Origin of the sequence: Chitinophaga sp. YIM B06452, assembly GCF_039655965.1 — a bacterium.
Classification (GTDB): Bacteria; Bacteroidota; Bacteroidia; order Chitinophagales; family Chitinophagaceae; genus Chitinophaga.
Genome location: NZ_JAWLKY010000001.1, coordinates 922743 through 980413 on the forward strand (window position 1 = coordinate 922743; position 57671 = coordinate 980413).

At 47.1% G+C, this 57671-nt stretch carries 47 protein-coding genes and 1 tRNA gene (2 of these 48 cut by a window edge); 20 read left to right on the plus strand and 28 right to left on the minus strand.

Features of this window, described 5'->3' with window-relative positions; all coding sequences use genetic code 11:
- The 4 genes in view from R3I13_RS03400 to R3I13_RS03415 are tightly spaced (at most 41 nt apart) and all read right to left on the minus strand, a layout consistent with a single transcriptional unit that may run on beyond the window.
- Nucleotides 1-1415: the 5' end (the start) of an efflux RND transporter permease subunit gene (locus R3I13_RS03400; protein WP_346316515.1), read on the minus strand. Its footprint begins 2143 nt before the window's first position; the window shows 1415 of its 3558 coding nt (coding positions 1-1415); its start codon is at nt 1413-1415; the stop codon falls past the left edge of the window.
- 29 nt (nt 1416-1444) lie between these two features.
- Complete coding sequence (locus R3I13_RS03405; protein WP_346316516.1) at nt 1445-2554, minus strand: efflux RND transporter periplasmic adaptor subunit; 1110 nt, start codon at nt 2552-2554, stop codon at nt 1445-1447.
- 41 nt (nt 2555-2595) lie between these two features.
- Nucleotides 2596-3960, minus strand: coding sequence for a TolC family protein (locus R3I13_RS03410; RefSeq protein WP_346316517.1), 1365 nt, complete (start codon nt 3958-3960; stop codon nt 2596-2598).
- A 5-nt stretch (nt 3961-3965) separates the two neighbouring features.
- A complete protein-coding gene (locus R3I13_RS03415) occupies nt 3966-4586 on the minus strand; it encodes a TetR/AcrR family transcriptional regulator (protein ID WP_346316518.1) in 621 nt (206 codons plus the stop codon).
- A gap of 195 nt (nt 4587-4781) precedes the next feature.
- On the opposite strand from R3I13_RS03415, the gene R3I13_RS03420 reads away from it, so the two are divergent.
- The 10 genes from R3I13_RS03420 to R3I13_RS03465 all read left to right on the plus strand — a co-directional run bounded on the left by R3I13_RS03420 (nt 4782) and on the right by R3I13_RS03465 (nt 15257).
- A complete protein-coding gene (locus R3I13_RS03420; RefSeq protein ID WP_346316519.1) occupies nt 4782-5441 on the plus strand; it encodes a DUF502 domain-containing protein in 660 nt (219 codons plus the stop codon).
- A 154-nt stretch (nt 5442-5595) separates the two neighbouring features.
- Nucleotides 5596-6570: a zinc dependent phospholipase C family protein gene (locus tag R3I13_RS03425; RefSeq protein WP_346316520.1), complete on the plus strand. Its 975-nt coding sequence runs from the start codon at nt 5596-5598 to the stop codon at nt 6568-6570.
- 160 nt (nt 6571-6730) lie between these two features.
- Nucleotides 6731-7801: a 3-phosphoserine/phosphohydroxythreonine transaminase gene (gene serC / locus R3I13_RS03430; RefSeq protein WP_346316521.1), complete on the plus strand. Its 1071-nt coding sequence runs from the start codon at nt 6731-6733 to the stop codon at nt 7799-7801.
- Between the two features lie 349 nt (nt 7802-8150).
- Nucleotides 8151-9386: a DUF1015 family protein gene (locus tag R3I13_RS03435; protein ID WP_346316522.1), complete on the plus strand. Its 1236-nt coding sequence runs from the start codon at nt 8151-8153 to the stop codon at nt 9384-9386.
- 75 nt (nt 9387-9461) lie between these two features.
- Entirely contained in the window at nt 9462-10538 is a 1077-nt protein-coding gene (locus R3I13_RS03440) for a tetratricopeptide repeat protein (protein WP_346316523.1), read from the plus strand.
- Nucleotides 10539-10614: 76 nt separating this feature from the next.
- Nucleotides 10615-12276 carry a phenylacetic acid degradation protein PaaN gene (gene paaN, locus R3I13_RS03445; RefSeq protein ID WP_346316524.1) on the plus strand — a complete coding sequence of 554 codons (1662 nt, stop codon included), beginning with the start codon at nt 10615-10617 and terminating at the stop codon, nt 12274-12276.
- A 12-nt stretch (nt 12277-12288) separates the two neighbouring features.
- Nucleotides 12289-12960, plus strand: a complete 672-nt coding sequence (locus R3I13_RS03450; protein ID WP_346316525.1) for a YceI family protein — start codon at nt 12289-12291, stop codon at nt 12958-12960.
- An 83-nt stretch (nt 12961-13043) separates the two neighbouring features.
- Entirely contained in the window at nt 13044-13331 is a 288-nt protein-coding gene (locus R3I13_RS03455) for a 2TM domain-containing protein (RefSeq protein ID WP_346316526.1), read from the plus strand.
- A gap of 15 nt (nt 13332-13346) precedes the next feature.
- On the plus strand, nt 13347-15128 hold the full coding sequence (locus R3I13_RS03460; protein WP_346316527.1) for a long-chain fatty acid--CoA ligase: 1782 nt from the start codon (nt 13347-13349) through the stop codon (nt 15126-15128).
- Between the two features lie 57 nt (nt 15129-15185).
- Nucleotides 15186-15257 (plus strand) — tRNA-Arg (locus R3I13_RS03465).
- Nucleotides 15258-15429: 172 nt separating this feature from the next.
- On the opposite strand, the gene R3I13_RS03470 is transcribed toward R3I13_RS03465, so the two are convergent.
- The 4 genes from R3I13_RS03470 to R3I13_RS03485 all read right to left on the minus strand — a co-directional run bounded on the left by R3I13_RS03470 (nt 15430) and on the right by R3I13_RS03485 (nt 19578).
- Nucleotides 15430-16419, minus strand: coding sequence for an agmatine deiminase family protein (locus R3I13_RS03470; RefSeq protein WP_346316528.1), 990 nt, complete (start codon nt 16417-16419; stop codon nt 15430-15432).
- A 200-nt stretch (nt 16420-16619) separates the two neighbouring features.
- Nucleotides 16620-17549, minus strand: a complete 930-nt coding sequence (locus tag R3I13_RS03475; RefSeq protein ID WP_346316529.1) for a HEPN domain-containing protein — start codon at nt 17547-17549, stop codon at nt 16620-16622.
- Nucleotide 17550: 1 nt separating this feature from the next.
- The gene (locus tag R3I13_RS03480; protein WP_346316530.1) at nt 17551-18627 is read right to left on the minus strand and encodes a DGQHR domain-containing protein; all 1077 of its coding nucleotides are present in this window, start codon (nt 18625-18627) and stop codon (nt 17551-17553) included.
- A 9-nt stretch (nt 18628-18636) separates the two neighbouring features.
- Nucleotides 18637-19578 (minus strand): site-specific DNA-methyltransferase, encoded by a 942-nt coding sequence (locus tag R3I13_RS03485; protein ID WP_346316531.1) that lies wholly within the window; start codon nt 19576-19578, stop codon nt 18637-18639.
- Nucleotides 19579-19986: 408 nt separating this feature from the next.
- Between R3I13_RS03485 and R3I13_RS03490 the strand changes: the two genes are divergently transcribed.
- Nucleotides 19987-21633: an ATP-binding protein gene (locus tag R3I13_RS03490; protein ID WP_346316532.1), complete on the plus strand. Its 1647-nt coding sequence runs from the start codon at nt 19987-19989 to the stop codon at nt 21631-21633.
- A 4-nt stretch (nt 21634-21637) separates the two neighbouring features.
- Nucleotides 21638-22504, plus strand: coding sequence for a hypothetical protein (locus R3I13_RS03495; RefSeq protein WP_346316533.1), 867 nt, complete (start codon nt 21638-21640; stop codon nt 22502-22504).
- A gap of 62 nt (nt 22505-22566) precedes the next feature.
- Here the strand turns inward: R3I13_RS03495 and R3I13_RS03500 are convergent, their stop codons facing one another.
- Nucleotides 22567-22992 (minus strand): hypothetical protein, encoded by a 426-nt coding sequence (locus tag R3I13_RS03500; RefSeq protein ID WP_346316534.1) that lies wholly within the window; start codon nt 22990-22992, stop codon nt 22567-22569.
- A gap of 118 nt (nt 22993-23110) precedes the next feature.
- Between R3I13_RS03500 and R3I13_RS03505 the strand changes: the two genes are divergently transcribed.
- Nucleotides 23111-23347 (plus strand): helix-turn-helix transcriptional regulator, encoded by a 237-nt coding sequence (locus tag R3I13_RS03505; RefSeq protein WP_346316535.1) that lies wholly within the window; start codon nt 23111-23113, stop codon nt 23345-23347.
- Between the two features lie 348 nt (nt 23348-23695).
- Here the strand turns inward: R3I13_RS03505 and R3I13_RS03510 are convergent, their stop codons facing one another.
- The 6 genes from R3I13_RS03510 to R3I13_RS03535 all read right to left on the minus strand — a co-directional run bounded on the left by R3I13_RS03510 (nt 23696) and on the right by R3I13_RS03535 (nt 28430).
- Entirely contained in the window at nt 23696-24163 is a 468-nt protein-coding gene (locus R3I13_RS03510) for a hypothetical protein (protein ID WP_346316536.1), read from the minus strand.
- A gap of 36 nt (nt 24164-24199) precedes the next feature.
- Nucleotides 24200-24418, minus strand: a complete 219-nt coding sequence (locus R3I13_RS03515) for a hypothetical protein (RefSeq protein WP_346316537.1) — start codon at nt 24416-24418, stop codon at nt 24200-24202.
- A 125-nt stretch (nt 24419-24543) separates the two neighbouring features.
- A complete protein-coding gene (locus tag R3I13_RS03520; RefSeq protein WP_346316538.1) occupies nt 24544-24861 on the minus strand; it encodes a hypothetical protein in 318 nt (105 codons plus the stop codon).
- Between the two features lie 34 nt (nt 24862-24895).
- Complete coding sequence (locus R3I13_RS03525) at nt 24896-26602, minus strand: DUF3987 domain-containing protein (protein WP_346316539.1); 1707 nt, start codon at nt 26600-26602, stop codon at nt 24896-24898.
- Nucleotides 26603-26656: 54 nt separating this feature from the next.
- Nucleotides 26657-26968 (minus strand): helix-turn-helix domain-containing protein, encoded by a 312-nt coding sequence (locus R3I13_RS03530; RefSeq protein WP_346316540.1) that lies wholly within the window; start codon nt 26966-26968, stop codon nt 26657-26659.
- A gap of 229 nt (nt 26969-27197) precedes the next feature.
- Nucleotides 27198-28430 (minus strand): site-specific integrase, encoded by a 1233-nt coding sequence (locus tag R3I13_RS03535; RefSeq protein WP_346316541.1) that lies wholly within the window; start codon nt 28428-28430, stop codon nt 27198-27200.
- 402 nt (nt 28431-28832) lie between these two features.
- Here R3I13_RS03535 and R3I13_RS03540 point away from each other — a divergent pair, with 402 nt between their 5' ends.
- On the plus strand, nt 28833-29006 hold the full coding sequence (locus tag R3I13_RS03540; RefSeq protein WP_346316542.1) for an Arm DNA-binding domain-containing protein: 174 nt from the start codon (nt 28833-28835) through the stop codon (nt 29004-29006).
- Between the two features lie 198 nt (nt 29007-29204).
- On the opposite strand, the gene R3I13_RS03545 is transcribed toward R3I13_RS03540, so the two are convergent.
- Nucleotides 29205-31721: a phospholipase C, phosphocholine-specific gene (locus R3I13_RS03545; protein ID WP_346316543.1), complete on the minus strand. Its 2517-nt coding sequence runs from the start codon at nt 31719-31721 to the stop codon at nt 29205-29207.
- Nucleotides 31722-31763: 42 nt separating this feature from the next.
- Nucleotides 31764-33281, minus strand: coding sequence for an FG-GAP-like repeat-containing protein (locus tag R3I13_RS03550; protein WP_346316544.1), 1518 nt, complete (start codon nt 33279-33281; stop codon nt 31764-31766).
- Between the two features lie 1906 nt (nt 33282-35187).
- Here R3I13_RS03550 and R3I13_RS03555 point away from each other — a divergent pair.
- From R3I13_RS03555 to R3I13_RS03575, 5 genes are all read left to right on the plus strand, one after another.
- Complete coding sequence (locus tag R3I13_RS03555) at nt 35188-37752, plus strand: AAA domain-containing protein (protein WP_346316545.1); 2565 nt, start codon at nt 35188-35190, stop codon at nt 37750-37752.
- Between the two features lie 67 nt (nt 37753-37819).
- Nucleotides 37820-38341, plus strand: coding sequence for a hypothetical protein (locus R3I13_RS03560; protein WP_346316546.1), 522 nt, complete (start codon nt 37820-37822; stop codon nt 38339-38341).
- Between the two features lie 100 nt (nt 38342-38441).
- Entirely contained in the window at nt 38442-39602 is a 1161-nt protein-coding gene (locus R3I13_RS03565; protein ID WP_346316547.1) for a hypothetical protein, read from the plus strand.
- Between the two features lie 106 nt (nt 39603-39708).
- Complete coding sequence (locus tag R3I13_RS03570; protein ID WP_346316548.1) at nt 39709-40449, plus strand: M12 family metallo-peptidase; 741 nt, start codon at nt 39709-39711, stop codon at nt 40447-40449.
- 28 nt (nt 40450-40477) lie between these two features.
- Nucleotides 40478-41035: a hypothetical protein gene (locus tag R3I13_RS03575; RefSeq protein ID WP_346316549.1), complete on the plus strand. Its 558-nt coding sequence runs from the start codon at nt 40478-40480 to the stop codon at nt 41033-41035.
- Between the two features lies 1 nt (nt 41036).
- On the opposite strand, the gene R3I13_RS03580 is transcribed toward R3I13_RS03575, so the two are convergent.
- The 9 genes from R3I13_RS03580 to R3I13_RS03620 all read right to left on the minus strand — a co-directional run bounded on the left by R3I13_RS03580 (nt 41037) and on the right by R3I13_RS03620 (nt 55651).
- Nucleotides 41037-42464, minus strand: a complete 1428-nt coding sequence (locus R3I13_RS03580) for a TolC family protein (protein WP_346316550.1) — start codon at nt 42462-42464, stop codon at nt 41037-41039.
- Nucleotides 42457-45624, minus strand: a complete 3168-nt coding sequence (locus R3I13_RS03585) for an efflux RND transporter permease subunit (protein ID WP_346316551.1) — start codon at nt 45622-45624, stop codon at nt 42457-42459. Before R3I13_RS03585 ends, R3I13_RS03580 begins: the two co-directional genes overlap by 8 nt.
- A gap of 26 nt (nt 45625-45650) precedes the next feature.
- Complete coding sequence (locus R3I13_RS03590) at nt 45651-46736, minus strand: efflux RND transporter periplasmic adaptor subunit (protein WP_346316552.1); 1086 nt, start codon at nt 46734-46736, stop codon at nt 45651-45653.
- 247 nt (nt 46737-46983) lie between these two features.
- Nucleotides 46984-47379, minus strand: a complete 396-nt coding sequence (locus R3I13_RS03595) for a hypothetical protein (RefSeq protein ID WP_346316553.1) — start codon at nt 47377-47379, stop codon at nt 46984-46986.
- Between the two features lie 360 nt (nt 47380-47739).
- Complete coding sequence (locus R3I13_RS03600; RefSeq protein ID WP_346316554.1) at nt 47740-48882, minus strand: hypothetical protein; 1143 nt, start codon at nt 48880-48882, stop codon at nt 47740-47742.
- 5 nt (nt 48883-48887) lie between these two features.
- Nucleotides 48888-49613 (minus strand): DUF4397 domain-containing protein, encoded by a 726-nt coding sequence (locus R3I13_RS03605; protein WP_346316555.1) that lies wholly within the window; start codon nt 49611-49613, stop codon nt 48888-48890.
- 18 nt (nt 49614-49631) lie between these two features.
- Nucleotides 49632-51245 carry a hypothetical protein gene (locus R3I13_RS03610; protein ID WP_346316556.1) on the minus strand — a complete coding sequence of 538 codons (1614 nt, stop codon included), beginning with the start codon at nt 51243-51245 and terminating at the stop codon, nt 49632-49634.
- Between the two features lie 20 nt (nt 51246-51265).
- Nucleotides 51266-54469, minus strand: coding sequence for a carboxypeptidase regulatory-like domain-containing protein (locus R3I13_RS03615; RefSeq protein ID WP_346316557.1), 3204 nt, complete (start codon nt 54467-54469; stop codon nt 51266-51268).
- 87 nt (nt 54470-54556) lie between these two features.
- On the minus strand, nt 54557-55651 hold the full coding sequence (locus tag R3I13_RS03620) for a FecR domain-containing protein (protein WP_346316558.1): 1095 nt from the start codon (nt 55649-55651) through the stop codon (nt 54557-54559).
- A 188-nt stretch (nt 55652-55839) separates the two neighbouring features.
- Between R3I13_RS03620 and R3I13_RS03625 the strand changes: the two genes are divergently transcribed.
- A complete protein-coding gene (locus R3I13_RS03625) occupies nt 55840-56313 on the plus strand; it encodes a sigma-70 family RNA polymerase sigma factor (RefSeq protein ID WP_346316559.1) in 474 nt (157 codons plus the stop codon).
- 30 nt (nt 56314-56343) lie between these two features.
- Here R3I13_RS03625 and R3I13_RS03630 read toward each other — a convergent pair whose 3' ends face one another.
- Both R3I13_RS03630 and R3I13_RS03635 read right to left on the minus strand, forming a co-directional pair.
- A complete protein-coding gene (locus R3I13_RS03630) occupies nt 56344-57438 on the minus strand; it encodes a DUF5009 domain-containing protein (protein ID WP_346316560.1) in 1095 nt (364 codons plus the stop codon).
- 6 nt (nt 57439-57444) lie between these two features.
- Nucleotides 57445-57671: the 3' portion of a PKD domain-containing protein gene (locus R3I13_RS03635; protein ID WP_346316561.1), read on the minus strand. Its footprint extends 628 nt past the window's final position; only the last 227 of its 855 coding nucleotides appear in the window; its start codon lies beyond the right edge, outside the window — the gene reads right to left on this strand; it ends in the stop codon at nt 57445-57447.

The window sequence follows — 57671 nt, forward strand, 5'->3', positions numbered from 1 at the left end:
AACTTCATGAAGCTGCCGATGATACCCGGCCAGAACAGCAGCGGGAAGAACGGCGCCAGTACGGTGAGCGTGCCCGAGAATACGGGCAGGAACACTTCCCCCGCCGCTATCTTCGCGGCCTTGACGATGCCGAGATCCCGCCGCTCGTAGAATATACGGTGCACGTTCTCAATTACCACGATGGCGTCGTCCACTACGATACCCAATGCCAGCAGGAAGGAGAACAGCACCATCATGTTGAGGGTGTAGCTCATCATATTCAGCACCACGAAGGCGATGAACATGGAGATGGGCACGGAAGCCGCTACGAATATGGCGTTCACGGCGCCCATAAAGAACATCAGCACGACGGTTACAAGTATGAAACCGATGATGATGGTGTTGATCAGGTCGTGCAGGGTAACGCGGGTAGATTCGCTCTGGTCTGCTGTGATGGTCACATCCAGGCCTTTGGGCAGGTAGCCGCCTTTCATGTCTTCCACGATCTGCGCGATCTTGTCGGATGCGTCGATCAGGTTCTGGCCGCTTCTTTTGATCACGTTCAGGGTGATTACGCTTTTGCCGTTCAGGCGGGCGTAAGATTCCTGTTCTTTAAAATCGTCTTTCACTTCCGCAATATCGCGCAGGTATACAACTGCGCCGGAAGAACCGCGGATCACAATGTTCCGGATCAGGGTCGGATCTTTGTATTCGCCTTTCACCGCAAGGGTTCTCTTCTGCCCGTCCATGCTCACAAGACCACCGGAGATCGTCCTGTTTTCCATTGCCACGGCATTTGCGACATCATCAAAGCTGATCCGGGCAGCGTCCATTTTGTATTTATCCAGGTCGATATGGATCTCCCTGTCCAGTGCGCCCACAATGTCCACACGGGTGATCTCTTTCAGGCTTTCGATCCGGTCCTGCATTTCATCCGCGTATCTTTTCAGCGTCTGCAGGTCGAAATCACCGCTCATGTTTACGTTCATGATCGGTATCTGTGATACGTCTATCTGTATCACCTGCGGCTCCTGCCCGTCTGTGGAGAGATTGGTGGGCAGGTCCGGCTTTGCTTCGTCTATCTTTTCCCGGACCTTGTTGGCTGCCGCTTCAAGATCTTCATCAGGGTTGAATTCGATGGTGATGGCGGAGTAGTCCTGTATGGAGGTGCTGGTGATCTTTTTTACCCCGGAAATGGATTTGAGTTTTTTCTCAATCGGTTTCGTGACCAGGGTTTCCATGTCTTCCGGCGATGTACCGAAATAGATGGTGGATATATAGAACTGCGGGAACACTACCTCGGGGAATTGTTCCTTGGGCATGCTGTTGTAAGCCAGGAAACCGGCGATCGTAATAATAAGGGTGGCCACATAAATGCTCACCTTATTATCGATCGCCCAGCTGGTGAGCTTAAACTCTTTTTCTAAGTCCTTCATCGGTTAAATTTTAAAGATGGCAAACCTGGTTACAATTTGATAAAGTCGTTATCATTCAGGCCCTGGAAGCCAGTGGTAATGATCCTGTCCCCGCTTTTCAAACCTGATTTAATTTCTGCTTTTTCATTATAAGTACGGCCCAGTTCGATGTTGGTGCGTACGGCCTGCAGTTTGCTGCCTTCGCCTTTTACGGTCATTACGTATGGTTTGCCAAGTGAATACTGGATCACACTTACGGGCACCACGATGGCGTCTTTGGCGCGGTAGTCCACGATGCGCAGTTGCGCGATCATGTTCGGGTGCAGGTCTGCGGCTGGTTTCAGCGGAATTTCTACGTTAATGGTGCGGCTCAGCGGGTCGATCACTTTGGAAGCGAAACCGATGCGGGTGCGGATCTCTTTTTGAATATCCGGCAGGGTCACGATCACTTCGTCGCCGGTGCTTACACGGCCTGCGAAAGATTCCGCGATATTGGCCACCACGCGGAGGTTGCTGCTGTTCACCACGCGGAAGGCGGGCTGGCCGGGGGCGGCGTTGTCGCCTATTTTAGCGATCACAGCATCTACCGTACCATTGATGGGGGATATGATGCGGGTGAGGGCCTGTTGTTCTTTTAATGTGCCCAGCCTTCTTTCCAGGCTTTCCACGTTCGATTTCGCATTCAGGTATTGCACTTCGGAACCGATCTTCTGATTCCAGAGATTTTGCTGTTTGGTATACAGCGTCCGGGCGAGATCAAGCTGGGTCTGCAATTCGGCGATATTGGCGCGTACGATCTGGTCGTCTACCTGTGCAAGCGCCTGGCCTTTGGAAACATGCTGGCCTTCCTTCACATAGATCGCTTTGATGATACCGGGGCTTTGCGCGCTTACATTCACGTTCTCACGGGCATCCACGTTCCCCTGGATGTCGATGAAGTGTTCGAATACGGTATCCTGTATGCTGGCAATGGTTACCGTCTTGGTTTTTACGGTCGAATCGCCGGCTTTCAGTTCTTTTTCCAGCGCGGAGATTTCAAGGTCCAGTTTGGCCTTTTGCTGTTTCAGCTGCTGGAGTTTCTCGGTTTTGTTCACCGCCCCGCCGCCGCAGGCAGCAAGGATGAGGGTGGCGAGGGGGAGAATCAAATATCTTTTAGTCATCGTATTATAGATTTAAGGGCGGATGTTAAATAGGTTGAAGATTAGAGTTTACCATATGCTTTCAGGTAATCGATGCGTGATACGATCACGTTGAATAGCGCCGTGAAGTAATTATTCTGCGCGGTGAGCAGCTGCGTTTCTGCAGTGATCATTTCCAGGCTGGAACCTACGCCTTCACGGTACTTGATGTTAGTTGTTTCGTACACTTCTTTCGCCAACTCCATATTCTCTTCCTGGTCCGTCAGCGACGTAATGTTATTCCGCAGCGTGGTCCTTGAAGTGGCCTGATCGAGGTCGATAACGTTCCGCATATTCTCCATGGCCAGCTCTGATTTTTTAACATCAATCAGCGCCTGGTCTGCCTTCCTTCTTCTTTGCATCCCTGAAAAGATCGGCACGGAAAGATTCAGGCCGTAGGAAACGAAGCCGTACCATCCGGGATTCCCTTCGAAGTAATCAAATTCAGAGCTGGCCCTGGCGGCGCCACCCTGCCCGAAAAGCGCGAGCGTGGGAAGAGCCTGAAGACGATACCGCTTCAGGTTGTACTCGTTGGCGCGTTTTTGCGTTTCGAGCAATTGGTATTCGATCCTGTTGGTGTAAGTGAACGGCTGGTCTTCCTGGATGTCTGCCTTCAGCGCGTCGGAACTGAGCGTATCCGTCAGTTCCAGCGGCTGGGCGATAGCCATCCCCATCTGGAATTTAAGGGCCGCAATACCTACCTGGCGAACGTTCTTCAGGCGGGTGTCTTCTGATTTCAGATTGTTGAGCTGCACCACCAGCCTGTCCACATCCAGTTTTTCGACCAGCCCGTTCTTGTATATCTCACGGGTTTCAGCCAGGGTTTTCCCAAGCCGGTCGATATTCTCGTGCAGGATGGACAAGGCTTTGTCTGCCGCTACTACGTTATAATATGCTTTATAAACTTCCGTCTTCACGTCTATCTCCGACTTCTTAACGTTTTTGCCGGCCAGCTCTTCCAGTGTTTTCCGGGCCTGGAGGGCAACGAGCACGCTGGGATCGAACAGTACCTGGTTTACGTTCACCGTGCCCTGGGCGTTGTAGGCCAGCCCGAAAGCAAACGGTACCAGGGTTCCCTTGGGAATGGTATCGCTGAAGTTGCTGGCATCGATCAATTGTTTCTGGATGATCGGGTTGTGCTGAAAGGTGGCTGCGCCGGATACCTGTGGCAATGCGAGGCCGCTTACTTCTTTGTTTACTGCCAGCTGGTGAAGTTCATCCATTTTGGCATTGCGAACCGCGTACTGATGAGATAGCGCGTAAGCCACTGCATCCTGAGCGGAAAACCGCAAAGTTTCCTGCGACGGGGCCGCCTGCTGTGCATGAGCGTAGGTGAATAATTGCGTCATCAGGCCGGTGAAGGCGATGAGCTTCCATTTAAACTGCATATTACTTAGAATTTATTCGGGTAATCCTTGGTTTTATATTTCTCAATTTCCTGGTATCCTTTGAGGGAAGCCACTCCGAACAGGAAGTGCTCCAGCAGTACCCGCTGCACTTTCGACATATCATATCCGTTCATCGGGAAAAGCTCGGGCTGGAAGCAGAACATGGCGGAGGCCGTCCGGAAGTGGCTCAGGATGTCGAGATCCAGGTCAGGCCGGTACAATCCTTCCCTGATGCCGCGTTCCAGGTTTTCGCGGACCGTGCGCATCAGGAATACGTTCTTATGTTCTTCAAACAGCTGGAAGGCTTTGGCATGGAACTTCTGCAGGTCCATCATCACCACCGGATTCATGTTCCGGAGCTTTTCTTCCAGCATTTTCATGACCAGGAACAGCTCTTCCACGGCATCCTTACTGTTGTTCCGGCTTTCGATGCAGTGATCCTGCATGAGCTTCAGGTGACGGCTGATCACATTCACCACCAGGTCGCTTTTATCCGCAAAATGGGCATAAAGGGTCTTTTTGGAGATCCCCATCTTAATGGCGATATCGTCCATGGTTATAGACCTGGTGCCGTATTGGCGGAACAGGTTGAACGCCGTATCCAGTATTCGTTCTTGTACTTCCATTGGTTTATCTGGGCAAGGGGTGGTTAATTTTACACGGACAAAACTATGGAAACTATTTAAACCGCCAAAGTTTCCATACTAATTTTTTCAACTTTATGACGAATGCATTTGGTCAGCCGGCACTGCATTTTGCCCGAAGTACCGGGGGAGTCGTCCGCAAATGCAGTAACTTTGCCCTTTCAATACCATATCACCATGTCTCCAAAACTGAGGTTCAGGGTACTGTTGTCCCGCATACTGCGCTATTTTTTCCAGGGCTTGCTGATCCTGGCGCCTATTGGCATTACGGCGTTCACGCTTTATTGGGCGTTTGTATCCATAGACAACCTGTTGCCGCGGGACCTGGTGCCGGTGGACCATCCGCTGAACTTCCTGCGGTATAAAGGCGTAGGATTCGCACTGGTATTGATTTTAGTGGTGTTTGTGGGATATCTCAGTTCTTCTTTTATTGTAGGGCGGCTGATCGATATGTTTGATCATTTGCTGGAGCGTACGCCATTTATCAAGTATATATATTCCTCTGTAAAAGATGTATTTGATGCGTTTGTGGGGGAAAAAAAGAAGTTTGACCACCCGGTGCTGGTGAATGTGTACGGGGAAGACGTGTGGGAGATGGGTTTTATTACGCAGGAGGATGTTCGGGCTTTGGGGCTGGAGGGGTATATGGCGGTGTATGTTCCGCATGCGTATGCGATCACGGGGAAGGTGTTCATGGTGCGGAAGGAGAAGGTGAGGCCGTTGACGAATGTGAGTGCGGGCGAGGCGATGAAGTTCGCGGTATCGGGCGGGGTGACGCATATATCGGAACTGCCGGCCGTGGTGCATGAAACGGAGAAAACAAAACCTTCGCACTGATTTATAGGTGGTTGCATCTCAGTTCATAGCAATTCAGACATCCAACATTCATTTTCCGGGTATATTCTATTCCATTCCGGAGATATTATCGCCCTGAAAATCGCGCCTGGATTGTTTTTCCACCGATATTGCAGGTACATCAAATCACTATACGATGTTACCATTGTTACGGCTGGCGATCCTGTTGCCTGCCATGTTGATCTTACCTTTCGCGACGAAAGGCTGGGGCTTTTTTGCCCATGAGCGCATCAACCGGCTGGCGGTTTTTTCGCTGCCCCCGGAAATGATGGTGCTGTTCAAGCCTCACCTGGAATACCTGGCGGCGCAATCCACGGCGCCGGATAAACGGCGGTATATGGTACCTGCAGAAGGAGCCCGGCATTATATAGATATGGATCGTTATGGCCCGCCGCCGTTTGTTTCACTGCCCCGGAGCTGGCGGGATGCGGTGGAAAAATATTGTGAGGACAGCCTGCAGCAGAACGGTATCCTGCCATGGCACCTGGAAAGGATGATGTACCGGCTCACGCGTTCTTTCATGGAAGGCAATACGGCAGGCATCCTTAAAACAGCGGCGGAGCTGGGGCATTATATCGGGGATACCTATGTGCCGCTGCATGCCTGTTCCAATCACAACGGGCAGTACACGAACCAGCACGGCATACACGGGTTGTGGGAGTCGCGCATACCGGAGCTGTTTGCCGACCAGGCCTTCGATTACTGGGTGGGCAAGGCTTCATATATACAAGACCCGAAAGGACTGTTCTGGCAGATCATCACGGAAAGCGTGCTGGCAGCGGATTCTGTGCTACATATCGAAAAAACATTGAGTATGAATTTTCCGGCAGATCAACGGTATGCATATGAGCCGCGGAACGGGCTGCTGGTGCGCAATTACTCTTCCGCCTACACCACGGCCTATCACGGGCGGTTGAACGGGATGGTGGAAAGGCGGCTTCGCGGCGCAGTGCACAGCGTGGCATCTTGCTGGTATACGGCCTGGGTGAACGCAGGCCAACCTTCGCTGCCAAAGCAGGCCCAGCCCGGCTTTACCGCCGGGGAGCAGGAAGAGTTGCGGCAGCTGGACAGCCTTTGGAAACAAGGCAAAATAATTGGACGGTCCCATTAAGAAATAACGAAAAGAAAGTTTATCTTTGGCCTTCTGATCTTTTAACCTATTCCTACACAAGCCAATCTTCCGGTTTTATTTCGCCGCGTGATTTTTACCTTTTCCTTCGAAAAACCATAGACAAGTGGAACAAGAAAACGTATACAATTTAGATCGCAACATGAAGGTGCACAATTTTAATGCAGGTCCTTCTGTATTACCGAACGAAGTGCTCTACAAAGCCAGCAAGGCGCTGATAGACTTTGAGGGTACAGGAATGTCTATCCTTGAGATAGGCCATCGCACGGAACCATTTGTAGCCGTTATGGAAGAGGCGCGCAGTCTGACCCGGGAGTTGATGCAACTGGACGATGACTTTGAAGTACTGTTCCTTCACGGAGGCGCTACCACCCAATTCATGCAGGTTCCGATGAACCTCCTGGAAAACGGTGAGACCGCCGCATACATCGACACCGGCGTCTGGTCCAACAAAGCGATCAAGGAAGCCAAATTATTCGGTTATGTAGACGTGGTGGCCAGCTCCAAAGACAGCAACTATAATCACATCCCCAAGCAGTTCACGGTACCCCAGCAAGCCAAATACCTGCATATCACCACCAATAATACCATTTACGGTACGCAGTGGCAGGCCACGCCGGAAACGGACGTTCCCCTGATTGCAGACATGAGTTCCGACATACTGAGCCGCCAGATGGATTTTAACCGTTACTCCCTGATATATGCAGGCGTACAGAAAAACATGGGCGCAGCAGGCGCTACCATGATAGCCGTACGCAAAAGCATACTCGGCAAAGTAACCCGTAAGATCCCCAGCATCCTGGATTACAGGCTTCATATAGAGAACGGCTCCATGCTCAATACCCCGCCGGTATTTGCCGTATACATTTCCATGCTCACGCTCCGCTGGCTGAAAGGACAGGGTGGCGTGGCCGCTATAGAAAAAATAAACAACAAAAAAGCCGCACTCCTGTACGACGAGATCGATCATAACCCGCTCTTCCGTGGAAACGTTGCGAAAGAAGACCGGAGCAAAATGAACGTGACCTTCACCATCGACAAACCCGAGCTGGAAGAAGAATTCGTGAAATTCTGCAAGAAAGAAGATATCGTAGGCATCAAAGGGCACCGCCTGTCCGGCGGTTTCCGCGCTTCCCTCTACAACGCACTCCCCCTCGAAAGCGTGGAAGTAATGGTGGACGCCATGAAGTTCTTCTCCCTGAAGAAAGCATAGTAACACCTGTACCTAAGCATAGAAAATATTACATATACCAGGGCTGACCAACAAGTAAATATTACTTTCCGGTCAGCCCTTTTTAATCTTATCCCGCTCCTGCCATCCTCCTGCCATCCTCCTACCATCCTCCTACGGTGTTCAGCGGCAGCAAGGGTTTGCTGGTGTTTGGCAGGAGGATGGTAGGAGGTTGACTGAAGAAAAAGAGAAAAAAGAAAGGGTAATTTAGTACGCAGTCCTAAGCATAATAAAATATTATATGTATTGAAGCCGCATTTCATGCGGCAGTCTTTTTTATTCCTACCCTCCTTTTCTTATTTTTACCCTTCTTAACAGAAAACCAAAGATCATGGCAATTATCAAACCTTTCCGGGCGTTGCGTCCGCAACCCGCGCTGGCTAAAGATGTAGCTGCAAGGCCCTATGACGTGCTCAATTCCAAAGAAGCCGCCGCCGAGGCCGCCGGCAACCCGAATTCCTTCTACCACGTTTCCAAATCGGAAATAGACCTTCCCGAAGGAACAGACATCCACAGCGAGGCCGTTTACCGGAAAGCCGCCGAAAACCTGCAACAGCTCCAGGCTTCAGGTACCCTCTTCCACGAAGAAACACCCTGCTATTATATCTATAAACTCGTGATGGACGGCCGTTCACAGACAGGCCTGGTATGCGTTTCCTCCGTTGCCGACTACAACAGCGGCATCATCAAGAAACACGAATTTACCCGCCCCGATAAAGAACTGGACCGCATCAACCACATTACCACCACCCGCGCCCAGACCGGCAACGTGTTCCTCGCCTACAACGACGTACCCGAACTGAACGCCATCATCGACCACTGGCAGGCACAGCATGCGCCGGTGTACGACTTTACCGCGGAAGACGGCATCAGCCACACCATCTGGGTAGTAAACGAAGCCGCAACCGGCGATCAGATCACGGAATTATTTGATACGAAGGTGCCCGCCACCTACATCGCGGATGGCCACCACCGCGCCGCTTCCGCTGCGCTGGTGCAGAAAGCTTCCGGGGAGGACGTTCATTCAGGGGCCAACCTCAACTACTTCCTGACCACCATTTTCCCGGCCAGCCAGCTCGCCATCCTGGACTATAACCGCACGGTGAAAGACCTGAACGGCCACAGCAAAGAAGATTTCATCTCCCGCCTCGAATACGATTTTATCGTGGAGCCCATCGGCCACCACGAGCAAAAACCTTCCGGCCTCCACGAATTCAGCATGTACCTGGACCATACCTGGTACCGCCTGGTGGCCCGCGAAGGCACCTACACGGCAGACCCCATCGGCATACTGGACGTAACCATCCTCCAGAACAATGTGCTGGACAAGCTGCTGGGCATTAAAGATCCCAGGACGGACAAACGCATCGACTTCGTAGGCGGCATCCGCGGCCTCGGCGAACTGGTAAAAAGGGTAGACAGCGGGGAAATGGCCGTGGCCTTCGCCCTGTACCCCGTAACCATCCAGCAATTGTTCGACATTGCGGACAGCGGGAACGTAATGCCCCCGAAGTCCACCTGGTTTGAGCCCAAGCTCCGCGACGGGCTGCTCACCCACCTCATTTGATCCTCCCGGAGCGCCGGCCCCGCCTGCTGCGGGGTCAGCGCTTTTTTCTTACATTTACATAAAACGAACCGAACGATGGAATGGCAAAAGGCTGCTAAAAAATGGTCCCTTGTGCTGGCGGGTATCCTTTCCGTACAGTGGGCAATTGCACAGGATAACAGCGAACTGCAAAGCACCGCGCGCACCTTCCTGCGCAGCGGGGATTATGCAAATGCTATCCTGGTGCTCAACCAGGCCATACAATCTGCGCCCGATGATTTAGAACTGAGAAAAGACCTGGCCTTTGCCTATTATCTCAAAGGCGATTACAACAGGGCATATACGGTCGTGTCTCCACTGGTAGACAAAAAAGAGGCGGACATCCATCTCTTCCAGATCGCCGGCAACATCTACCAAAGCAAGCAGGATTGGAAAGGCGCTGAAAAGCTTTACCAGCGTGGCTTACGCAAGTTCCCCAAAAGCGGCGAGCTGCACAACGACTATGGCGACCTGCTGCAGAACATGAAGAACTTCGACGGGGCCTTGCGTTACTGGGTGAAAGGCATTGAAGTGGACCCCAACTTCCCGGGCAACTATTACCACGCCGCCAGGAGCTACCTCTGGACCAAGGAACCCATCTGGGCCATCCTATACGGAGAGACCTTTATCAACCTTGAAAGTTATACCACCCGCACCGCCGAGATCAGGGACATCGTGCTGGAATGTTATAAAAAACTTTTCGACGACCCGGCCATCTTCAACAGCGTACCCGTTGAAAGCTCCGACCGGAAAGGCAAAAAAGCCCCCGAAGTAGGTTTCATGGACGCTTACAAAAGCATCATGGCCAAACAGGTGAGCGTGATCGCTACCGGCATAGAGCCTCAATCGCTCGTTATGCTGCGCACGCGCTTCCTGCTGGACTGGTATAATTTCTACTCACTGAAATACCCGTACGCCCTTTTCGATTTTCAGCGCAAGCTGCTGAGGGACGGAATGTTCGAAGCATACAACCAATGGTTGTTTGGCCCCTCGGCCAACGCCGCAGACTACAAAGCCTGGACGGCGCTGCACAAAACGGAATACGACAGTTTCTCCGCCTGGCAGCGCAACCATCCTTTGAAGCTGAAAGATGAAGAATTCTACAACACCGGCAAACTGGCAACGATCAAATAGCGCCCGCGGAAAAAGCGGGGAACACAGCATGGCAGGCCGGTTCAATACAACAACAAGCATCTAAACCATCGCACTTATGCTGATCGCAAAACACCAAAACATTATTGACAAAGCGGTAAAAGCCAACCAGGAAAGAACCTTTTATGCGCAGTACCCTGAACACCCCAAGGCTTACGGCGAAGAAGCGCCTCCGCAGGGAGAGGCTTCCTTCAAAGAATTGCTGGACAAACCTTTTCCACGGCTGAAACAAAAAGTAATTGAAAGCTGGCATGGAGAAGAAGTGAGCCCTTACACGCTTCAGCCCCTCGGCATCACTTACCCCGTTGTTTCCACAGACGAGCTGGTGAAAGCCGGCAAACGCGCGGGCCAGCGCTGGTCGCAGCTCTCCGTGGCAGACAGGGCGGGCATTCTCACGGAAACGCTCGAAAAGATCCAGCATCATTTCTTCGAGATCGCGCATGCCACCATGCACACTACCGGCCAGAGCTTCATGATGAGCTTCCAGGCCAGCGGCCCCCATGCAAACGACCGCGCTCTCGAAGCCATTGCCATGGGGTATTCGCAGCTGCAACATTTCCCCGAACACCAGACCTGGGAAAAGCCTATGGGTAAGATCAGCGTGAAGCTGGAAAAAACTTTCAGGCCCGTTCCCAAAGGCCTCGGCCTCGTGATCGGCTGCTCCACCTTCCCGGTGTGGAACTCGCTGCCCGGCATGTATGCAGACCTCATCACGGGCAACGCCGTGATCGTAAAGCCGCATCCCAAGGCAGTGCTGCCTATCGCCATCGTAGTAGCCGCTATCCAGCAGGTGCTGGAAGAGAACGGCCAGGACCCGTACACCTGCCAGCTTGCGGCAGACAGCTCCGCCGCGCCCATCACCAAAGCGCTTAGCGAACATCCTGATGTGGCACTGATCGATTATACCGGCGGCAGCGCCTTCGGCAATTACGTGGAATCGCTTGCTTCGCCGCGTAAAACGGTGTTCACCGAAAAAGCAGGCGTCAATTCAGTGATCCTTGATTCCGTAAAAGATATAGACGCTGTGATGCAGAACCTCGCATTTTCCGTGAGCCTGTATTCCGGCCAGATGTGTACCGCACCGCAGAATTTCTTCATCCCTGAAGGCGGCATCGATACGCCCAACGGGAAAATTTCCTACGACGAGGTGGCCCAGAAATTCAAAGCCGCCATCGAGGGACTGGTGAACAATCCCAAGATGGGCGCCGGCACGCTGGGCGCGGTACAGAACGAAGCTACCCTCCAGCGCGTAAAAGCGGCCGGCGAAACCGGCGCGAAAGTGCTGCTGAGCGGCGCGCCCGTTACCAACGAAGAATACGCAGGCGCCAGAACGTATTCACCCACAGTGCTGGAAGTGAATGCCAGCGACACGAAAATATTTGAGCAGGAACTGTTCGGACCGGTGGTGTTGCTCGTGAAAACGAAAGATACCGCCCATTCCATCGAGCTGGCGCGTGGTATGGCAGACAATCATGGGGCCATCACCTGCGCCGCTTATACCACCAACGATGCCGTGAAAGAAAAGATCGCCGATGCGATGAACAGCGTGTTCACCCCGGTGTCTTTCAACTTCACCGGTTTCATCTGGGTGAACCAGCACGCCGCGTTTTCGGACCTGCACGTTTCCGGCGGCAACCCTGCCGGCAATGCCAGCTTCACCAATCCTGAATTCATCGTGAAGCGGTTCGTGTGGGTGGGTAACAGAACATATGTGGACTAAACGCCCGACAATATGCAAATGAATGCACGGATACTTTCTTTGATGACCGTGGTGGGATTCGTTGCCTGTCAACAAGCCCCCAAAGCGGACAAAGCAGCCGTTACCGACGCGCAGGCGGTTACCATTCCCGAAGGCAGCAAAACCCACCAGCTGGACACCGCTGCCAGCATACTATTCTGGATCGGCACCAAGCCAACCGGCGAACATAAAGGCTCCTTCCGTTTTTCCGGCGGGGAACTGTACACCAAAGACAGTTCGCTTACCGGTGGCCACTTCTCCATCAACATCAACAGTATCGCCAACCTGGATCTCAGTTCCCAGCCGGACATGAAAAAGAAGCTCGAAGACGAGTTGCGCGGCGAGAATTTCTTTGATGCGGCGAAGTATCCCGTTGCGCGTTTCGAGATCACGGAAGTGAGCCCCTACCATCCTGCACCGGATGACAACGGCGTATTGCTGAAAGACGCGACCCATATGATCAAGGGCAATCTTACCATTAAGAATGCCACGAAGAACATCACCTTCCCGGCCAAGGTTGTTTTTACCGGCGGGAAAGTGAAAGGCGAAGCAAATTTCAACATAGACCGCACCCAGTGGGGCATGACGTACAGGGCTGATAAGTCGTTACAGGATAAGCTGATCAATTCCGTCGTCAATATTCATTTTGAGATCGTTACCCATTAATACAAGGGCTGCTTTTCCGGCAGCCCTTTTCCTTTCCATTCCCGATTATTTTCGTTAAATTGGTATAAACAAGCTCCCTTTTTATGGAAACGAATCAACAACGGGACGAACGCCTCTGGCGCATAGCCAAATCCCGCGCACAATTCCGTACCCATCTGATGACCTACCTGATCATCAACGGTTTCCTGTGGGTGATCTGGTTGCTGACAGACAGCGAGCACAACGGCGTTCCCTGGCCAGTGTGGCCCATGGCAGGCTGGGGCCTCGGGCTTGCGTTTGCCTACTACAACGCTTTCCACAAAGACCCGTTCGGCGATGCCACCCGCGAATACGAGAAGCTGCAGCAGGAAAAGCAGCAGCGAGGCGAATAACCCAAAATTACCATCATGCACCACCCCACCCGGCTTTTTGATGTTATTCCACATCAGCTGAAAAACTATTCCAAACAAGATATGCTGGCCGCCAAAGAAGAAGGCGTATGGAAAACCTACAGCACCGAAGAAGTGGCCGGCATTGTTCAACGCTTCAGCTCAGGCCTCCTGCAAATGGGCATTGGCGGCACTTCCCTCACGCCTGATGCGCAGGATAAGATCGCCATCATCAGCCACAACCGGCCCGAATGGATGTTGACAGACCTTGCCTGCCAGCAGGTAGGCGCCGTGCTGGTTCCCATTTACCCCACCATCAGCCAGGCAGAGCTTGTTTATGTGCTGAACGATGCGGAAGCCCACATCCTTTTCGTGGATGGTATGGATATGTATGAAAAAGTGCAGGCCCAGCGCGACAAGTTTCCTACTATCAAAGAGATCTATTCCTTTGAGCGCATTGCCGGCGTAAAACACTGGATGGACATCCTCGCAGCCGCCTCCACCGCGGATGTGGCGCGGATAGAAGCCATCAAGAACAGTATTACGCCTGAAACGCTCGTTACCATCATATACACGTCTGGCACCACCGGCATTCCCAAAGGCGTAATGCTGACGCATGGTAACATCATGAGCAATGTGGAAGCCTGCATGCCCATTTTGCCCGTCAATGAAAAAGCGCGGGCGCTGAGCTTCCTGCCGCTGAACCACATCTTTGAACGGATGGTGACGTACGTGTACCTTACCGCCGGCGTTTCCGTCTATTATGCGGAAGGCATGGAAACCATTTCAGACAATCTCAGGGAAGTGAGACCCAGTATATTCACCACCGTGCCCCGCCTGCTGGAAAAGGTCTATGAAAAAGTGATGGCCCGCGGCAGCGCCCTCACCGGCATCCAGCGCGCGATATTCTTCCGCGCCGTGGAACTGGGACAGCGTTATGAGATCAACAAACAGCAAGGCCCATGGTATAACCTGCAGCTGGCCATTGCGCGGAAGCTCGTGTTCAGCAAATGGAAAGAGGCCATGGGCGGCAACCTGGAATGCATCGTGACCGGCGCGGCCGCCGCGCAGATAAGGCTGCTCAGGATATTCACCGCCGCGGGTTTCTCCATCCTGGAAGGGTATGGTCTTACCGAAACCTCCCCGGTAATAGCCGTGAACGGCAAAGACCCGAAAGACCGCATGTTCGGCACCGTAGGCCCCGTGATCAGCAATGTGCAGGTAAAGATCGCGGAGGACGGGGAAATACTGGTGAAAGGCCCCAACGTGACGAAAGGTTATTACAAAAATCCCGGTCTTACCGCCGAAGCCATCCAGGACGGCTGGTTTCATACGGGAGACATCGGTGTATTGGTGAAAGATAAGTTCCTCAAGATCACCGACCGCAAAAAGGAACTGTTCAAGACCTCCGGCGGCAAATTCGTGGCCCCGCAGCCCATTGAGAACAAATTCAAGGAATCGCCTTTCATAGAACAGATCATGGTGGTGGGGGCCGACCGCAAATTCACCGGCGCCCTCATCGTGCCGAACTTCGGCAACCTGAAAGACTGGGCCCGTACGAACGATGTGTCCTTTGCTTCAAAGGAAGAAGCGGTGAAAGACCCGAAAGTGAAGGCCTTGTACCGGCAGGCGGTAGACCAGTTCAACCGGTCGTTCAACCACATCGAGCAGGTAAAAAAGTTTGAGCTGATGCCCGGGGAATGGTCTGTAGAAGGCGGGGAACTGACGCCCACGCTGAAACTGAAGCGGAAAGTGATCGAAAACAAGTACCATGAGGTGATTGAGCACATTTACGCTTAAAAAACGAGGAAATTTGGTAAAAAATATTATTTTTGCGCTCCCGCTGAGAAGCGGAATGGCCCGGTAGTTCAATGGATAGAATAGAAGTTTCCTAAACTTTAGATACAAGTTCGATTCTTGTCCGGGCTACAAATTTTTTGTGAAGGCGCTGGTTTTACCGGCGTCTTTTTTATTTGGGGATGTTTGGTTGTCCCATTGGTTGACCCTGTCTTTCTCAGGCTATCTCTTTCGGTCATTCTTATTAAATATTTCATTTACAATCAATAGTTTAGGTTAAAAATTCAGAGCTTTCTTCCAATCATTAACAGATAAAGCTCAAACACCTTAATGATCCGCCATGCTGGGCTAGCATATCGCAATTTATTTTTATCACCTGATAGCCGTATCTTGATAAGGCTTCCTCATTTACATTATTGTAATACATGGTTTCTTTCAGGTTGGTCAGTGTGTACTCTGGAAGGATGATCGTATTGTTTAGCCGCAGAAAATTCACATAGCAGCCATTCGCTGAATAAGTGCAGCATTTTTTCTTTGCCTCACACTGGCAGGGTATTGAATAACCCAGTGGACGTTCCTGCATGGGCTGGATTCTGAGGTTTAAATCTCCGCATACACTTTTCAAAGTTTCCAGATATTTATGATCTTCTTTGAGGCTGTCCAGCTTGGGATATTCGCTGATACAGATAACATCGTCTTCAATGAAGCCCATATATCCATCAGTGTGGCCGACCACGTCACCTTTGTTTACCGGTACGATTATAGGCGTTACTCCCATTTTATCTTTTATGATGGCAGTAATCTCTTTTTCCGGGAGGTCGTTGTCCTGAAGAACCTTTTCGGTAATGAAAGCGAAGCGGTGATTCGCTATGAAGTTACCGCCATCAAGTTTAAGCGGTATCTGAACTATTCCTTTTTGCAGGTGATCCTTTATAAAATTGATCGCGATATTGTTCAGATTGCGGTAATTCATTGTTTTTGCCAGATAGGTGCAGTAGTTGGGCTCGTAGATGGGTTTGTAAATATGTTCACCGTTGGAGATTCCCATTACGTCCCTTAGCCATATTTCATTCCAGTTTTCCTCGACGATAATGTTCAGCTTCCTTTTACTGAACTTAAATTGTAGCTTTTGCTTGGCTCTTGAGTTATTAACGATAATGTGCAAGTCTATTTCAGGAGGAATCTTTGTGAGGAGTTTATCAAAGAAAGGTCCTAGTTCATCATACTCATTGTTAAAGCCTTCTGGGTATGCTAGGAAAAGGTGATTGACCTTGTCAAAATCTGTTTTTACCATCGGTTAAAGATTTTTAAAAATTTGAGCGCGAAGGTAAAAAGGGGTTTAAAGGAGGCCAAAGATTTTAAAAAAATTCGAAGCTTGCTATTCTATACTGATATATTTGGGCGAACAATCCTATATAGACTCATTGATGAATATGAATCAAATGTACTTCAAGAATAGCTAGATTTAAATTGGAATATGAAGCAATCGAATGGTTAGGATAAAATAGGAGAAGACCCGATGCTCTCCAGCAATCGATTATGTGAACCACTTTTTATTGTCTTAATCATTAAATGATATTCTTCTTGAATATCTTTAGACAATTCCGAAATATCCTTTATTAGAATTAACCCCATATACAACAATGAGTAATTTATAAAAAAAGAATATTGATGTTCGGAGCTATCCATTATTACTTCATAGTCGGTAAGAAAACGATTGTTTACTCCAAATGCAGGATCAACCAATCTTTCAAATAAATCTGCCGGAAAAGTCCAATAATGATTTTTATAATGCAAATTATTCCTTTCATGAACAAACTGATCAGCCTTTATCTTTATGATATATGAAACAAACTCTTCTGGCCAAGACCCAATTGTAGAAACTCTGAGAACTCTTTGAAGTATTTCCCAATACTCCACGTGGCTAAGCTCATTAAATATCTGGAATTTAATCTCTACCTTAGGAGAACGTCCCTTCTTGATTGCGCTTCTGCTTAATTCTTCCTCTTTGGGAAAACAATCAATTAACAAAATTTTACTTAACCTTGGGAATGATAACCCCAAAGCAGCCAAAATTCCCTTTAATAAAAAAAAACTGGATTGATATGCGTTAGAAAGAGCCCAGGAAGTAACTCCGCTTTCCAAATGAAGAAATGCAGCTCCTGATACATGAATCCCTTTGTGAATTAAATAAATCGCTTCTCGTAATACCTCACTTCTTAAAACTGGAATGTCTTCACTATAACTCCCTTGACTTTCATCAACTTTTGCATATATCTCAGATAATCCTCCAAATTTTGACAGTTCATATGCTGGCGGCTCTCCTGCCTTATCAATACTCGGAATGTACTGCGCCCATTTCTGCAGCTGAACAGCCCAATCCCGTCCATCTATTTTTTTTATTGCACTTTCGTTACGAGCCATATTATACTCTGATTGAGCCTATTTGGATATTCTCTTTCTCTGTTACCGAAGTTAATTCCATGACTAAATCGTTACCTGCTTCAATTTCCGCTGAATTGCCCGTCCCTTTACTATGCCAAGTAGAAAAATCGAAATAATCAATTTTTTTAAAAACCTTAGTAATATCAGCTGCAGTAAACCCAGAATATTCCTTGAGAGTATAAGAAAAGAAACTTGGTAAGGCGTTAAGTAATCCGCCAAATCCAAGAGTTTGAAAAAATATAGAATCTGTGCGCTTGTACTCTTTATTGAATACATTTCTTATCCCTATAAAATAATTATTTATTATTGCCCTTTGTTCTACTTGAGTAAAGGCATTCAAAATACCCTTGCCTGGCTGGATTAAAGGGGTAACCTTCCTGACGAAATTTGTTAATGAGATTTCACCTTGCTTAGGTGCAGTGGTTACAACTATACGTGCATAAAAAGGCGAGTCTTCATCCTTTTTAAGTTCGGTACCTATATCAGATGCACGTTCTTTAGATATTTCGGCAACAGATTTATATTGATTAGGCAATACTCTCAATAAATCAAGGTATAATGACGATGGGACTCCTTTTGCTTCCTTATTTATGGAAATAAATAGTTGAATTTGATCAATAAGGTCTAATCCAATAAAAGCAATAAAGGGTAATAATATGTTCTTTTTTGCATTCTTTGCCCCTGCAAACCGATGTTGTCCGTCGATAACCCAACCTGAATCAGGACTATTTGGAATTTTAATTACTTTTTGTCCTTCTTTTTCTACAACCTCCGAATTATCTAGCGAAATTAATAAGCTTTGTGGAAGATAGTTTCCAGAATCAATAAATCTCGATATTGCTCCCACTCTTGATTGAGACAAAGCTCTCTGATATCCTTCATTTTTATCTTCCACCTTTCGATTTATACTCAATACTTGCCACATAACCTTGGGGTCAGCGCTAAAAAAAACGAGAGTTTTATCTCCCTGTAAAAAGGTATGACAAGGAAATTCAAGAAAAGTAGCTGTATTACGTTTAATAACTCTCTTAGCAGTCGCCCTTTTTGCTTTAGCCATAAAAAAAATTTAATATAAGAAATGTGCTGGTTTCTTTGCAACTGCCAACTTGTTAGTGGGAACAAATATCGGAGTACCTATTTCTCTAATTTTCAATTCGCCTTTTTGCAAAGATTTTAATCTTTCTTTAGCAATCTTGACGTACTGTTTATCTTTTTCAAGGCCAACTGAATTCCGCCCGTTTTTAAATGCAGCAATAACTGTTGACCCCACTCCGACATAAGGATCTAATACGGTATCACCAATATTAGATAAGGCTAAAATACATCTTTCTGCAAGTTCAATGGGGTACTGACACGGATGATAAGTTTTTTCTTTGTGGTTTGCTTTGACATTAGGAATCTCCCAAACTTCATTATCCCAATCCTGTTTTACAATTTTCCAAACATCAGCAGGATTTTTGCCCAAAGGATTCCCTGAATATTCGCCTTTTTTATCTCCTTTATAATAAGTTTTACCTGGATACTTTGAAGGTACTCTGACATTATCTAAATTAAAGGTGTACTTATCTGATTTCGAAAACCATAATATAGTTTCATATCTCCCTGAAAACCTATTCCTAGAATGCAAACCATGTTCAAAATGCCAAATAATCCTATTTCGCAAAAACAAGTTATGTTTCTTAAATATTGAATAGTAAAATATATCTAAAGGAACTATTTCTTTTGTTTTCTGATCGATATAATTGCCAACTTGCCAGCAAATACTCCCATCATCATCAAGTAATGCTACAAGTTTATCAATTACTTTCTCAATCTCCTGTAAATAAGAATTAATTGGTTCTACAGACTCGTATTCCTTACCCATATTATATGGAGGTGAGGTTAAAATCAGTTGAAATTTATTACCTTTCTGAATTAAGATATCTAAGTATTTGTTAGTATCTGTATTTATAATTTCGGCGCTAATTGCAGCCTTGTCTTGCCTAGTTGAAGTCCTTCTATTCGCCATACTTTAAATTAATTCTTGGACATTGATATTTATTTCACTATAAAGCGCTTTCATTTTTTTAAGTAATCTTATATAAAAATCCATTTAATCTAATATCAGCGTGAGTTTCTGTTTTAAATATTTCAGAACCTCCACAAATGAAGAATCATTAGTAAAAATCAATCCAGTTACATTGGCAATATTTATATATACGGCTTACACAATGAAATGCTGAAAATCAATATGTTACATTTCAGGTTAAAAACATAACAAAAATAACGCTTTTATAATATTATCCCAATTAAAGAGCGGGGTAGAATTAGTTAGATAATCCTATTCAGTATTTTAGTATATTTAATTCGCAAATCCCGCGTACCATTTAGCCCTGTTATTCAAGGACTTATCGCCCATTTTCAATATTTGACAAGTATGCCTAGTAAAAAATCTCTAAATAATGGCAATAAAATAACTCTCGAAATAGGAGTCCCCCAAAAGGGTAATATTAAGGTACATTCTCAAATAATAAATGATCTAAGCTCTGGCATTTATAGCTCCCCCTCCAGTTGCGTTAAAGAGTTGATAAATAATGCTTATGACGCGGATGCGCAATCTGTAGTAATTAGAGTAAAGCCAATAGAAGATAGTATTTCGATTATTGACGACGGTAGTGGAATGAACGCTGTTGATTTTGATAATAATTTTGCTTGGATTAGTAAATCCAATAAACGAAATAATGGTGAACTTTCACCGAAACTTAAACGACCACTTATCGGCAAAATTGGGATCGGCTTTATTGCAGTGAATGAAATTTGTGAAGAACTGGAAATTACTTCTACAAAAGAAGGAGAACCTATTAAGTTTCGCGTAAATATTAATTTTAAAAACTATTATCAAGAGGAAACTGTTGCGGAGGATGGAATAATAAAAGGTGCATATAGCCTAATTAATGAAGAAGAAGATTCTAAGGAGCATTATACAATTATAAGACTACTTAAATTAAAGGAGTCTGTTAAGAATGTGTTAGATGACAGGTTATATCTTTCCGAAATAGTTAGATCAAAGCACAAAGATTTTGATACGGTCACTTTCGATAGCATGAAAGAAATCTTAGACCTCCACACACAGAAAAATCTAAAGTCGTTCAGTGAAGATAATGCGTATATACAGTTCATTATCGATTTGGCCTCATATATCCCAGTAGAATATATTCCAGGAGGACCCGTTGAAGGTTTCAAGAGAAAGACGCTAAGCGAAATTATAAAACTCCATGAAAATCTCAATTTCAAAGTTGATTTAGATGGCATTTATTTAAAAAAACCAATATACTTTCCTTACAAAGAATTAAGCAATGTAGTCGAGTTTCATGATGAAGTAAATACAGGTGACGACACTATTAAATTTAAAGGATATTTTTATATCCAACATGGACTTCTCGTACCAAGAGAACTTAATGGAGTTGCTATTAGGATACGAAATATACCTATTGCGGAACAATATGGCTTTGATCCGACCTTTATGAGATACCCGAATTACATGGAGCAGCTATTCAGAAACTGGGTATCTGGTGAGATCTATATAGAAAGCGGACTCGAAGACGCCATGAATATAGATCGGAAATCATTTAGAATAACTCATCCCCATTATCTAGCGTTACAAAGCTACCTACACCATCTTTTGAAAAACAAGGTCTTCAAGATAGCTCATGATGAAATTTATGAGGTTGCAAAAGAAGAGCGTACAGAAGAGCAAAAGAAAATAACCACAGATAAAAAGAAAAAAATATTAAAAACCAAAGCAGTAACCTATACGAAAAAAACTGCGGACAAAAAACCAAAAGTAGCCCAAGTAAACAAAAATGAAATAAAGGCCCCCATAAAAATCTTAAAAAGCTCTTCACAAAATACAATCGTAGAACTTGACGAAGCAGAGATCAAGAAATTTAAGAAAAAGGATTGGGAAGTTCTTGAAAATGTATTCTTAATTTTTGAATTGGCATACAAAGAAAGTAAAGGGGACATTAATTCATTAAGAAGTTTATTCTACCATAAAATAAATGAATGGAAAGATATTAAATAAAGCAATGACAAAACAACCTGTTTACCTACATAATTCCAGCCATAAAGATTTCATAAGAGAAAAATGGATTGAGTTTGCGCAAGAGATGCTAACTGCGGGTGGCAATCTTTCGCTCATAACATTCCCCGCTGAAGAAATGCAAGACCTTCATCTTTTTGCTACTAAAGGTCTAATTGAATGGGAACAAACAGAGACCGGTGGATATAAGATTAAGAAGGGGAAGGTTACATGCTTTGAAAAGAGTGATAAAATTTGGATGAAATTAAGCAAGAAACTTATTAATGCTACTGTTGAAAAGGAAGAAATAGGCTCTTATTTTCAAAGTAAGTATAAAGCTATAATGAGTAAACAAACTAAAATATTTCCAGCAGATGTAATTAATCTTGATTATGATGGAAATATTTCCAAAAATAAAGTTTCAATAGAAGATACAATAGGCTTAATATTTAAATATCAAGCTCTTCATGAAAAAAACTTTTCCCTTTTTCTAACCTGGCCTCAGACAGAAAATGAAGATGAGCAGAGCTATAAAGATATGTTGAAGCAAACTATTGAAGACAATTTAGATGATCCAAACGCAGTTCAATTTAAAGAAAAATTTGAAACATTTTTTGATTCCTTAAATGATCTAAACTACGAACAACTATCAATTATAGGACTAGCCAAAGTAATAATAAAAAAGGCATCGGAGCATAAATTCGAAATTTTCAAGAATGAGTTTTATTTGTATGGAGAACAAAATAGACGCAAAATGTTTTCTATTTTATTAAACTTTGAATTTTCAAAAAATGCGCGTCCTCATAAAATTTATTCCAAAGATGTAGTAAAATCTTTAACTACGCTCACTGATCTCAATGAAAAAAGTAACTAACTAACGAACAATATAAGTCCATCTTCGAGGGTACTAATCAATACTTGAAGAATTCATTGCATTCAATTCGAAAAGTATGAATGCTCGTATACCGGAACCGAATTTGAATTATACTTAGTTAACACAAAGCAGTATTTATACTTACCGCTCAGGACGGGTTCATCAAATTTCTGAAATTTGATCACGTTATAAATCTCATTCCGGCTACCATTTTCTATGCTATACCAATAAGTTGTCCCTTCTTGTCCTTTCAACTGCTTTAAATACTTAATATTATACTGCAAAGTACTTCCCACTTCCAAAAGACCAATTACAATCTTCCCAGTTTGCCCCACACCTAGTGGCTCATCAAAATCTATAGCAACTTTGTATCGATTAAAATTGGTGCCTTTACTATTTTCAACGCATTGGAGTTCGGAATAGAACTGTTTTTGCGCACTTACCTTGAAGGATAAAAGCGTCATGAAAAATAATAGTAGACTTCTCATTTCTTTAAAATTTAAATCTGTTGATGGAATAATAATTCGTCAAGCAATATATGCATAATAATTAAAATAACTCATACATGCGTCAATTAAAATCGCATTGATATACCATCTTTCAGATGTGATCAATGTGAAGAACATAGCCTTGGTAAAAGCATTAGGCAGCAGGATAAGAGAACTGCGCCTTCAGCAAGAAATGTCGCAGGAGGACCTGGCGAACGAAGCCGATATTCCATTGTCTCAAATCGGCCGTATTGAACGTGGAGAGAATAACCCTACGATATCTTCCCTGTATGTCATCGCCCAAGCCTTAAAAGTCGATCTGAAGGCACTGGTAGATTTAAAGCTGAAAAAATAGCTCCAATTTCTCGCTTTCGAAATGAAGGTATGCAAGAGCTTTTTAATGCCCAAATCCTTTTGGGAAATTTCGAAAATATATTATTATAATTTTATAATTAAATATCATTCGTTTCAGCCTTCAGAAAATTAAAAATCTTCAAATTTCCGAAATCCTACATTCCCTAAGATTGGCTAGACCTACTAAAAACATTTAAACTGGAGACATTTTGTTAGTGCCGACCTCGCTTTTATAATCCACCATACGGCCACTATGGCGGCTATATTGACCCAGTAACAATTGGGCGATATCTTTACCGAAAGAATTCTGATGGCCGTATGAGGGCCATAGTGGCTGTATAGTGATTGGCTATGAAATGCTCTTATTTTTTTGCTCCCTGCGTAATTGGATAATATTCTCTCTGACCTCCTCCCGGCCAACAATGGTATCACAATTAGAGAGTGGTGAAATATACTCTAACTCTGGACTGCCTATCTTCATCCATTTATTAAATAAAACAGGATTTTCAAATTCATAGTATCCAAAGCTATACAGCTGAACTAACGATGCGAAATTATCGCTTATCCTTCGGCTGAATAAATTTTCATCTTTCATCTTGTGAATCATCCTGACAGTAATACCGATTATATTTGCCAGACAGTCATAATCAATTCCAGATACTTTTTTGAATTGAACAAGCTGCCGCTTGGAGATTAATTTTTTAGATATTTCAATCCGCTTTTCAAATCCGATCCGGTAAAAGTCTAAAACAGCCTGCACCGTATCAAATTTAAATTCATCTTCTGAATCCAAGCGGATGCTTCTTTTCTTATTCATTATATTATAGTATTGGGTTAAGAAATCTGGGATGTTCTATTTGCCAAGTAGTTTGGAAGCAAGAAAAGTCGCTTTTACAAATGCGCTAAGCTGCCGACAAAAAAATATCATGTCCGTCCTTTCGTCCCCAGTCCATTCATCAGCTTGCTTACTTCCCATCGCTGCTTCAAGCAGGGCAAAGAGCTGTTCGTTTACGCCGTCCTCGTTCTCGTAAAGAACAATAAATTTTGAAATTGTTTCCATCGGAGTATCCATGACAGAATTTTTGCGCGAACGTAGTTAGCTTCTTTGGGACAACCAAGTGATTATCCAGAGGTTTTTGCATCAAAAAAAGGGTGCGATGTCACTATGACAACGCGCCCTTTATAGAAGTCAAATTATTAAGCTCTTTTTTGGGAAAGATGATCCTTTAGTATTGGTTCCAGCCACTGTATTCCGAGGAAAGAAATAGTTAGGTAAGGGTATCTCATCTTCTTATATGTATTACCCAAAAACTTCTCTTTATATTCAAACTTCAGGTAACCAGCATCGACTAACTCTTGCCTAGGTTGGCGATCCTTGCTGATCAATCCTTTCTCATGCATAATTCTAAAGATTGTAGTTTTCCCAATGCCCAGATTTAGTTTTGCGGCAGCGCTGGTAAACCCCATAAAATATTCCATAATTGCATTTTTTAGGAGGCTGAGGATTTCGGACATTTAGCGATTTTTCTCCGAATCCTCGGCCTAATTATTAATTTGTTTTTTGATATTGATTATGCTCTACTCTTTCAAGAACACCGCTTTGTATTAACCCAGCCAAATAGTTCTCCGCAGTTTTTTCCTTAATGTTCATCAAAGCAGCGACTTCCATTGCTCCGGAGCGGTTGAAAGCAACTGGCAATTTCTCAAAATAAAGCTGCTTGCGCCCTTTAGCCGTCTTGACTTTTCTCAGGCGTTGAAGTTGCCCGAAAACTTTAGTAGTGTGACAAATGAGGGCATTTGCAATATTTACCGCAGTTTGAAAATCTGTATCGGAGCAAGTGAACTGTGCAGGTACTTCCGCCTTGATAAATCTTACCACGGTTAAAAGCATGGCAATTCTGAATGTAACCAGTCCCAATCTTCTAATACTGGCTATTATTTCATCACCATACAAGTGGTGAAGTGTTGCCTGCTTCTCAGTGAACATCTTTGTAAACTCCTTTTCCTGTTCGCTTGTCAATTCAAAAAGAATGGTTCCCCCATTTGCATCTGCTCTTTCCTGAATCATATTTGAAAAACTTAATATCTGTTCCGCTGCGGCACGTATGCTGCCATCTGGGCTTTCCTTTGTTCTGTCAAAAACATTTTCCCACTCTAAAGTCAGTGGAAAGTCATAGAATAGAAAGCGAGAAAAGAATCCATTCTCTACGCTTGTCAGAAGATTATTGATCTGGTTTGGAGTGCCGGAAAGAACGACAGACAAATAAGAGCGTTCCATGGAAACGTACTCATCATTGGACTTTCTTGCCAACTCAATTGGTTCATGATGGAAAACCTTCCTGAGGATGTCGCTGAAATCTCCCCAGTCATTACTCAAAGCCTGGGTAAGGGTATCGGCTTCTGTTTCGAAAATAACACCGAAGTTTTTGTTCGCCATCAGCGTTTGAATTATTTTGCTGGCGGAGCTGTTTGCGGGAACAAAAAAAAGTTGGCGTTGAGGCTTGATCGGCGCCGGCATTCCAGATTCCGGCCCAGCTTCTTTATATACAGTCATGGCCTGCTCGTAATCAGCTATAGCCTGCCTATACCTATTTTCACAATCTGCATGCATGCATTCCCCTAGCCTACGTGCCCATATCATGACACCTTTGCCTGCGGAAGCCGGAGCACTGATGAATAGATATAGATTCATTCCCACCATCTGGTTATTATAGTTGCCTTGTACAGCCGGGAAACAACTACTGAGAACGCCAAGACTAGATAGTAAAAAGACATCACGTTCACGACCTACATTGAAATAGGAAGACAATCCTTTAAGAAAAGGAGGAAGGTTAGCATATATCTGATCTGGCAAGACAGGGGTTTCTTCTTGATCTTCGTCCTCTTTTTTATGCCAAGAATCAAAGGCGGCAGAATACTTTCCATAGGCCATTTCGACATTATGAAGGTTAAACTTTTCAAAGTCCTTAACTTCTGCGTATTCCTTCTTTACTCTGAAATCGGAAGCGAACCGATTTAATATTAACTCCTGTGTTCTTTGCTTAGATATACCAAACTGATTACAGATGCTTGCCAACTTATAAAGATAAAACTGGATAGGAGAAGGAGTATAGCGCTCCTTCTTATTCAGTATCTCAACCAAGTTGTTAAAATTTAACTTCCCCCCTTTATCGAGGCAGTTCATGGTGTAGCGATGCGTGTCGCCCACTTCTAAAATCTTGCCGTCTGCCGGCACTGGTAAAAATTCTCTATGCATTTTTTTGTTGTTTTTTTCTTTTTGAGAGGAAGGAAGCACTGCGTATGCAGTGCCTCACTTCCTATAATTTTTGTTTCTTACCTGCTGCATCGAGGCAGCAATGTCACTTTTTCTATACCTTACCGACCGGCCAAACCGATAGGCATTTATTACCCCGTCCTTCGTGTAACTATGCAGCGTGGGTTTTGACACCTGCAACATTTTGCATACCTGATCTACCGTGAGGTATTCTTCATCCGGAGGTTTTTGAGGGTCAGCACGGGGAAGGACTGATTTCATTTCTTCCCGGATCGTTTCACGTAAAACCTCCTTCATTAACTCCCGGAGGTCCTGCTCCGAGAACTGGTGCATTAGAATCTCTCCCATCCGGTAACGTTTTTGAAGGTGGATGAAAGGGGCTCCCTTTGCAGGGAGCCGTTACCGAAATCATGGCGGAGAGCTGCGCCAGCTTTAGCACTTATTGACGTGGAACCCAGCGACAGCACAAGAGCTAAAGAACTATTTGGGAATCCCAAATAATTATTTAAAAACAAAAACTATTAATTTATATTATTTATATTCATAATATGTTTGAGCAAAAAAATAGATGAATAATTTAGTTATTAAAAAAACTATGCTGGCTTAATGCCTCGGCATTCTGCACCTGGTTCAGGCGGACATACCCCTGAAACACCTTCAGGCTCTTGTGGGCGGAGATCAACATGATCGAAGGGGTGGGAATCCCATCCAATATACAGTTGGAAATCATAGACCTTCTTCCAGTGTGGGCCGTCAGTAACTCATATTTTTTGAAGGTTTTGGTTTTCTTCTGGCCGCCGAGGGTCTTTGTGATCGTCACAGGCTCATTGATTTCGGCCAACTTACCCACATCCTTTAATACTCTATTAAAGATCTGGTTGCAGGGAGCCTTTGGAAGCTGGTAGTCGTACTTTTCCAGTATTGCTCTTACCATTGGAGCAATGGGGATAATGACAGGTTCGCCGGTCTTTCTTGTCACCATTTCAAGGGTGGCTCCTTTTACGTTCTCGGGTTTGATATTCACGAAATCGGAAAAGCGCAGGGAAGTAAGGCAACTAATGACAAAGTAATCGCGCACCACTGACTTCATTTTATCGTCTACGATCTCCAGTTCCGCAATACGCCGTATTTCGTCCATGGTTACGAAAATCTTATGCACATCCTCGCTGGGTTTGCTGAAACTCTTGCTTTTGAACTGCAGGTTATTGTTCAAACCACGCTCCGTTGCGTCGTTCATAAAAACCTTAATGTTCTTGATGTGCTTCCCCTCCGTGTTCTTTCCTACTCCCAAACCCTGCAGATACTTGATAAAGCCGTTACGCCATTCGATCGTCACTCCATCAAAATCAAGTGACATACCGGAGTAGGCTTCCATGTGCTTATACGTGGATACATAGCTTTTCACCGTGTTTTCTGCCTTGAGAGCCTTACTGTCAGTAATAAACTTGGGGATAAAGTTCATGAGCGTTACTTTTTCCTCCTTTGGAGCTTGAACTGTCCTATTCATCTTTTCCAGCAGTCCCTTGGTGATGTTTTCGGCAGTCGGGACCGCCCCATCAATCTGCATGTTTCTGAACAGGGCTTTGAAATCAGCCGCGATCTTGTCCAGCCACAGGTTAATGTCTGAGTTGCCCGGACTTTTCTTGGAAACGATAGCTCTCTGGCGGGTAAAATCCCATTCTGCAGGATGGATCTTGTCGCCGGTGCTTAAAAAGACCCTCTCACCCATAAATTTGACCTGCAAGCAAATCAGGGTCGGCTCTGTCGCCTTGGGTAGTTTGAGATAAAATCTAGGTTCTGGTACAATCATATTTATTTGTTTTTGTTTTTTATTATTTATTTATAATTATTTAATAATCAATTAGTTGTCCCATCGGTAGACCGCGAAGATGAGGATTTTTTTCCAATTCATCACAAATTTTATTTTGAGGGCCTAAAACGGCAACGACGGCCCTAAAGCCGTCATAAAAACCAATAAAAACAGATAAAAAACAATAAAAAATAAGTTGGGCTTGTCCGGGCTACTTTTAAGTTTTTAACGGCGTTCTCTCGAGCGCCATTTTTCTTTTTAAGCCCCGTCCAACCTGATTTTCAAAGGTTTTTACAGTACAATGTAATCCAATTCAGTACAATCTTCGGGAGGACTGATTCAGGGACTTATATTTAGGTCCTCCCGCTTCCACTTGCAGGCAAATCCTAAAAAAAATTTGTTATGCAAGTAAAAAATCAAAAACTCAGCATCCTGTTCTTTCACTCCCTCAAACGCACTAATGCCAAAGGACTGGCTTCTATTTGGGTGCGGCTCACCATAGATGGCATGGAGGATGAAATTTCCACTTCCATTTATGTACATCCCGATCACTGGGATGGAAAAAGTAAAAAGTAAAGAACACCCACCCGTCTCACAAAGCCTGCAATGAACGATTGCTAAATATCACCACAGACTTGAGCCGGCATTTTTATCTGATCACTGCTAAAAACGGCATTGCCACCCCGCAGGCCGTTTTTGAAAGCTATCGTACATCTGTTAATGGTCACAGGGACAGGAGACTTTTTCCCGTAGGAGTTTGAAAATGAATCATGGCTACACCAAAGCTGGTCTTGTCGCGCCATCCCAAAAACCCATATATGGGTCTGTGTAACCAGCCTGACCTGTCTCTACATGGCCAGTATAACGTCGGTAATATTTTTCATTCCCTGAAACCCTGACTGTGAAATCATACCAACCCAGAGAGCTGTCAAGATTGATGGCTTTAGTGACAGACTTGATGCCAGTATCGCCACTGGCCGGAAGGGGTACGATCATGTCAGGTTGCCCGTAGGCATTGTCTGTAATAATAAGATTGGCGCCGGATATCTCATTGTTGATATCAACCCGTACTTCAACGTTTCCGGTTAAAGTCCGGGCGTCCTGTAAAGAGTATTCGTATAAACAGGAAATATCAATATCCGGATCGTTCTGGTCTCCGGAGAATTCCCTTGAAAAGCCGTTGGGCCCATATACAATGGAGTGATATCCGTCACCCTCAAAAAAAGGCAAAGGGACGGTTTCTTTAATAGTATCGCCAGCTTTAACTACATAGGACCTCGGCCTTCTTGCGTTGACAATAGGCCCAAAGTCGCCGTGGCCTAAATAAAGATGAAAAGCAGTGCCCCAGCAGGTATGACCATATATTTCATTTCCTGCTTCAAAGCTTAAAACAACGCTATTTGAGCTTTTATCCAACTTTGCTTCAGCAAATAACTGATATAATAGCCCATTGGCTGGCCGTATCCCCTCTTCCTGTCTGGGTAATAATTTACTATTCCGAACATCGTTTTTAATCGCTGTAATTTGATCCGGTGTCAGCAAATTGGTACCCGGGGCAGCGTTGTTCCTGGCGCCCTTTATTTGCGTAAAATAATCCATCTTGTCAACACGTTCCGGGAGCGTTACCTTTTCGCCATTATAGGGCCTAAAAGCAGATGTAATATCACCGAAGACATTTCGCCTGAACTGATTAATATTGTTACATTCAATATTACTATTGCCGGCTTTCGTATTCAGGAATTTTTCCAGGAACATCAGGGAGGACGTGTCATCAAGTATTTGAGAATTCACCCATCCGCCACGGCTCCATGGTGACACCACGAACATAGGCACCCGAAAACCGGCGCCGATTGGACTGTCATATTCAGCTGCGTACTCTTCGGAAGGATCTATTCCCGTTGAGCATTTTCCCGCTACAACGGGAGCTACATAGGGAGGCATATGATCAAAGAAACCGTCGTTTTCATCGAAGTTTATGATAAAGATGGTCTTTTTCCAGATATCGGGTTTTGAGGTCAGGATATCCAAAACTTCCGAAACATACCAGGGACCGTATTGAGCAGCATTGGGATGATCCGAAAACACCTCCGGTGCAGCCAGCCAGGATACCGTCGGCAATTCTCCATTATTGACATCCTGCCTGAATTGATAAAGAATATCCCCTGCGGGGGCCATCATGCTGGTGCCATCCTTCAGCGTAATCTCCGTAAGGGAATTATATAATGGGTCCTTGATATTTGTTGTAAATGCCCTGTTGTGAATATTCTTATTATACTGTGGCAGCCCTTCCCACAGGAATGCTGCAACTTCACAAGCTCTTCTGTTTTCTTCATTCAGCAGAGGGAAGTACTCTGAGAACGATTCCAATACATTGTCGCCGAAATTCCCCAGCCATCTCATCTTATTGTCTGATGCTACCTCGTTATAACTATCAAGGGCACGTTGAATAATGGCAGTATGTAAATCTTTCCCGGATGTGATATCTTGTAAAACAGCCAATAATATATCCGAGGTCAAAAGCCGCTCAATAACTTTAGGCGCCTGGGTTCCCACAAGGTCGGATATTTGAAGCGCATTAAAATTGGTCTGGTTCTGATAGACTTTCCATGAAATTCCGTTATTGTACAACACTTCCGGGAATGTCAGCCAACGGCAGGTGCCGGGTATGTCAAACGAAGAATTATTCATTTGGGCCTTTTTACCGGCACTATCCGCATCAAATACATTGAGGCCTGTGAGCTTACCCGTCCAGAACATCGCCCTGTTGGGAGAAGTGCCTGTCAGGGATGAACAGAAATAATGATCGCATATGGTAAAAGCATCAGCGAGCGCATGATAGAATGGATGATCTTCACGGGTGAAATATTGCATGGTTTTCGGCGTCTTTTCATCTATCCATTTATCCATATACCCCAAATTCCTTGCTCCTATTTGATTCTCTGCATCATGCGGGCATCCTCCATCCCAGGTGACATTTGTGTTTTTGATATCGCATCTTAAAGGCGCATATGTATTTCCCATACTATCACTTTGCAACCAGATGGGGTTACCTTTTTCCTGTCGCAGGAACCGGGGATCATTAAACCCTCTCACGCCCTGAAGCGTTCCCAATAAATGATCAAATGACCGGTTCTCCTGCATTAGAAAAACGATATGTTCGGCATCCTGGTAAGTTGTGCCAGGATCGGGGTTTATGGCAAATGCTCTTTGAATGGAGCCAGGGAGGTTACCCAGGGCCAGGCCTCCCGATAATGCTGACAATTTCTTGATAAAGTCTCTTCTTGATTCCATGCAATTGATTTTTACGACTAACGTTCTATTTAGATCAGGCAATTATTGTACAACCAGTCCCAGCGTTTTAACATCGTACCCCTGCGAACTCAACCGGACCCAATAAAAGCCCGCTGCGAGCTTACTGATGTCCATTGTTATTAAATTAGTGATGCTATGACGTTCACATATCATCTCCTGCCCAAGCGCATTAATAATTCTCACAAGTATATGCCCGGACCATTTCAGGGAAGAATTAAATGAAATCTGTACGCTTGAGCTCGCCGGGTTAGGGTACAGGTATATCTTTCCGGTTTTGAGGTCGTCCTGTTTTGATATCGAGTTAGCTGAAACAACAGCGTCAACAGACGACAGGCTCTCCTTCTGCTGAAGGTTCTTTAAAACCAGGAAGTTGTCACTATAAGAATTGGATACTATTAAATGCGGCTGCTTACTTTTTCCGGTATTCTTTATGTAGACGTATTGCGGAGCGCTGCCTACAGCTGTTTCATTGATCTTTTCGAGCGATATATTGTGCAGGGAAGAATAGTTTTTCAAAATAACAATATTGTTATCCTTCTCGCTACTGACGGCTATTTCAGGCATGCCGTCATTGTCCAGGTCGCCTGATGTCAATGAGCTTGGCCTTCTAACCGATATCGCCGCTTTTGCATCTGCAAACTGAGCCTGGCCGTTTAGCGATGATGCATTCAGGTAGACTGAAACCGAATTGTCAAATAAATTTGCGACAGCAATATCGGGCATTTTGTTACCATCCAGGTCGTCCACAACACAACTTATGGGTCCCTTCCCCGTATTTAATTTATCAACCTGTGTAAAAGATATCCTTCCCGGCGATGAAGTGGAATTCTGTAAAACAAACAAGGCGTTATCATCATAGCCGGACACAATCAAATCCGGTTTTTTATCAGCATTAATATCTTCTACGACAAGATAATTGGGGCGTGTTCCCAGATCACGCGTAGATTTTAAAAAACTTACAACGCCTCTATCAGTGGAATTACATAGAAATGTTAAAGATCTCTTTTCAAAATCAGCTACAACAAGATCTGTCTTCTTGTCTCCGTCGAGATCTTCTGCGGCAACATGATAGGCCGATCCGTTCGTTTCGACGCCATGTTTTTTTTCAAATTTTATCGACCCCGGGGCCGATCTGTTCAGAAATATGCCAACAACACTGTTGTGACCTTTTTTATTTGACAAGGTGATTATATCCTCCTTTGAATCGCCGTTAATATCACCAATACAAAAAGACAGTATCCTGCTGTCAAGCAGGATGCTGTCTTTCATTATCCAGGATTGCCCGTCGTTTGCCGGAATGCCTTCCCATATGTAAATCTTTTTTTGCCTGGGACTGGCGACGACAATTTCATCTTTGGCATCATTGTCCAAATCTGATAAAAAGAGTCTTCCCGGCGAGCTCCCAGGCCATCCGTAAGCGCGGGCGTCAAAAGCGAGGCTATTCGACTGCCCATTCAATATGTGCGGCATACTTATTAGGAATGCAACACATATGCCTGCAAGCCCACGGCTTCTCAGAACACGTAGATTTTTTTTCATACATTTTCAATTTAAATCAGGACGTAGCTTTCAACTGAGCGTTTAAGCCGCCTTTCAATACACGGTAGATACATGTGCCGTGGAATTATACCCCTGGGGGAAGAGGAGTTCACATAAGCTTAATATTGGGCGGCGACGCCAGGTACTTGTTGCAGGACCAGGTTTTTACCTATGCAGAAGTAAAAAAATTAAGTTGACCTGGTCAAATGGCATTTTTTGGAACGCAGGATTAGATAGCCGAACTTTATTACGATAAATTGTTTTTTTTGTTTAAACCCAATCTCCATGAAAAAAGTTCAAACTTGCCAATTCGTTGAACTTACCTAAAATGAACTGATTAATGTCCGTAGAGGAGGCCTCCTGAGAAATCTCCTTCCTGACATTCCAGCTATAACAGGCGCACTGGATGGACTTTCAGGTACTGCGGATTTTTTATTCCAGGGAGATTTACTGTTAACAGAAGAACAGCTTGATGCTTTATTTGGGGCGCTGATATGCGGCTGGCGGCGTCATATGGCCATGTGCATGTTAACCCAGCTTTTTTATGATGTAAATTATCCATATAATGACCTTTATCATAACTAATTCTTATTAATCCACTCTACGATCGGGTCGATCCATTCCTTCCTTCCCTTGTAGAAAAATCCATGACTTAAACCTGTGTTCAACACGACCTGTTTATAACTTTGGATGCGCTTTTGCATTTGAAACAGGCTATCACAAGAGCCACGCGGGTCGATTTTTCGCAACATATTGAATATCAAAACGCCAAAGCAACCAAAAGCTTTAAATCGTCAAGAAAGTGGTTCGAAAATTGTTCGGTAGGGGCTACAAATGTTTCACCACTTGGATCTCAAGTGTTTTTTTTATCCTTACAGGAATATCCTACTCCTTCACTTTGTATTACAGCCCTTCACTACTTACATAAAACTATTGGCGTGGTATCGCCAAGGTCCTTGCTGGCGGGATATGCGCCATCGTACAGTATGAGCGTCAAGGCCCGTCTCGCTGTAGAACCGATGACCCGGCCACGATGCACACTGCCTCCCGGGACGATATAGGATTGACCGGCACCAAGACGTTGACTGCTTTCTGATCTCTCCAGGCACTGCTCTCCGTCCACAATATAGAATACCTCCGGGCCGGAATGCGTGTGAATCGGCGTTGTAGAGCCCGGCATAAGTAGAGACGACATCACCCGCATCATATACCGATCTGCAGGAGGCAGCTCAAAAGGGCCTATCTGGGCGATGTGCTGGCCGTTATGGTGGTCCTCAGCTTTGGTCTCGACAGTCAACAGCCAAAAAGACCCGTGTGCTTCTGTCGCCACACTATTGGGGCCGGCTGCTTTCATCGCCGCTTCCAGCGAATCAAAGCGATCTATATGCCAATATATGGTCTTTGTCGGAGGTCCAACCAGGAGCCTGTTGGTCAGGATCGTACAACCCTCCTCCCCACGCCGTTCAGGAGAGTTCTCCATGCACTTTACGGATGGACGCTGTTGTGCACTCCTCGCATCTTCAATGTTCCGTGTTGTTGAACAGGAAGAAGCAGACAAAAAAAACAATAGACAAAAAGAACTTTTTAGTTTCATACGATTACAGCTTTATGTTTACATACAATAAACACTGAGAACGTACAGTTTTTTTGAGAGGGAATATCAGGAGTAACAAATAACGACCGAATTTACGCATTTTATCAATTGTTACAGTATTTATTGCAGCAAGTGCGCTCGCGCATAGGCTGGATTTTCAGACACAGATCGCGACAAGGTCAAAATTCTTATACCGGATCCGGGATGCAATTCATCTGATAGAAATTAACTATATTAGTAAACTGAACCCTAAGACATATTCACCTTACTAAACCCAATGCAGAAAAAACCGTTTTCAACCTTGAAAACTGAATGAATGATAACCTCCAAACTATGTCACTAAAAAAAGAACTGATATATATTGACGGGAAAGACGAAACTGACCGCGTTGTTTCTTATTCGTATCGCAACAACAAATGCGTTATAGTTTTCAAGAATAACGATACCCCATATTCATACAACATAACGAGGGTAAAAATTGTCCGAACCGGAATAAGTAACAGAGCCTGCGACATCTTTAGCTATCTAAGAAAAATAGCAGATACGGTCGGATTAAAAACAGAAGACGGGAATAATATACTTGCCAATTTTTATCAACGGACATCGGTTCTACCTGAAGATTGTATTCTTTTAAATTATTTGAACGGAACTGTTCCCCATATAAATAACGATAGCCAATTAGTTGAGATTTTCCCTTTTGGATTTAATATCAGTCAGAAACATGCTGCAAATACTGCATTCTCTTGTACAATGAGCGTTATTGAGGGGCCTCCTGGAACAGGGAAGACACAAACTATACTAAACATTATTGCCAATGCTATTATGAAGGGTCTGAGTGTTGCCGTTGTATCAAGTAATAACGCTGCGACAAAAAACGTTTACGAAAAACTTGAAAAAAATGGCATCGGATTTATTGCCGCGCTGCTGGGCAGCTCTCAAAACAAAAAAGAGTTTATTGATTGTCAAACAAATATTCCCGATTTGTCAAGATTTAGTTTATCAGACAAGGAAAAATCGACATTAATAGAAAATGTGCATAAACTATCCCATCAACTCACTGAATATCTTCATAAAAAGAACGAATCAGCCTTATTGAAACAGGAACTTGATAGTATAGAAACTGAATATCAACATTTTCAAAACGCTTACAAAGAACTAACAGGAAGGTCTATTATATTTAAGCGAAATATAACTACCGGCGCTTTGCTCTCATTGTGGCTGTCTGTTGAAAACCAGGCCAGAAAAAGAAAGGAGTTTGGCTTTTTTAAAAGGTTGATTTTCCGAATAAAATACGGGATCAAAGACAAATCGTTTTATACGTATTCTTTTGAAAGGATGATTAGGATTTGTCAGTCAAGATATTATCCTGTGAAAATCTCCGAACTTACAGAGAGAATAAGAATATTGGATGCTTTAATCAAACGGTTTTCATTTGACAGTAAAATGCAGGAATACACCCATCATTCGATGCAACTTTTGAAATCAGAACTATACCGGAGGTACCAAAATAATAAAAGAGAAATTTATACGATAGAGAATCTTCGTTCCAAATCGTCCGAATTCATCCGGGATTATCCCGTGATTATGAGTACAACATACTCATTAAAACAAAGTTTATCTGATAACGTTTTTTACGATTATGTAATAATAGACGAATCGTCGCAAGTTGACCTGGCAACAGGCGCTCTTGCATTATCCTGTGCAAAACGAGCCGTAATTGTAGGCGATCTAAAGCAACTTCCCAATGTGGTCGATAATGTCACGAAAGGGAAAACCGACCTGATCTTCAGTTCTTTTGCTCTTCCTAAAGCTTATCATTATTCAAATCACAGCCTGCTATCCTCGGCATTGGAGATTTTCCCAAGCATACCAAAAACACTTTTGAAGGAACATTATCGTTGTCATCCGAAAATCATAGAATTCTGTAATAAAAAGTTTTACAAAAATCAGCTTATTGTACTTACGGAACAGACAGACAAACGTGCTCCCCTTCTTGTTTACAAAACTACCCCTGGCAATCATGCACGAGAAAGAATGAATCAAAGGCAGATTGACATTATAAAACAGGAAATCATCCCAAATGAACGCCTTGAAACAGCTGATTTGGGAATTGTTACCCCATATCGCAATCAAACCAACGCTCTGCAAAAAGCATTTATGGGAACGACGATAAAAGCAGATACTGTCGATAAATTTCAAGGCAGGGAAAATGAAGTTATTATACTTTCTACTGTCGATAACGAAATTTCAGATTTTACGGATAATCCTAATCGTTTAAACGTGGCAGTTTCTCGTGCAATAGGGCAACTGATATTGGTTGTAAATGGGAACGACAGCGAAAAAGACGGTAACGTTGCTGATCTAATACGATATATTGAGTACCATAACTTTTCAGTAGTTCAAAGTAGTCTGAACTCCATATTCGATTGTCTATACAAAGGTTACGAGGAAAAACGGGCAGCAATTATTTCAAGAAGTGGTAAAGTATCAAAATTTGACAGTGAAAACTTAATGTATGCTCTCATTAAAGAAGTGTTATCATACGACAATCTCTCAAAATACGACGTCCTCTTGCATTTTCCTGTAAGAGATCTTATCAAAGATTTTTCCAATCTAAATGAAACAGAACATAAATACGCCAATAATCCATTAACCCATTTAGATTTTTTGATTTACAACAAACTTGGCAAAAATCCTGTTCTTGCTATAGAGGTTGATGGGTTTGAATATCATAAATATGGCTCACAGCAAGAAAAAAAAGACAGGATAAAGGATAAAATATTAGAAAAATACAATTTACCTATTCTGCGTTTTGCAACAAACGGCAGTAATGAAAAAGAGACGCTAATAAGGAAATTAAATGAAATACAGAGTTAGATAATTTTCCCTACACGGAAGCAAAACCAATTCGGCCGAAAAAAAAATTTGTTCCTACTGACCGATCATGAATACTGCAAACCCATTAAGCGAATGCCTGAAACTGATAGCGGAAATAAAGCAAGCCGATCTAAACCAGCCAACGGAAGAAGATCAGGCCCTTTTGAAATTGAAAGAGCTGTCCATAATCTTTATTAACCTTAATGCCAGCGAAAGGCACCAGGTATTGGGAGATTTGCCCGATAACCGCTGCTGGCTCCTTTTGGACCTGAGCTGCGGCGCAGCTGAAATGGCCATAAATACCAACGACACATCCTGGATCCGTGTTGGTATCCTCGCTCATATCATTGAAGATTTTCGTATAGACTACCGGGAGAATACCCGCAGGCTGGTATTGATCGACTATGCCTGCAGGGTAATGAACATCAAACTGAAGGAGGTTGTAGATGCCGTAAATGATGCCGCCAGCGAAAGAGCCGGGAAAGGCTTATCAGACTTTTGCAGCCGCCCGCCGGCAATCAATGACCCCGCATTGTTCGGCATAAAAGTGGAAAACAGGGACGGGAAGATTAAATTCATGCCTCTTTAATTGTTTGCCAGCATATTTTTTATTAGTTTCAAACGTCTGAGTAGCATGGTTTCCCGCCATGCAACCAATTTAAGTCCCGCTGCAAATCTTTCTCAACGTCATGAAAGTATTCAACTTACTACCTTTATTGTTATTCACCGCAACGCCCATGGCTAAATCCCAGCACCCGTTTAATGTACCCGGTACCGTTATCGACCACTCTCCCAAGGCGTCGCAGCGTTATATCGGTTCTCCCAGCATTTGCATTTTGCCGGATGGCAATTACCTCGCGTCGCATGATTATTTTGGGAAAAATAGTAATGAACGCGTTGCCGGTATTGTGAAGGTCTTTATCTCGCGGGATAAAGGGAAATCCTGGGAACAAACTGCGGAATTAAGCGGCCAGTACTGGTCCAAGCTGTTCGTTCATGATAAAAAAGCCTACCTGCTGGGTACTACCAAAGAATATGGCGACCTGGTGATCAGGCGCTCCGATGATGGCGGCCGCACCTGGACGGAGCCTACAGACAGCCTGCATGGCTTGTTGCGGACAGGCAGGTTCCATTGTGCGCCTACGCCGGTGATCGAATACAACGGGCAACTCTGGCGCGCAGCGGAAGACGCCATGGGCCCCGTTTCAGGGTGGGGAAAGATGTTTGAAGCCTTTGTAATGCATATACCCGTTGACGCCGACCTGCTAAATGCAGCCAACTGGAAATATACAAATGCCCTGCCTTATGACTCCACTTACCTGGGCGGGAAATTCGGCGGCTGGCTGGAAGGGAATGTGGTAGTTACACCTGATCAGCAAATTAAGAATGTACTGCGCGCGCACTACGTGCAAAAAGGCGAGGAAAAGGCCGCTATCACTGATATTTCGGCAGATGGCAGCACCGCTGCCTTCGACCCTGCTACCGGGTTTGTCAACTTTCCCGGCGGGGCCAAAAAATTCAGCATCCGTTATGACCCGGTATCGAAGCGCTACTGGACCCTGTCTAACTATGTACCGCAGGAATACGAGAACAATAACCAGGAACGCGTGCGGAATACGCTGGCCCTTTGCAGCTCGGAAGACCTACGGAACTGGCAGGTGGAGCGCATCGTGCTGCAAAGCGCCAACACCGCGCATCACGGGTTTCAGTATGCAGATTGGCAATTCGAAGGGAAAGATATCATCGCCGCAGTACGCACGGCTTATGACGATGCCGAAGGCGGCGCGGATAACCAGCATAATGCAAACTATCTCACCTTTCACCGGGTAAAGAACTTCCGGAAGAGATAAATGTTTATCCAAATTGCGCAGGACTAAAAAATAAAGAATAAAAAAGTAATTTAGGGCGGTAGAATACTCATCCAAATCTTTCGGGCCAGTCCTAATGAATTTCTTTATGAAACAGATCCTCCTGATCGCATCAGCCATTATCTTTTTTGGCGCCAGCTGTTCAAAATCAGATAACAAGCCCGGCGGCTCTTATTCGAACGACCGGAGTGCGGGCGCCTCCGCCAATGACCTGTTGAGCAGCGCACGCTACAAATCACTGAAAATTGAGATCCAGTACATGCCGGGCTTCCAGCCGGACGCCGCAGCTATCAATCATCTTACGGCCTTCCTCAGCAACCGGCTGAATAAACCCGGCGGCATACAGGTAACGCAGAAACAAATTGCCGCGGCCGGCAGTGTGCTGTCCGCACAGGAAGTGCTCAATATTGAAAAACAAAACAGGACCGTTTACACCAGCGGCGACCAGCTGGGTGTGTATTTCCTCTTTACAAACGGCAACTATACCCAGAACAATGTGCTGGGGATCGCCTACCGCAATACCTCCATGTGCCTCTTCGGGAAAACGATACACGACAACTCCGGCGGTGTTGGGCAAACCAGCAGAACAAAGCTGGAAGCCACCGTACTGGAGCATGAGTTCGGGCATATACTGGGCCTGGTAAACATCGGCAGCGCCATGCAAACCGCCCACCAGGATACGCCGCATGGAGCGCATTGCAACAACGAAAACTGCCTGATGTATTATGCGTCGGAAACCACTGATGCGCTCGGTTTCCTGCTGACCGGGAATATTCCTTCCCTGGATGCCAATTGCATCAACGACCTGAAAGCCAACGGCGGCAAATAAGAAACCTATTTTTTCATAAATTGAGGTCATGCAAACATACGAGACCTACCGCGACCAACTGGCAAGCCTGCTGGCCCCGCTTCCTCCACGGGAACAATATTTTTTCGGCTGCTGGTGCACGGAAAAATTGTCCGGCCTTTTCAGCATCGAGAAAATAAAAAAACTATCAGCCGCCGAATCGGCGCAGATCAATGGTTCTATGGCATTTATATGGGACTCTTATACGCGCTTCCCCGACGTTGGCGAACAGGAATTGTATGACACATTCGAAGCAGTTCAACAGATCGAAGAGAAAGATTTCGACCAGGATGATTACGCTGAATACACCGCCAAAGCATTGCTGATCGCCCAGATGCTTATTCTCTCTTTTATTGAAGAACGCGACCCGGAGCTGATCTTGGATGCAGCGGAAACGCTGATACAGGTGATGGAATTTTCTATCAGCTACAACTTCGGCCACGATACCACCGACCTGTTCAACCACCCCCTGATCAGCAACGAGCTGCGCCTTCAGCAGCAAATGACAGAACGCCTTGCCTCCGGGCCCGCCCCGGGCGCCGGCGACAAGAAACTGTTCCGTCCTTAACCTATCTCCATCCTCCTCCCAAATCCCTGTAAATATTCACCACGGCATTCAACTGCTGCTGCTTCGTTTCTATCAGCTCAAGCTTCGATTCCAATGCATCCCGCTGTGTCATGAGCACCTCCAGGTAATCGGCCCTGGCGGATTTGAAGAGGTCGTTGGAAATATCAATGGAACTGGTGAGCGCGTCTACCTGCTGCGATTTCAGGTCGTAGCTCTTTTCGAGGTTGCTGATGTTGGAAAGCTGGGTGGACACTTCCAGGTACGCATTTAAGATAGTGCGCTCGTAATTATACATCGCCTGCAGCTGGCGCGAATTGGCGTTGCTGAATTCAGCTTTGATGGCGTTGCGGTTGATCAGCGGGCCGGCCAGGTCGCCCGCCAGCGAATACAGCAGCGACTCCGGCGATTTCACGAGGTAGCTGGGCTTGAACGCCTGGAAACCTACCCCGGCGGAAATGCCGAAGGAAGGGTAAAACTCCGCCCGGGCAACTTTCACATCCAGCTTCGCCGCGCTCAATTCAAGCTCCGCCTTTTTGATATCCGGCCTGTTGGCCAGCAACTGGGAAGGGATACCTGCGCTCACGGCCTGCGGCAGCAATCCTAAAAAGTTCTCTTTATCCCTCGCTATCTCCTGCGGGTAGCGGCCCAGCAGGAAATTGATCCGGTTCTCCGTTTCTTTTATTTTCTGCAATATCTCAAACTCCAGGCTTTGCGACTTCAGCACTTCGGCCTGGAATTTCTGAACAGCCAGCTCCGTGGCTCTCGCCGCTTCCTTCTGGGTTTTCACGATGTCCAGCGCATTCTTTTGCAGGTCGATGTTTTGTTTGACGATCGCGAACTGGTTATCCAGCGCCAGCAACTCGTAATAGGAATTAGCCACTTCTGCTACCAGGTTGGTGAGCACAAAATTCCTTCCTTCCACCGTTGCCAGGTAGCGGGCCACAGCGGCTTTCTTCGCGTTGCGCAGCTTTTTCCATATGTCCACTTCCCAGTTCGCATAAGCCGCCAGGGTGTAATCTGCCAGCGGGTCGGGCATTTCTTTGCCGGGTTCTATTTCCGTGGATGCGTCGCCGGCGCCCTGGCTGGTGTACCGCCCCACCTTCTCCACGCCGATGCCCGCTTTCGCGCCGACTGTTGGCAGTATAGCGCCTTTCCGGATGCGGATGTCATTCCTGGCGATCTCGATCTCCTGCAGGGTGATCATCAGCTCCTGGTTGTTGTTCAGCGCCGTGTCTATCAGGTTTGCCAGGTCTTTATCCGTAAAAAAGCTCCGCCATTGGATCGCTGAAGTATTCGCCGTATCCCGGCCATTGCCCCAGGATGCAGGCACCGCCCTGTTTTCAGCCCTTTGCGTAATGGCCGGCACCCCACAGCTTGCCAGGCAAACGGCCAGCACGCCCACGCAATGATGTATCCTGAATCTATACATTATGATCTATTTCTTCTGTTAGAGGATTTTCTTCTTCATTTTTTACCAGCATGCGCCTTTCCGCGATCTTCCCGAAGATGTAATACAAACCGGGAATGATCAGCACGCCAAAAACGGTACCGAAAAGCATACCGCCTGCGGCTGCAGTACCGATCGTCCTGTTGCCGATCTTACCCGGCCCCGTGGCAAACACCAGCGGGATGAGGCCGGCGATGAATGCAAACGAGGTCATGAGAATGGGTCGGAACCGCACCTTCGAGCCTTCCAGCGCTGCGGCCAGCACAGTGGAACCGGAGCGGTGTTTTTGCACGGCAAACTCCACGATCAGCACGGCGTTCTTACCCAGCAAACCGATCAGCATCACCATCGCCACCTGCGCATAGATGTTGTTTTCCAGCCCCAGCATATCCAGGAACAGGAAAGCCCCGAAAACCCCGGCCGGCAAGGAAAGGATCACTGCCAGCGGCAGGATGAAACTTTCATACTGCGCAGACAGGACCAGGTATACGAAACCGAGACAGATCAGGAAAATATAAATAGCCTGGTTGCCTTGCGACACCTCATCCTTCGAAATGCCCGCCCAATCGATCCCGAAGCCTCTAGGCAAGGTCTTCTGCGCCACTTCGTTGATCACCTTGATCGCTTCGCCACTGCTATAGCCGGGGGCTGCAGAGCCGCTTACTTCCGATGCGGTGTACATATTATGCCGCGTGATCTCTGACAGACCATATACTTTCTCCATTTTCATAAAAGCCGAAAATGGTACCATTTCATCTTTATCGTTCTTCACATACAGCTTCAGGATGTCTTCCGGTGAAGCCCTGTACTGTGGCGAAGCCTGTACCATTACCTTGTACTGCCGGCCGAATTTGATGAAGCTGATCTCGTAGTTGCTGCCCACGAGCGTGGAGAGCGTGTTCATCGCATTCTCGATGCTCACGCCTTTTTGCTGGGCGATGTCGTTGTCTACCTTCATCATGTATTGCGGGAAGCTGGCGCTGTAAAAGCTGAATACGGACGACAGCTCTTTCCGTTTGGTGAGTTCTTTCACGAACTCGTTGCTCACGGTTTCCATTTTTTTGTAATCGCCCGAACCCGCTTTGTCCAGCAAGCGCAATTCGAAACCGCCCGCAGCGCCATAGCCCGGAACGGCCGGCGGCAGGAAGAATTCGATGGTAGCGCCGGTAATGCCTTTAGCTTTTTCTTCCAGCTCTTCAATGATCTCCTGCACGGAATGTTTGCGGTCTTCCCAGCTTTTCAGGTTGATCAGGCAGGTGCCGGAATTGGCGCCGGTACCTTCGGTAAGGATTTCGTAACCGGCCAGTGAAGAAACGGATTGCACGCCTTCCACGTCTTCCGCCATTTTCTGCAGCCTTTCCGCAATCTCGTTCGTTCTTTCCAGGGAAGAGCCCGGCGGCGTTTGAATGATGGCATAGAACATTCCCTGGTCCTCATTGGGAATAAAACCTGAAGGCACGCGGCCGTTCAGGAACCAGATGCCCGCGCAGAAAGCGCCCAGTACCAGGAACGTGACCATCCTCCTGTTCACAATACCGCCCAGTATTTTCTGGTACCTTCCCGCAACGCGGTTGAACGAATTATTGAATCCGCCGATGAATTTGTCCAGGGGGTTTTTCTTTTTAGGTTTCCCGTGGTTGTTCTTCAGTATCATGGCGCAAAGGGCCGGCGTAAGCGTAAGCGCCACCACGCCCGACAGAATGATCGCCGTGGCCATGGTGATGGAAAACTGTCGGTAGAATATCCCCACCGGGCCGGACATGAACGCCACGGGCACAAACACCGCCGCCATCAGGAAGGTAATGGCGATGATCGCCCCGGCGATCTCGTGCATGGCCTTCTTTGTGGCTTTCAGCGCGGATATATGCTCTTCCTCCATTTTGGCATGCACGGCCTCGATCACCACGATCGCATCATCCACCACCACACCGATCGCCATTACCAGGGCAAACAGGGTGATGAGGTTGAGCGTGATGCCGAAGAACTGCATGAACATGAACGTACCGATCAGCGATACGGGCACGGCCATGGCGGGAATGATGGTAGACCGCCAGTCGCCGAGGAAGAGGAACACCACCAAACCCACCAGGATAAAGGCTTCCACGAGGGTATGGATCACTTTTTCGATGGAAGCGTCCAGGAATTTGGATACGTCGTAGCTGATCTCATAATTCATTCCCTTCGGGAAAGAGCTTGCTTTGATCTCCTTCATTTTCGCTTTCACATCTTCGATCACCTGGCTGGCATTGCTGCCGTAGGATTGTTTCAATACAATGGCCGCGGAGGGTTTACCGTTCAGGTTGGAATAGATGTCGTACATCGAACTGCCGAACTCCACGTCCGCCACATCTTTCAGCCGCAGTATCTCCCCGTTCGGGCTGGAGCGTAAGATCACGTTGCTATATTCTTCTTTCGTGGTGAAGCGGCCGGAATATTTCAGCACGTATTCAAACGCCTGCGAGCGTTTACCGGAGCTTTCGCCGGTCTTACCCGGAGAAGCTTCCAGGCTTTGCTCGCTCAGCGCTTTCATCACTTCTTCGGCGGAGATCTTGTAAGCCAGCATGCGGTCCGGCTTCAGCCAGATGCGCATGGCGTATTCCCGGTTCCCGAGAATGTCCGCAACACCAACGCCGTTCACCCTTTTCAGTTCGGAGAGGATATTGATGTCTGCAAAGTTGAAAAGGAATTTCTGGTCCGTATGCAGGTCGTCGCTGTACAGGTTGATGTACATGAGCATATTGGACTCCTCGCGGGTGATCTTCACGCCTTCACGCACTACCAATGGCGGCAGTTTATTCACCACTGAGGCCACGCGGTTCTGCACGTTCAGCGAAGCCTGGTTGGGATCCGTTCCCAGGTTAAACACCACCTGGATGGTTGCCTCGCCGTCGTTGCCCGCGTCGGAGGCTATGTATTTCATCCCGGGAACGCCGTTGATGGCTCTTTCCAGGGGAATGATCACCGATTTGATCATCAATTCGCCGTTCGCGCCGGGATATTCCGCGGTTACATTCACCTTGGGCGGCGAAATGGAGGGGAACTGGGTGACGGGCAGTTGGGTAATAGCCAGCACCCCCAGGAACACGATGATGAGCGAAATAACGATCGACAGAACCGGCCGCTGTATGAATTTATTGAACATTGAACTATGCTATTTGGATTGAACTGTTATTCCGCCTTCAACCGCAGGTGCGAAAGCACCCCTGCGGGTTTCTGGTATTCAAAGCTGATCTTGTCGTCATCTTTCACTTTCTGAACACCCTCCAGCAGTATCTTGTCATTCTCGGAAAGGCCGCTTTCAATCACGTACAGGTCCGGCATCTGGCCGGCTACGGTAATGTGTTTAGACTGCACCACGTTGTTGTGGCCGATTACGAACACATAGATCTTGTCCTGTATCTCGTAAGTGGCCTTCTGCGGGATGACCAGCGCGTTTTTCATCGGCACGGTCATCAGCACCTTGCCCGTTTCGCCGTTCCTCAGCAGTTTTTCCGGGTTCGGGAACCTCGCCCTGAAAGCAATATTCCCCGTTTCGTTGTCAAATTCGCTTTCGATGGTTTCTACATCGCCTTTGTATGGCAGCGGCTGGTTGTTGGCCAGCAGGAGAGTCACTTTGCTGCTGCCGCGGCCTTTCGTGTTGGTGGAGTAATCCAGGTATTCGGGCTCTGATACGTTGAAGTAGGCGAACATCTGGCTGTTGTCCGAAAGACTGGTCAGCAGCTCGCCTTCATCGATGAGGCTGCCGAGTTTTAGGGGGATGCGGTCGATGGTGCCGTCGAACGGCGCCCTGATCTCCGTGAAAGAAAGGTGCAGTTTGGCGAGTGACATTTCCGCCTTTGCCTGGTCCAGCTTGGCCTGGGCCATGGCCTGCTCGTTCTTGGAGACCACATTCTTTTCCACCAGGGTGGTAGTGTTCTGCAGCTCTATTTCCGCGGCTTTGGTTTCCGCTTCTGCTTTCAGCAATTCAGCCTCATATAGTTTCGGCATGATCCTGAACAGCAGCTGGCCGGCTTTCACGAACTGGCCTTCGTCTACATAAATATTTTGCAGGTAACCCTTTTCCTGGGCCCTGATCTCGATGTTCCTGACAGAGCGTATCTGTGAAACATATTCTTTGGTAAAAGAGGTATCCACCCTCAAAGGGCTGGTGGCGGTGTATTTGCCGGTCTCTTCACTCTTTTCTTCAGCTTTGGTTACACAGCCCGTTTGGTACAGCATGGCAAGCGAGCCTGCGAACAAGACAATTCTTTTCATCCGTTATTATTGGTCTTTTTAAAAGGTCGGATGCAACCTCGCGTGGATATTCCCTTGTTTGCAGAGAATATATCAGCTCGGCTTCATAACATTAAATGCATATTAAGCGGGTAAATGCCCTGGAAACAAGTATCCCGCGGGCGCTGGAAAGCATCAGGCACAAGAGGCAACCGTCATGCAGAGGGCAGTGCTTAAACATACATCCGCCAGGCATACAGTGCAGCTTTGCAACTGATGGATGTTCTGATCAGATCCTTAAAGTTCTTTGAACGATATATTTATCGGAAAGCTGGACCGCGAAAGGGGGCGGGGTTTTAAAGCGGTTGTGGAGGTAACTTAAGATGGAAGGGCTGGAAAGCGCTAAAAAACAACGGGCGAGCAGCTTGTATTTCCGGGCCGAAGAACTGCTGGTGTCTTCATCTTCCACCTTTTCCGTGATAAGCTGTTCAGTCCCTTTTTCAACGTCTGTTTCTCTCACCTTGGTGCGGTGCCGGTGAATATTGGGAAATTTGGCGTGCCGGGTGTTATCTGCTCTTGAGGCGATAGAGTAGTGCGCGCTATGATGATGCACGCCTGCGAAAGCGGCAACACCTCTTCCCAACAGAAGAGAAAACAAGCACACGAAAAATAAAACTACTCTCATTTGGGGGCCAAAAATAATAAAAGGTTCGAAAGCATAAAAAATTTGATCCGGCCCGAACCGTAAAAAAAAGGTTAAATCTTAATAATTCCCCGTGTTTCTTTGATCCTGGTCTAATAAACTCCTGATTTTTTAATCAGATTTTAATATCTGATTAAATGCAATTTGTTGGTTGGGGCATAAAAAACCGGTATTGCACCTAAAAATTCCGTCATTGCGAGGAGCTGTAGAGCCAAAGCGGGGGCGCGACGAAGCAATCTCCTGCATTGGATTGATACACCCCATGTTTGGAGATTGCTTCGTCGCGCTTCCTGCCGCACAGGATACCCTGTTGCTCCTCGCAATGACGGGATGATCATTTCTCTAATAATCCAGGTCGTAAGGTAGTGGCGCCTTTAATTCATACAAATAACTATTGCCCACTTTATGCACCCGCTGTATTTTCAACGGCGTGCCCAGTGTTCCCCAATACGTCAACGCCTGTACGTACCAGTCGTTCCCGATCTTCTCCAGTTGCACATAATTTTTCCGGTATGTTCTCCAGGAATCGTAAGGGAACACAATATTCTCATCCAGCGCTGTTTCATGTTTCCCCGCGGTAAGCTGCTCAGGGCTAAGGCTTACCGGCAATATAGACGCCAGCGGGAAATTTACGAAGGTGTAATTATTCGGCGCCACCACGGCGGTTGCCATCCTTTCAGGAGTGAGAATGCCCTGCGCGATCCAGGGATCGTTGCTGGGGAAAAAGTAGCTAACAGCCCTGCCTGTTTCCAGGTAAGCGGCAAGACTGTCGTACCGCATATAATTTTTTACGGAAGAATGCGTGAAAGCGGCATGCATGTAGGAAAACGCCGGATCCTGCCGGAGCCAGTCCATGATAGTGGCGGCGGCATATTGCTGCTTCCGCACCGGGAAGCTGGCCGTGCTTTCGTATACCGGGCCATTGTAGGTCCGCCAGCTGAACGTGTTGGTATTCGCGCCCGCGGGCACGATCACTTTGAGCGAATCTTTGCCGTTGCTATATACGACCTTTGCAGTTTTTTCATCCATCCACACGGCGTTCTGCGCCGGTTCTGCAGGAAAATTAAGCCCGATGAGCGCAATGGTATCGCCTTCGTAGGCATATTTCGGCGAGAAGTCCGTCACCACCGGCGTGGCGGCTACCGTTACTGCTGGACCGTACGCGCTTGCAAATAAATTATCCCTGCTTACCGTTATCATCAGTTTGCCGCTGTAGGTATTGACTGGTACGATGGCTTGCAGACTGTCTTTCCCCAGTTGCACGATCTTCGAGGGGCGGCCAGCCAGCGCCAGCTCAGTTTGCAGGGCTTCTTGCTGAAGGCTGGCGCCATACACAGTGATGGTATCTCCCGCCTGTACAAAATCTTTGTTGACGCTGCTGATCACCGGCTGCTTGATGCCGGGAAGCGCCGTTTCATTCTTATCCCGCTTGCACGAAACGGTAGCGAGCAGTATGAGGGTGCTGAGGCTGAATATTTGTTTCATGTTCTTTATTGAGTGATGAGCGCGGAAAGGTTAATGCCTTTGTTGGGATTGGTGCTCCCGTTGCGCACGTAACCGCGTAAAATAAATGTGTACGACCGACCCGGCAGCAGGGCGAAGGATTTGCGCACGAGCGTTTTCTCCATGCCGTTGTCGTTGTACCGTATCCTAAAGCCGGGATTGGGATCGGGCGGCACTTTTGCGAAAGGCGTGATCTGCTTGAACTTCACAGAGTCCAGCCCGGGCACCGCCGTGAGGTCTATCATCATCGAAACGGGCCGTGCGTCAGGGCTCAGGTGGATGAGCCTGACCTGCGCCATGGCCGGATCGCGCGGAGTATCGTCTTCGGATGCAATGGCTTCGAAATAACCCAGGCTGTCCGCTAAAAAAACGGTTTGATGTTTCCCGGGTTGCATATTCACCAGGTTGTCCGTGAGTTTATCCTTGTAGTCGCCGGCATCGGAAAACGATACGCGGTAAGTGCCGGGCCGGAGCATCTGGTAAACGGCATAATTGAGCGCGCCGACAGAACCACCTGCAGAACCATTATAGCTCAGCATCAGCGTACTGTCGTTGTTCAGGCTCACGTAATTCGGTATTTCATAAAAATCCGGGCTACCGTTGTAAAACGTCGCATAGGTAACAGGCTCTGCCGCCGGGATCTCCGCTTCCCTGCTGCAGGCGCCTGCCAGTAAAACAAGTACCAGCGCCGGGATGTGTATCTTTTTCTTCATTGTCTGGAAGGATTAAGTTTATCGTTCGATATTGATCTGTTTGACCGGCGTTCCCATGCCGTCCGTTACATATAAAGTGCCGAATTGGTCGAACACGATGCGTTTGGGTGACACAAAAGCAGCTTTGTTGCCGGGTTGCGGGCTGTGGGTGCTTTCCGGGTCCCTTGGGCCGCCGCCGGCAATGAATGTCACGGTTTCCGCGATCAGGTCCATTTTGTAGATCATGCCCTGCACGTCGGGCAGCATGTTGGAGAAAATGATATTGCCGTCGAAGTCCACATCGAAGGACATCACGCTATAGAGTTCCACTTCTTTGAAAGTGCCGCTGTAGGTATACGTGCGCACGCCTTTGGGCTTGCCGATGATGGTGGATACTTCTTTTGTTTCCGGGTTTACCTCGCGGATGTTCTCGTTAAATTCATTGCCGTACGGACCTTCCTGCACGTATAATTTGCCGTTCCCCGCCATTACGAGTTTCATTGCATAGCTGAAACGCACTTCATCCCCGAATCCATCCGTATGCTCCATAATAGGCTCATACACCGTTTCCCGGAGTGGCTCCCCTGTTGATACGTCTTCCCCTTCGTATTCGTATGTGGAAAACGCCCCGAACAAAGAACTCACCGCACCATCCGTGGCTACTTTCCTCAGCATTACCCCATCGTCCAGGAAATAGAGATCGCCATTTTTATCGAATGCCAGGCTGAGAGGGTTCGCCAGCAGGGCTTCCTCTTTCCCGTCCTTTATTCCTGCGTAGCTGTTCCCGTTTTTAGATTTGCCACCCGCCACATGGCTCACCTGGCCGGTTGCAGGGTCGAGCTTTAATATCTCCGGGCGCGGCAAACCAATTTTATCGCCGTATATGTATGGCACGTAAACGTGCGTAGTAGTACCGAGGTACAACATACCATCAGGCCCCAGTACCATGGTGCTTACCTGGCCGAAGTCGCGCTGCCGGCCTATCGTGGCATCAGGGTCTTTACCGCCCCCCGCAATGGTGGTGATGATGTTGTCTTTTACTTTCCGCACCACGAAGATGGCATTGCCCCCGTTGGCGTAATCCGGGAACGATTCAAGGATGTAGAGGTTTTGGGTGTTGCGGTCAAATGCAATGTCCTGCACGCGATAGATGCCTGCAGTGCCGAGCGGGCCATCTATCAGCTCTTCCAGCTCCGGCGCCACTGCAAAGGGCGACACGATCACCTTGCCGGGGTAGAGGATATCAGGCTTTGAAACGATAAGGGTTACCGGCGGGCGCTTTTCACCGTCTGCCGTAAAATAAAAATTATTGTACCCCAGCGGCGCATCATTGGGGATTTTGAAAGTGAATACCTCCATCGGCAGCATCACCGAATCGCCGGTGGCGCCGTAAGTGGCCGTGCGCACCATCCTGCTTTCCCGGGACTGTGGCGCAACGGGTATATTGCCAATATAAAACTGGAGCGCTGCGTCTTTCTTCCCGATCTTGGCAAATACTACAATCTCCTCTCCGATCTTGGCGGCATTGCCCCGGCCGCCTTTCAGCGTCACCGATATCACGCCTGAATCGTTGTTCTTTATTTCCAGTTTCTCGTCAAACTTTTTGCAGGCTAGCAGCGAAATGCCCAACAATGCGGTGAGTATATATTTCATGGCAAACATCTTTTTTATCATCAGAAAATGAAATTGAAACCAAGTGAGTAATACGGGCGCTGGTAGTACCTGCGGTAGATCACGTCGCCGGTGTTGGTTACCTGCCCGTCTTTATAACTGGCTTCTTCAGGCTGGTACTTATAATCGCGGTCATAATCTTCATACAGGGTGACAGGTGCGTTCAAAATGTTCTGTACGCCCGCTTTGATGCTGAGGTATTTGTTCACACGCTGGCTCCAGGAAAGGTCCAGCAGGTCGCGGCCTTTTTCCATGATGTCCGGGAAACCGGAGCTGATATTGCCCGGCTGGTAATCCCCGGTGCCAATGGCGTAGATCTGGTCGCCGCTGCGATGGTAAACGGCGGCTACTTTCATGCCCAGGCGCGGATTTTCATAGTTGAGCGACGCATTTACGAGATAAGGCACCTGCCCCTGCAAGGGCCTGTTGCGCGGCGTACTGTTGCCCCAATAGATCAAAGTTGGTGTTTTTACTTCGCTGCGGATAATGGCGCCGTTCAGGATGACGGACAGGTCGCGGAAAAAATTGCCGGGAAAAAAGGAGAGGCTTTTCCTTACCTCCGCCTCAAAACCATACACAGTGGTGGGCCCGGTATTGGCATGGTAAAAAGTATTGAAAGCACCATCGAACACCCGCAGGCGGCCCCATATCACCTCGATGGGCCGGTCCAGCTTTTTGTGGAAGAAACCAACGTTGAACAGTTCGTTGTGCAGCAGGCTCCGCGGGTACCATTCCAGGCGGATGTCGAAATTATCGATGTTCACCGTGGTAAGGTCCGGGTTGCCGTAGAAGTGCTCATATTTAATATAGTCGTAGAAATCAAAAGGAGCAGCTTCACGGAACTCAGGACGGTTAAGGGTTTTACCATATCCTGCGCGAATAATGAACGCACTGTCCGGCCGGTAATTCACGTTTACGGAAGGCAATGCGGAGGTGATATTCTTGTCCACTACCATCGGGTACGCCGCCTGCCCCGTTTGCAGCGAACCCAAAATACGGAAGTGATTATGTTCCACTCTCAGGCCGCCATATATGTTCAGTTTGTCCTGCAGGGTGAGCAGGTCCAGGCTGATGTAGCCTGCCGTGTTACGGTTCTCCGCGAAATACTGGTCGTTGGGAACAGTGGCTTCATACCATCGCAGGCCGGTGCCGTCGGGTCTGAAAATACTGGTGTCCAGCTCGGCGGGCAATTGCCATTCCACTGCGCCGGTGCCACCGCCTTCACTTTCATTGTCGATGATGATGTTGGGATCGTAAGCGTAAATGCCGGTGGCCAGCCGGAAAGTGCGGGTGGAAAGATCGCGCTGCCGCGTTTCGTGGAACACGCCGGCTTTGACATTGAAGAAAGAAGTAAAACGGTGCTCCAGGTCTGCATTGGCCTGGTACGATTTCTCTTTTACGTCAATATAATAGCGGGAAAGCGGGTACACCAGCTCCCAGCTGCCATGCGTCCAGGGGGCTTTGGGATTGTCTTCCAGGAAACCGTATGCCGCATCGCGCTTGCGGTTGTAGCCCAGTTCCCGAAGGTCCGGGTCGTTGCGGTGGATAGAAGAAAAGCCCAGGTTGGCGAACACTTTCGTGCGGTCATCTTTCCCGAATTTCAGGTAAGTGCCCAGCTGCCCGGAATACAGGAAACTGCTGAGAAAATATAGCCCGGTGCGGCGTTGGTCCTGGTTTTCGAAGCCGTTGGTCACTTTGTAATCATTCAGCGCAATGCGCTGGCCCTGCCGGTTGATGAACTGCTTCAGCTCCAGCCGCACATGATCGCCCAGGCTGATGTTGTTGTTCTGGATAAGGGAAAGCCGCGCCCCGTGGATGCCCTGGCGGATAATGCCCGAATAGGAAGGATTGGTTTTATACAGCGACTGCTGCGCTGTTTCCCGCAGCTCGTGCGTGTTGGTATAGGATACGGAACTGAGATTGTTCAGCTGGTATGCGCCCAGCTTCCAGCTGTCGTAATAGTTAAGTGTAAAACGTTTATCAAGATCGAAATACTGGCTTTTAACGAGATAGTTGTTCGCAAACTGTTTTGAATAATGCGCATTCACATCGGGTCCGAGAAGGTTGAAGTCAATGGGATTGGGCATGCCTTCAGGCAGGCTGCGCGCCCCGTCGTCGAATCCGAGAAAATCGGTTTTGCTGCCGGGGTAAGACGAGACGTCGCTGAAGCTGGAACCGGGGCGGTATTGCGCGGAAAGCTGCACGTCCAGCTGGCGGGTGAGCATGCTTTTTTTCGTCGTGATCTTTACCACACCTCCGGCAAATTCGCCGGGCAGGTCGGGCGAGGGCGATTTATAGATCATGATCTTGTCAATGATATTGCTGCTCACCAGGTCGAAGGAAAACGCCCTGCTGTCCAGCTCCGTGGCCGGCGCCAGGTTATCGTTGAGGAAGGTCATGTTGTAGCGCTTGTTGAGGCCGCGCACTACGATAAACCTGTCGTCGCTCACATTCACGCCAGGAATGCGCTTCACTACTTCTGCAGCATCACGGTCCATGCTGCGGGTAATCTGCTCGTTAGAGATACCGGAAATCACCGTGCGCGCGGTATACAGCTCGTTGATCAGCTGTTCGTCCGTTGTGTTCACTACTTTTTTGCGGGCAATGCCTTTCACTTCCACCTGCTTCAAATTGCTGCTGGCCTGCATCTTGAAACTGGCGATGCTTATTTTGTTTGCCGCTACCACAATGCCGTTCAGCTTCCCGCTTTTATAACCGATATAGGAAAACAGGATATTGTATCTTGAAACAGGCACTTTATCGAACAGGAAATCCCCTTTATCGTCTGTCACCATAGCCATGGCCGTTCCCTCCAGGCGCACGGTGGCGCCAGGTAAAGGGTCGCCGTTCTCAAAGTCAACAACGCGCCCGCTGATCTTCCCGTACTGCACCGGTTGCGGGGGCGGGGCCTGCGAGAGGATAATATTGGTACTGCTCACGGTATAGATAAGGCGATGGTCTCCCAGCAGCTCGTTCAGGATATACCAGAAATCCTGGTTCCTAAAATTTTTGTTGCTGATCGTAATGTGGCTGATGATCTGCGGCTTGTAGACGAAGTTGTAGCCGCTGGCTCTTTCAAGCTTCAGCAGTACGCTGCTGAGCGCTTCCTGCTGTATCACGAGGTTCATTTTCTGCCTGCCGGATGCAAAGGAAGGCAGCTGGAAGTAAAAAACGGTAAGGAATAATATCCAACAATGTTTTCGCATAAATATATTTTAAGAAATACGGCATGGGATGCCCCGGCGTAAAGTCATGCTTTACGCTGATGATGTTTTATTGACCGGGATTTGTATCTAATGCATTTGCTTGCGGTAACTAAACCACAGTGTATTGTTTTGCATGGTGTATTGCAGGTTCCTGCCTGTGCAAAGCACTTTCGCGATGGCTTCCAGGCTCATGTTCCTTTCAAAGGAAGCGGTATATAGTTCCTGTGCTATTTCCGGCTGGCGGAAGCGCACAGCTGTATCGAACTTGTTTTCCAGTGCGAAGGCGATGTTCTCCAACGTATTTTCCCGGAAGCGCAGCTTCCCCTCTTTCCAGGCCAGCAGCGAAGCGGCGTCCGTATTCAGGCTGATGAGACTGTCGGTCGCGGCGCTGTAGATTGCCTGCCTGTCCGGCAGCAGCGTGGTGCTGTCTTTTCCCGAGGCAACGCCCACTTTGCCTTCCAGCACCGTAATAGCAACCTGGTTAGCATTCGTGTAGGCATTTACATTAAAAACAGTACCCAGCACGGTGGTCTTCAGTTTCCCGCTTTGAACGGTGAAAGGGCGGTTAGCGTCGGTTTTCACGTAAAACACTGCTTCACCGGAAAGCTGTACGCTACGGAACGCCGTTTTATCGAACTGTTGGGGAACGATGAGGGTACTGTTGTAATTGAGGATCACCGTACTGTTGTCTGCCAGCAATATCTTTTTCTGTTCGCCTTTGGCAGTACGCAGCGTGTCGAACGCCTGGCGGCCAGCAATGGCTGGGGTTGGCTGCATGTTGGAGAATATAATGAAAGCGGCGCCCAGCAATAATATCCCGGCCACGCAGGCGGCAGCGGCAAATGTAAAATGGCGGTATAGGGACTTTTGCTTGTTGTTTGGTTGTGCTTCCCGCCCAGGTACGGGCAGGGAATATGTTTTCACCAGCCTGGCCGGGACCTGGGCGGAACGTTGTTTTAATAATTGTTCGAATTCGGTCCAGGAGTCTTGCGGCTGGCGGTCCGTCGTATTCACCGCCTGGAACAGGGCCACGGCTTCCCTGAACACCGGCAGCAGTTCCGGGTGCTGCAGCTGCCACTGGATCCAATACTGTTGCGCCACGGGGTCGGCCCCGAGGCAGTATGCGCAGAAAGAATCGTCCAGTAAAAAATCCGCCGCCTGTTTGTACAATTTGTCCATCATTGGTTACTTCTCAGCCTTTAGACAACAAAAGCTTTCTTTTTCCCATGACGCAAACGCCGCTTACCCTTAACTTAACATTGCGTTAATATTGCGCTTGTATTTTGGCCGTAAAAACTGCCTTGTACCAGGAGATTTGGAATAGGATTCGCGAAGGGGACCAACCCTCCCTGGTACTGTTGTACAAACATATGTACCAATACCTGCTCAATACCGGCAGCCGGTACACAGACGATCAGCATGAGCTGAAAGACCTCATCCAGCAGGTGTTCCTTCACCTCTGGGAACAACGCGAACGCCTTCCCGAAGTACAGCATGTAAAAGCTTACGTTACCCGTGCTTTCCGGAACCGGCTGCTGAATACCCTCAAAAAAACACCACGCTTTATTCCCGTAACGGAAGATGATCTTAACCCTCGTTTCACGGAAAGCTCATACCTGGAGAAATTATTAGCTTACCAGCATGATGAAACGCAGCGCACGCGGCTTGGCAGCGCGCTGGCGCAGCTCACACCGCGGCAGCTGGAGTTGTTGGAAATGCGTTTTTTCATGCAGATGAGTTATGAGGAAATGGAAACAGTGCTGGGGATTTCGCGAAAGACCATTTACAACATCATCTTCGCCGCGCTGGAAACCCTGCGGGAAGGTATGCGGCGGGAAGTATAAAGAACGGCGGCACAAGGCCGCCGTCAGAAACTATAATTTAAAAAATATCTTCCGCTGGTAAAGCCAGTAACAAAGATACCACTCCAACGCCCACACGCAGAACGCCGAAATCACCGCCTGCCATAATACCGGCACGCTTATCCAGCTCAGCAAGCCTTTCACAAAGATGCCCACCACGCCGTTCAGGTAACCGATCCCGACAGTTTCAAAGAAAATATAAATAAAGATCGAGTTCATGCCCACCACCACCGCAATCCAGGTGAAACGTTTATGGTCTTTCACATCTATCCACCAATACAGCGCGGCGAGTATGAGGGTGACATAGCCGAGTGAAACAAGCACAAACCCGCCCGTGCAGATGCGTTTGATAATGGGCGAAAGCCCGCTGATGTCTAAAGCATACCCAGCCGCCAGCGCGATCACGCCTGCAACCAAAAGCGCCCTGATCTTCCCTGCTGCCGGTCCGGCGCTCATCAGCAGCTTGCCCGCTGTAACGCCGAGTATCGTATGTGCTGCTGTAGGAATGCAGTTAATGGCCACCCATCCGTCTGAATTGATCTTCCCCATCAGCACGGTGTCCATCCAGGCGCCGAAGTTATGCCCCTGCACGAAGGGCTGGTCGAAGCCCGGGATCTGCACAGCCCGGTAGAGTACGTCGCTGAGCAATACCATCAGCAAAGACGTGCCGATCTGTACTTTGTAAGAACGACCAATGAGGAAATAGGCCACCAGTGTAGTGAAAGATAATTGTGTGAGCACATTCCACAGTTCCCACACGAGCTTGCCGGCATATACGCAATGCAAACCGGTGCCCAGCAGGAACAGTTTCAGGCTGCGGACGGCCACGTGCCTGAAATTCTCTTTCTCCGGCACGCCCTTGCTCCGCTTGCTTTCCACGGAAATGCACATCGCCGTGCCCGCCATGAACATGAACGCCGGCTGCACCAGGTCCCAGAAACGCAGGCCGTGCCAGGGATGGTGAAAAAATTGTTCGATAAGCCAGCCCGGCTGCAGGTGTTCCAGCGAGTGGTACACCATGCAGCTCTCGGCAGCCAGCAGGATCATGATGATCCCGCGCATTACATCCAGTGATAAAAGTCTTTCCCCTGGTTTTAAAGTCGGCATAGATTATTATTCGAAATTGATCAGCAATGAAGGCTGGCCCTGGTTAGGAATTTTACCCAGCGTGGCAGACCAGTCGCTTTTGGTGGCGATGATCCCCATCCTGAAAGCCGTGGTAGACGCCATGTTCTTCAGCTTGGAGCGCACCAGCCGCATTTCATACTTCAGCACATTCCCGCTTTCCTCCACGTTGCCCACGGAATAAGCCTCTGTAACGCCCGCGGGTTCAAAGGAGA

Coding starts and splice junctions, on each gene's coding strand:
- R3I13_RS03405 (WP_346316516.1), bottom strand. CDS start 2,554: ATGACTAAAAGATATTTGATTCTCCCCCTCGCCACCCTCATCCTTGCT.
- R3I13_RS03410 (WP_346316517.1), bottom strand. CDS start 3,960: ATGCAGTTTAAATGGAAGCTCATCGCCTTCACCGGCCTGATGACGCAA.
- R3I13_RS03415 (WP_346316518.1), bottom strand. CDS start 4,586: ATGGAAGTACAAGAACGAATACTGGATACGGCGTTCAACCTGTTCCGC.
- R3I13_RS03420 (WP_346316519.1), top strand. CDS start 4,782: ATGTCTCCAAAACTGAGGTTCAGGGTACTGTTGTCCCGCATACTGCGC.
- R3I13_RS03425 (WP_346316520.1), top strand. CDS start 5,596: ATGTTACCATTGTTACGGCTGGCGATCCTGTTGCCTGCCATGTTGATC.
- serC (WP_346316521.1), top strand. CDS start 6,731: ATGAAGGTGCACAATTTTAATGCAGGTCCTTCTGTATTACCGAACGAA.
- R3I13_RS03435 (WP_346316522.1), top strand. CDS start 8,151: ATGGCAATTATCAAACCTTTCCGGGCGTTGCGTCCGCAACCCGCGCTG.
- R3I13_RS03440 (WP_346316523.1), top strand. CDS start 9,462: ATGGAATGGCAAAAGGCTGCTAAAAAATGGTCCCTTGTGCTGGCGGGT.
- paaN (WP_346316524.1), top strand. CDS start 10,615: ATGCTGATCGCAAAACACCAAAACATTATTGACAAAGCGGTAAAAGCC.
- R3I13_RS03450 (WP_346316525.1), top strand. CDS start 12,289: ATGCAAATGAATGCACGGATACTTTCTTTGATGACCGTGGTGGGATTC.
- R3I13_RS03455 (WP_346316526.1), top strand. CDS start 13,044: ATGGAAACGAATCAACAACGGGACGAACGCCTCTGGCGCATAGCCAAA.
- R3I13_RS03460 (WP_346316527.1), top strand. CDS start 13,347: ATGCACCACCCCACCCGGCTTTTTGATGTTATTCCACATCAGCTGAAA.
- R3I13_RS03470 (WP_346316528.1), bottom strand. CDS start 16,419: ATGGTAAAAACAGATTTTGACAAGGTCAATCACCTTTTCCTAGCATAC.
- R3I13_RS03475 (WP_346316529.1), bottom strand. CDS start 17,549: ATGGCTCGTAACGAAAGTGCAATAAAAAAAATAGATGGACGGGATTGG.
- R3I13_RS03480 (WP_346316530.1), bottom strand. CDS start 18,627: ATGGCTAAAGCAAAAAGGGCGACTGCTAAGAGAGTTATTAAACGTAAT.
- R3I13_RS03485 (WP_346316531.1), bottom strand. CDS start 19,578: ATGGCGAATAGAAGGACTTCAACTAGGCAAGACAAGGCTGCAATTAGC.
- R3I13_RS03490 (WP_346316532.1), top strand. CDS start 19,987: ATGCCTAGTAAAAAATCTCTAAATAATGGCAATAAAATAACTCTCGAA.
- R3I13_RS03495 (WP_346316533.1), top strand. CDS start 21,638: ATGACAAAACAACCTGTTTACCTACATAATTCCAGCCATAAAGATTTC.
- R3I13_RS03500 (WP_346316534.1), bottom strand. CDS start 22,992: ATGAGAAGTCTACTATTATTTTTCATGACGCTTTTATCCTTCAAGGTA.
- R3I13_RS03510 (WP_346316536.1), bottom strand. CDS start 24,163: ATGAATAAGAAAAGAAGCATCCGCTTGGATTCAGAAGATGAATTTAAA.
- R3I13_RS03515 (WP_346316537.1), bottom strand. CDS start 24,418: ATGGATACTCCGATGGAAACAATTTCAAAATTTATTGTTCTTTACGAG.
- R3I13_RS03520 (WP_346316538.1), bottom strand. CDS start 24,861: ATGTCCGAAATCCTCAGCCTCCTAAAAAATGCAATTATGGAATATTTT.
- R3I13_RS03525 (WP_346316539.1), bottom strand. CDS start 26,602: ATGCATAGAGAATTTTTACCAGTGCCGGCAGACGGCAAGATTTTAGAA.
- R3I13_RS03530 (WP_346316540.1), bottom strand. CDS start 26,968: ATGGGAGAGATTCTAATGCACCAGTTCTCGGAGCAGGACCTCCGGGAG.
- R3I13_RS03535 (WP_346316541.1), bottom strand. CDS start 28,430: ATGATTGTACCAGAACCTAGATTTTATCTCAAACTACCCAAGGCGACA.
- R3I13_RS03540 (WP_346316542.1), top strand. CDS start 28,833: ATGCAAGTAAAAAATCAAAAACTCAGCATCCTGTTCTTTCACTCCCTC.
- R3I13_RS03545 (WP_346316543.1), bottom strand. CDS start 31,721: ATGGAATCAAGAAGAGACTTTATCAAGAAATTGTCAGCATTATCGGGA.
- R3I13_RS03550 (WP_346316544.1), bottom strand. CDS start 33,281: ATGAAAAAAAATCTACGTGTTCTGAGAAGCCGTGGGCTTGCAGGCATA.
- R3I13_RS03555 (WP_346316545.1), top strand. CDS start 35,188: ATGAATGATAACCTCCAAACTATGTCACTAAAAAAAGAACTGATATAT.
- R3I13_RS03560 (WP_346316546.1), top strand. CDS start 37,820: ATGAATACTGCAAACCCATTAAGCGAATGCCTGAAACTGATAGCGGAA.
- R3I13_RS03565 (WP_346316547.1), top strand. CDS start 38,442: ATGAAAGTATTCAACTTACTACCTTTATTGTTATTCACCGCAACGCCC.
- R3I13_RS03570 (WP_346316548.1), top strand. CDS start 39,709: ATGAAACAGATCCTCCTGATCGCATCAGCCATTATCTTTTTTGGCGCC.
- R3I13_RS03575 (WP_346316549.1), top strand. CDS start 40,478: ATGCAAACATACGAGACCTACCGCGACCAACTGGCAAGCCTGCTGGCC.
- R3I13_RS03580 (WP_346316550.1), bottom strand. CDS start 42,464: ATGTATAGATTCAGGATACATCATTGCGTGGGCGTGCTGGCCGTTTGC.
- R3I13_RS03585 (WP_346316551.1), bottom strand. CDS start 45,624: ATGTTCAATAAATTCATACAGCGGCCGGTTCTGTCGATCGTTATTTCG.
- R3I13_RS03590 (WP_346316552.1), bottom strand. CDS start 46,736: ATGAAAAGAATTGTCTTGTTCGCAGGCTCGCTTGCCATGCTGTACCAA.
- R3I13_RS03595 (WP_346316553.1), bottom strand. CDS start 47,379: ATGAGAGTAGTTTTATTTTTCGTGTGCTTGTTTTCTCTTCTGTTGGGA.
- R3I13_RS03600 (WP_346316554.1), bottom strand. CDS start 48,882: ATGAAACAAATATTCAGCCTCAGCACCCTCATACTGCTCGCTACCGTT.
- R3I13_RS03605 (WP_346316555.1), bottom strand. CDS start 49,613: ATGAAGAAAAAGATACACATCCCGGCGCTGGTACTTGTTTTACTGGCA.
- R3I13_RS03610 (WP_346316556.1), bottom strand. CDS start 51,245: ATGAAATATATACTCACCGCATTGTTGGGCATTTCGCTGCTAGCCTGC.
- R3I13_RS03615 (WP_346316557.1), bottom strand. CDS start 54,469: ATGCGAAAACATTGTTGGATATTATTCCTTACCGTTTTTTACTTCCAG.
- R3I13_RS03620 (WP_346316558.1), bottom strand. CDS start 55,651: ATGATGGACAAATTGTACAAACAGGCGGCGGATTTTTTACTGGACGAT.
- R3I13_RS03625 (WP_346316559.1), top strand. CDS start 55,840: ATGTACCAATACCTGCTCAATACCGGCAGCCGGTACACAGACGATCAG.
- R3I13_RS03630 (WP_346316560.1), bottom strand. CDS start 57,438: ATGCCGACTTTAAAACCAGGGGAAAGACTTTTATCACTGGATGTAATG.